General features: G+C 31.3%; 62 protein-coding genes and 4 pseudogenes (2 of these 66 only partly in view). 10 read left to right on the forward strand and 56 right to left on the reverse strand.

Translation table 11 applies throughout. The features are described 5' to 3' along the window. The 3 genes from tkt to sosA form a co-directional block, all read right to left on the reverse strand. On the reverse strand, nucleotides 1-866 hold the 5' portion of the coding sequence (tkt, locus tag ACXQH5_RS01305; protein ID WP_000481447.1) for a transketolase. It extends 1,123 nt beyond the left edge of the window; only the first 866 of its 1,989 coding nucleotides appear in the window; its start codon is at nucleotides 864-866; its stop codon lies off the left edge, out of view. 120 nt (nucleotides 867-986) lie between these two features. Beyond that, a complete protein-coding gene (locus tag ACXQH5_RS01310) occupies nucleotides 987-1,226 on the reverse strand; it encodes a DUF896 domain-containing protein (protein ID WP_000071351.1) in 240 nt (79 codons plus the stop codon). A gap of 135 nt (nucleotides 1,227-1,361) precedes the next feature. Next, on the reverse strand, nucleotides 1,362-1,595 hold the full coding sequence (gene sosA / locus ACXQH5_RS01315; protein ID WP_000499659.1) for a DNA damage-induced cell division inhibitor SosA: 234 nt from the start codon (nucleotides 1,593-1,595) through the stop codon (nucleotides 1,362-1,364). A 142-nt stretch (nucleotides 1,596-1,737) separates the two neighbouring features. Between sosA and lexA the strand changes: the two genes are divergently transcribed. Then, a complete protein-coding gene (lexA, locus tag ACXQH5_RS01320; protein WP_001208755.1) occupies nucleotides 1,738-2,361 on the forward strand; it encodes a transcriptional repressor LexA in 624 nt (207 codons plus the stop codon). 379 nt (nucleotides 2,362-2,740) lie between these two features. On the opposite strand, the gene ACXQH5_RS01325 is transcribed toward lexA, so the two are convergent. From ACXQH5_RS01325 to ACXQH5_RS01345, 5 genes are all read right to left on the reverse strand, one after another. Further along, on the reverse strand, nucleotides 2,741-3,757 hold the full coding sequence (locus ACXQH5_RS01325; RefSeq protein WP_170171895.1) for a CAP domain-containing protein: 1,017 nt from the start codon (nucleotides 3,755-3,757) through the stop codon (nucleotides 2,741-2,743). 21 nt (nucleotides 3,758-3,778) lie between these two features. Next, a complete protein-coding gene (gene guaC / locus ACXQH5_RS01330) occupies nucleotides 3,779-4,756 on the reverse strand; it encodes a GMP reductase (RefSeq protein ID WP_000688126.1) in 978 nt (325 codons plus the stop codon). Nucleotides 4,757-4,912: 156 nt separating this feature from the next. Then, a complete protein-coding gene (rpsN, locus tag ACXQH5_RS01335; protein ID WP_001085655.1) occupies nucleotides 4,913-5,182 on the reverse strand; it encodes a 30S ribosomal protein S14 in 270 nt (89 codons plus the stop codon). Nucleotides 5,183-5,635: 453 nt separating this feature from the next. Continuing rightward, entirely contained in the window at nucleotides 5,636-5,785 is a 150-nt protein-coding gene (gene rpmG, locus ACXQH5_RS01340; protein ID WP_001265708.1) for a 50S ribosomal protein L33, read from the reverse strand. 90 nt (nucleotides 5,786-5,875) lie between these two features. Beyond that, nucleotides 5,876-7,393, reverse strand: coding sequence for a catalase (locus ACXQH5_RS01345; RefSeq protein ID WP_000078506.1), 1,518 nt, complete (start codon nucleotides 7,391-7,393; stop codon nucleotides 5,876-5,878). A gap of 203 nt (nucleotides 7,394-7,596) precedes the next feature. Here ACXQH5_RS01345 and ACXQH5_RS01350 point away from each other — a divergent pair, with 203 nt between their 5' ends. The 3 genes from ACXQH5_RS01350 to ACXQH5_RS01360 all read left to right on the forward strand — a co-directional run bounded on the left by ACXQH5_RS01350 (nucleotide 7,597) and on the right by ACXQH5_RS01360 (nucleotide 9,583). Beyond that, the gene (locus ACXQH5_RS01350) at nucleotides 7,597-9,051 is read left to right on the forward strand and encodes an amino acid permease (RefSeq protein WP_000389954.1); all 1,455 of its coding nucleotides are present in this window, start codon (nucleotides 7,597-7,599) and stop codon (nucleotides 9,049-9,051) included. A 138-nt stretch (nucleotides 9,052-9,189) separates the two neighbouring features. Beyond that, complete coding sequence (locus tag ACXQH5_RS01355) at nucleotides 9,190-9,294, forward strand: hypothetical protein (RefSeq protein WP_031845099.1); 105 nt, start codon at nucleotides 9,190-9,192, stop codon at nucleotides 9,292-9,294. Then, complete coding sequence (locus tag ACXQH5_RS01360) at nucleotides 9,269-9,583, forward strand: hypothetical protein (protein ID WP_000580201.1); 315 nt, start codon at nucleotides 9,269-9,271, stop codon at nucleotides 9,581-9,583. The genes ACXQH5_RS01355 and ACXQH5_RS01360 overlap by 26 nt, the downstream gene beginning before the upstream one ends. Nucleotides 9,584-9,910: 327 nt before the next feature. Here ACXQH5_RS01360 and ACXQH5_RS01365 read toward each other — a convergent pair whose 3' ends face one another. Genes ACXQH5_RS01365 through ACXQH5_RS01380 form a run of 4 tightly spaced genes read right to left on the reverse strand, consistent with a single transcriptional unit; the run spans nucleotide 9,911 to nucleotide 14,035 of the window. Next, nucleotides 9,911-10,714: a Cof-type HAD-IIB family hydrolase gene (locus tag ACXQH5_RS01365; RefSeq protein WP_000186307.1), complete on the reverse strand. Its 804-nt coding sequence runs from the start codon at nucleotides 10,712-10,714 to the stop codon at nucleotides 9,911-9,913. A gap of 57 nt (nucleotides 10,715-10,771) precedes the next feature. Continuing rightward, a complete protein-coding gene (thrB, locus tag ACXQH5_RS01370) occupies nucleotides 10,772-11,686 on the reverse strand; it encodes a homoserine kinase (protein ID WP_000073175.1) in 915 nt (304 codons plus the stop codon). Nucleotide 11,687: 1 nt separating this feature from the next. Continuing rightward, nucleotides 11,688-12,749 (reverse strand): threonine synthase, encoded by a 1,062-nt coding sequence (gene thrC / locus ACXQH5_RS01375; protein WP_001255464.1) that lies wholly within the window; start codon nucleotides 12,747-12,749, stop codon nucleotides 11,688-11,690. A 5-nt stretch (nucleotides 12,750-12,754) separates the two neighbouring features. Then, nucleotides 12,755-14,035 carry a homoserine dehydrogenase gene (locus tag ACXQH5_RS01380; protein WP_000735867.1) on the reverse strand — a complete coding sequence of 427 codons (1,281 nt, stop codon included), beginning with the start codon at nucleotides 14,033-14,035 and terminating at the stop codon, nucleotides 12,755-12,757. A gap of 190 nt (nucleotides 14,036-14,225) precedes the next feature. Here ACXQH5_RS01380 and ACXQH5_RS01385 point away from each other — a divergent pair, with 190 nt between their 5' ends. Further along, nucleotides 14,226-15,608 carry an aspartate kinase gene (locus tag ACXQH5_RS01385; protein ID WP_000868637.1) on the forward strand — a complete coding sequence of 461 codons (1,383 nt, stop codon included), beginning with the start codon at nucleotides 14,226-14,228 and terminating at the stop codon, nucleotides 15,606-15,608. A gap of 53 nt (nucleotides 15,609-15,661) precedes the next feature. On the opposite strand, the gene ACXQH5_RS01390 is transcribed toward ACXQH5_RS01385, so the two are convergent. Continuing rightward, entirely contained in the window at nucleotides 15,662-16,237 is a 576-nt protein-coding gene (locus ACXQH5_RS01390) for a hypothetical protein (RefSeq protein ID WP_031845098.1), read from the reverse strand. 330 nt (nucleotides 16,238-16,567) lie between these two features. On the opposite strand from ACXQH5_RS01390, the gene ACXQH5_RS01395 reads away from it, so the two are divergent. Continuing rightward, nucleotides 16,568-17,422, forward strand: a complete 855-nt coding sequence (locus ACXQH5_RS01395) for a hypothetical protein (RefSeq protein WP_000011826.1) — start codon at nucleotides 16,568-16,570, stop codon at nucleotides 17,420-17,422. A 142-nt stretch (nucleotides 17,423-17,564) separates the two neighbouring features. Here the strand turns inward: ACXQH5_RS01395 and nucI are convergent, their stop codons facing one another. Then, entirely contained in the window at nucleotides 17,565-18,098 is a 534-nt protein-coding gene (nucI, locus tag ACXQH5_RS01400; RefSeq protein WP_000841351.1) for a thermonuclease NucI, read from the reverse strand. A 138-nt stretch (nucleotides 18,099-18,236) separates the two neighbouring features. On the opposite strand from nucI, the gene ACXQH5_RS01405 reads away from it, so the two are divergent. Then, nucleotides 18,237-18,425, forward strand: coding sequence for a hypothetical protein (locus ACXQH5_RS01405; RefSeq protein WP_001027144.1), 189 nt, complete (start codon nucleotides 18,237-18,239; stop codon nucleotides 18,423-18,425). A gap of 121 nt (nucleotides 18,426-18,546) precedes the next feature. Here ACXQH5_RS01405 and ACXQH5_RS01410 read toward each other — a convergent pair. From ACXQH5_RS01410 to ACXQH5_RS01420, 3 genes and pseudogenes are all read right to left on the reverse strand, one after another. Next, nucleotides 18,547-18,627, reverse strand: a pseudogene (locus tag ACXQH5_RS01410) (hypothetical protein); the annotation flags it as partial. Between the two features lie 180 nt (nucleotides 18,628-18,807). Further along, nucleotides 18,808-20,289 carry a cardiolipin synthase gene (gene cls, locus ACXQH5_RS01415; RefSeq protein ID WP_001160603.1) on the reverse strand — a complete coding sequence of 494 codons (1,482 nt, stop codon included), beginning with the start codon at nucleotides 20,287-20,289 and terminating at the stop codon, nucleotides 18,808-18,810. Between the two features lie 56 nt (nucleotides 20,290-20,345). Continuing rightward, on the reverse strand, nucleotides 20,346-20,543 hold the full coding sequence (locus tag ACXQH5_RS01420) for a hypothetical protein (protein WP_000435069.1): 198 nt from the start codon (nucleotides 20,541-20,543) through the stop codon (nucleotides 20,346-20,348). Between the two features lie 269 nt (nucleotides 20,544-20,812). Here ACXQH5_RS01420 and ACXQH5_RS01425 point away from each other — a divergent pair, with 269 nt between their 5' ends. Then, on the forward strand, nucleotides 20,813-21,838 hold the full coding sequence (locus tag ACXQH5_RS01425; protein ID WP_000622697.1) for a threonine aldolase family protein: 1,026 nt from the start codon (nucleotides 20,813-20,815) through the stop codon (nucleotides 21,836-21,838). 1,027 nt (nucleotides 21,839-22,865) lie between these two features. Here the strand turns inward: ACXQH5_RS01425 and ACXQH5_RS01430 are convergent. The 22 genes and pseudogenes from ACXQH5_RS01430 to hflX all read right to left on the reverse strand — a co-directional run bounded on the left by ACXQH5_RS01430 (nucleotide 22,866) and on the right by hflX (nucleotide 35,983). After that, nucleotides 22,866-23,108 (reverse strand): hypothetical protein, encoded by a 243-nt coding sequence (locus tag ACXQH5_RS01430; protein ID WP_000414199.1) that lies wholly within the window; start codon nucleotides 23,106-23,108, stop codon nucleotides 22,866-22,868. Next, nucleotides 23,075-23,203 carry a hypothetical protein gene (locus tag ACXQH5_RS01435; protein ID WP_031874686.1) on the reverse strand — a complete coding sequence of 43 codons (129 nt, stop codon included), beginning with the start codon at nucleotides 23,201-23,203 and terminating at the stop codon, nucleotides 23,075-23,077. Before ACXQH5_RS01435 ends, ACXQH5_RS01430 begins: the two co-directional genes overlap by 34 nt. A gap of 56 nt (nucleotides 23,204-23,259) precedes the next feature. Next, nucleotides 23,260-23,508, reverse strand: a complete 249-nt coding sequence (locus ACXQH5_RS01440) for a hypothetical protein (protein WP_000906222.1) — start codon at nucleotides 23,506-23,508, stop codon at nucleotides 23,260-23,262. Nucleotides 23,509-23,520: 12 nt separating this feature from the next. Further along, a pseudogene (locus tag ACXQH5_RS01445) lies at nucleotides 23,521-24,186 on the reverse strand (minor capsid protein); the annotation flags it as partial. Between the two features lie 81 nt (nucleotides 24,187-24,267). Beyond that, nucleotides 24,268-24,462, reverse strand: a complete 195-nt coding sequence (locus ACXQH5_RS01450) for a hypothetical protein (protein ID WP_001217295.1) — start codon at nucleotides 24,460-24,462, stop codon at nucleotides 24,268-24,270. A gap of 10 nt (nucleotides 24,463-24,472) precedes the next feature. Continuing rightward, nucleotides 24,473-25,120: pseudogene (locus ACXQH5_RS01455) on the reverse strand (polymorphic toxin type 50 domain-containing protein); the annotation flags it as partial. Between the two features lie 70 nt (nucleotides 25,121-25,190). Next, complete coding sequence (locus ACXQH5_RS01460; protein ID WP_000027069.1) at nucleotides 25,191-25,313, reverse strand: hypothetical protein; 123 nt, start codon at nucleotides 25,311-25,313, stop codon at nucleotides 25,191-25,193. Nucleotides 25,314-25,676: 363 nt separating this feature from the next. Next, nucleotides 25,677-25,919, reverse strand: coding sequence for a hypothetical protein (locus ACXQH5_RS01465; RefSeq protein ID WP_031874680.1), 243 nt, complete (start codon nucleotides 25,917-25,919; stop codon nucleotides 25,677-25,679). Further along, a complete protein-coding gene (locus ACXQH5_RS01470) occupies nucleotides 25,886-26,014 on the reverse strand; it encodes a hypothetical protein (protein ID WP_071665623.1) in 129 nt (42 codons plus the stop codon). Before ACXQH5_RS01470 ends, ACXQH5_RS01465 begins: the two co-directional genes overlap by 34 nt. A 60-nt stretch (nucleotides 26,015-26,074) precedes the next feature. Continuing rightward, nucleotides 26,075-26,269: a hypothetical protein gene (locus ACXQH5_RS01475; RefSeq protein ID WP_000780597.1), complete on the reverse strand. Its 195-nt coding sequence runs from the start codon at nucleotides 26,267-26,269 to the stop codon at nucleotides 26,075-26,077. Then, nucleotides 26,269-26,924: pseudogene (locus ACXQH5_RS01480) on the reverse strand (polymorphic toxin type 50 domain-containing protein); the annotation flags it as partial. The pseudogene ACXQH5_RS01480 and the gene ACXQH5_RS01475, both read right to left, overlap by 1 nt. Before the next feature lie 72 nt (nucleotides 26,925-26,996). Further along, nucleotides 26,997-27,248, reverse strand: a complete 252-nt coding sequence (locus ACXQH5_RS01485) for a hypothetical protein (protein ID WP_000956747.1) — start codon at nucleotides 27,246-27,248, stop codon at nucleotides 26,997-26,999. Between the two features lie 126 nt (nucleotides 27,249-27,374). Next, entirely contained in the window at nucleotides 27,375-27,479 is a 105-nt protein-coding gene (locus tag ACXQH5_RS01490) for a hypothetical protein (protein WP_000477491.1), read from the reverse strand. Between the two features lie 511 nt (nucleotides 27,480-27,990). Next, nucleotides 27,991-28,176 carry a hypothetical protein gene (locus tag ACXQH5_RS01495; RefSeq protein ID WP_000006110.1) on the reverse strand — a complete coding sequence of 62 codons (186 nt, stop codon included), beginning with the start codon at nucleotides 28,174-28,176 and terminating at the stop codon, nucleotides 27,991-27,993. A gap of 428 nt (nucleotides 28,177-28,604) precedes the next feature. Beyond that, a complete protein-coding gene (locus ACXQH5_RS01500) occupies nucleotides 28,605-28,715 on the reverse strand; it encodes a hypothetical protein (protein ID WP_001788716.1) in 111 nt (36 codons plus the stop codon). 695 nt (nucleotides 28,716-29,410) lie between these two features. After that, the gene (locus tag ACXQH5_RS01505) at nucleotides 29,411-29,617 is read right to left on the reverse strand and encodes a hypothetical protein (protein ID WP_001002343.1); all 207 of its coding nucleotides are present in this window, start codon (nucleotides 29,615-29,617) and stop codon (nucleotides 29,411-29,413) included. Between the two features lie 295 nt (nucleotides 29,618-29,912). Next, the gene (locus tag ACXQH5_RS01510; protein WP_078065144.1) at nucleotides 29,913-30,137 is read right to left on the reverse strand and encodes a hypothetical protein; all 225 of its coding nucleotides are present in this window, start codon (nucleotides 30,135-30,137) and stop codon (nucleotides 29,913-29,915) included. Nucleotides 30,138-30,826: 689 nt separating this feature from the next. Continuing rightward, on the reverse strand, nucleotides 30,827-31,024 hold the full coding sequence (locus ACXQH5_RS01515; RefSeq protein ID WP_001659797.1) for a hypothetical protein: 198 nt from the start codon (nucleotides 31,022-31,024) through the stop codon (nucleotides 30,827-30,829). Between the two features lie 492 nt (nucleotides 31,025-31,516). Continuing rightward, complete coding sequence (glnA, locus tag ACXQH5_RS01520) at nucleotides 31,517-32,857, reverse strand: type I glutamate--ammonia ligase (protein WP_001126603.1); 1,341 nt, start codon at nucleotides 32,855-32,857, stop codon at nucleotides 31,517-31,519. Between the two features lie 18 nt (nucleotides 32,858-32,875). Next, complete coding sequence (locus ACXQH5_RS01525; protein WP_000624945.1) at nucleotides 32,876-33,244, reverse strand: MerR family transcriptional regulator; 369 nt, start codon at nucleotides 33,242-33,244, stop codon at nucleotides 32,876-32,878. 240 nt (nucleotides 33,245-33,484) lie between these two features. Beyond that, nucleotides 33,485-34,726: a methionine gamma-lyase family protein gene (locus tag ACXQH5_RS01530; RefSeq protein WP_000652045.1), complete on the reverse strand. Its 1,242-nt coding sequence runs from the start codon at nucleotides 34,724-34,726 to the stop codon at nucleotides 33,485-33,487. A gap of 18 nt (nucleotides 34,727-34,744) precedes the next feature. Then, on the reverse strand, nucleotides 34,745-35,983 hold the full coding sequence (gene hflX / locus ACXQH5_RS01535) for a GTPase HflX (RefSeq protein ID WP_000068613.1): 1,239 nt from the start codon (nucleotides 35,981-35,983) through the stop codon (nucleotides 34,745-34,747). A 111-nt stretch (nucleotides 35,984-36,094) separates the two neighbouring features. Between hflX and ACXQH5_RS01540 the strand changes: the two genes are divergently transcribed. Continuing rightward, nucleotides 36,095-36,571 carry a glutathione peroxidase gene (locus tag ACXQH5_RS01540; RefSeq protein ID WP_000448078.1) on the forward strand — a complete coding sequence of 159 codons (477 nt, stop codon included), beginning with the start codon at nucleotides 36,095-36,097 and terminating at the stop codon, nucleotides 36,569-36,571. Between the two features lie 221 nt (nucleotides 36,572-36,792). Here ACXQH5_RS01540 and hfq read toward each other — a convergent pair whose 3' ends face one another. From hfq to ACXQH5_RS01620, 16 genes are all read right to left on the reverse strand, one after another. Beyond that, on the reverse strand, nucleotides 36,793-37,026 hold the full coding sequence (gene hfq, locus ACXQH5_RS01545) for an RNA chaperone Hfq (protein WP_000561359.1): 234 nt from the start codon (nucleotides 37,024-37,026) through the stop codon (nucleotides 36,793-36,795). A 14-nt stretch (nucleotides 37,027-37,040) separates the two neighbouring features. Next, entirely contained in the window at nucleotides 37,041-37,976 is a 936-nt protein-coding gene (miaA, locus tag ACXQH5_RS01550; RefSeq protein WP_001813266.1) for a tRNA (adenosine(37)-N6)-dimethylallyltransferase MiaA, read from the reverse strand. A 17-nt stretch (nucleotides 37,977-37,993) separates the two neighbouring features. Continuing rightward, a complete protein-coding gene (locus tag ACXQH5_RS01555) occupies nucleotides 37,994-38,908 on the reverse strand; it encodes an alpha/beta fold hydrolase (RefSeq protein WP_000136943.1) in 915 nt (304 codons plus the stop codon). A 148-nt stretch (nucleotides 38,909-39,056) separates the two neighbouring features. Next, complete coding sequence (locus tag ACXQH5_RS01560; RefSeq protein WP_001218607.1) at nucleotides 39,057-40,730, reverse strand: glycerol-3-phosphate dehydrogenase/oxidase; 1,674 nt, start codon at nucleotides 40,728-40,730, stop codon at nucleotides 39,057-39,059. Between the two features lie 158 nt (nucleotides 40,731-40,888). Continuing rightward, a complete protein-coding gene (glpK, locus tag ACXQH5_RS01565) occupies nucleotides 40,889-42,385 on the reverse strand; it encodes a glycerol kinase GlpK (protein ID WP_000417378.1) in 1,497 nt (498 codons plus the stop codon). Between the two features lie 128 nt (nucleotides 42,386-42,513). Next, nucleotides 42,514-43,332 carry an MIP/aquaporin family protein gene (locus ACXQH5_RS01570; RefSeq protein WP_001103747.1) on the reverse strand — a complete coding sequence of 273 codons (819 nt, stop codon included), beginning with the start codon at nucleotides 43,330-43,332 and terminating at the stop codon, nucleotides 42,514-42,516. 473 nt (nucleotides 43,333-43,805) lie between these two features. Continuing rightward, nucleotides 43,806-44,348, reverse strand: a complete 543-nt coding sequence (locus tag ACXQH5_RS01575; protein ID WP_001077635.1) for a glycerol-3-phosphate responsive antiterminator — start codon at nucleotides 44,346-44,348, stop codon at nucleotides 43,806-43,808. A 5-nt stretch (nucleotides 44,349-44,353) separates the two neighbouring features. Continuing rightward, nucleotides 44,354-46,363, reverse strand: a complete 2,010-nt coding sequence (mutL, locus tag ACXQH5_RS01580; RefSeq protein WP_000516254.1) for a DNA mismatch repair endonuclease MutL — start codon at nucleotides 46,361-46,363, stop codon at nucleotides 44,354-44,356. A gap of 12 nt (nucleotides 46,364-46,375) precedes the next feature. Beyond that, nucleotides 46,376-48,994 carry a DNA mismatch repair protein MutS gene (mutS, locus tag ACXQH5_RS01585; protein ID WP_458066451.1) on the reverse strand — a complete coding sequence of 873 codons (2,619 nt, stop codon included), beginning with the start codon at nucleotides 48,992-48,994 and terminating at the stop codon, nucleotides 46,376-46,378. A gap of 302 nt (nucleotides 48,995-49,296) precedes the next feature. Beyond that, complete coding sequence (gene thiW, locus ACXQH5_RS01590) at nucleotides 49,297-49,788, reverse strand: energy coupling factor transporter S component ThiW (RefSeq protein ID WP_000842276.1); 492 nt, start codon at nucleotides 49,786-49,788, stop codon at nucleotides 49,297-49,299. 26 nt (nucleotides 49,789-49,814) lie between these two features. After that, on the reverse strand, nucleotides 49,815-50,180 hold the full coding sequence (locus ACXQH5_RS01595; protein ID WP_000282386.1) for a RicAFT regulatory complex protein RicA family protein: 366 nt from the start codon (nucleotides 50,178-50,180) through the stop codon (nucleotides 49,815-49,817). Further along, the gene (gene miaB / locus ACXQH5_RS01600) at nucleotides 50,181-51,725 is read right to left on the reverse strand and encodes a tRNA (N6-isopentenyl adenosine(37)-C2)-methylthiotransferase MiaB (RefSeq protein ID WP_001001522.1); all 1,545 of its coding nucleotides are present in this window, start codon (nucleotides 51,723-51,725) and stop codon (nucleotides 50,181-50,183) included. A gap of 133 nt (nucleotides 51,726-51,858) precedes the next feature. Beyond that, nucleotides 51,859-52,152 carry a thiamine-binding protein gene (locus ACXQH5_RS01605; RefSeq protein WP_000655666.1) on the reverse strand — a complete coding sequence of 98 codons (294 nt, stop codon included), beginning with the start codon at nucleotides 52,150-52,152 and terminating at the stop codon, nucleotides 51,859-51,861. Nucleotides 52,153-52,246: 94 nt separating this feature from the next. Next, nucleotides 52,247-53,113 (reverse strand): 2-oxoacid:ferredoxin oxidoreductase subunit beta, encoded by an 867-nt coding sequence (locus ACXQH5_RS01610; RefSeq protein ID WP_000190137.1) that lies wholly within the window; start codon nucleotides 53,111-53,113, stop codon nucleotides 52,247-52,249. Next, nucleotides 53,114-54,874: a 2-oxoacid:acceptor oxidoreductase subunit alpha gene (locus tag ACXQH5_RS01615; RefSeq protein ID WP_000804338.1), complete on the reverse strand. Its 1,761-nt coding sequence runs from the start codon at nucleotides 54,872-54,874 to the stop codon at nucleotides 53,114-53,116. Nucleotides 54,875-55,013: 139 nt separating this feature from the next. Beyond that, entirely contained in the window at nucleotides 55,014-55,811 is a 798-nt protein-coding gene (locus ACXQH5_RS01620; RefSeq protein WP_001222105.1) for a TIGR00282 family metallophosphoesterase, read from the reverse strand. A gap of 173 nt (nucleotides 55,812-55,984) precedes the next feature. On the opposite strand from ACXQH5_RS01620, the gene ACXQH5_RS01625 reads away from it, so the two are divergent. Continuing rightward, nucleotides 55,985-56,200 (forward strand): hypothetical protein, encoded by a 216-nt coding sequence (locus ACXQH5_RS01625; protein ID WP_000026308.1) that lies wholly within the window; start codon nucleotides 55,985-55,987, stop codon nucleotides 56,198-56,200. A 296-nt stretch (nucleotides 56,201-56,496) separates the two neighbouring features. Here the strand turns inward: ACXQH5_RS01625 and rny are convergent, their stop codons facing one another. Continuing rightward, nucleotides 56,497-57,671 carry the 3' portion of a ribonuclease Y gene (gene rny / locus ACXQH5_RS01630; protein WP_001050913.1) on the reverse strand. Its footprint extends 385 nt past the window's final position, so the window shows 1,175 of its 1,560 coding nt (coding positions 386-1,560); its start codon lies off the right edge, out of view — the gene reads right to left on this strand; the stop codon is at nucleotides 56,497-56,499.

The following is a 57,671-nucleotide window of genomic DNA, read 5'->3' on the forward strand; positions in this document are numbered from 1 at the left end:
TCTGAAACATTAAAACGTTTTTCAGGATCTAAACCATAATTTTCGAATGTTAATTTTCTTTCATCTTCACCTAAAGGTGCCCCATGAACACCATTAGTTCCTGCTTTATTCGGTGAACCAAATCCGATTGTTGTTTTAACTTCAATAATCGTTGGTCCTTCTTGAGATTTAGCAGTAGTAATCGCATTATCAATTTCTTCTAAATCATTACCATCTTTAACTAGTAAGTAATTCCAACCATATGCTTCAAAACGAGCTTTTGTGTTTTCAGAAAAAGCTTTGTTTAATTCGCCATCTAATGAAATATCATTTGAATCGTATAAAACAACTAATTTACTTAATTTATTATGTCCAGCAAATGAAGCTGCTTCATGCGAAATACCTTCCATTAAATCACCGTCAGAAGCTAATACATATGTGTAATGATCTACAACATTATATCCTTCTTTATTAAATTTCCCTGCTAGGTGATCTTCTGCTAAAGCTAATCCTACTGACATAGCAAAACCTTGTCCAAGTGGTCCAGTAGTAACTTCTACACCATCAGTATGTCTGTATTCAGGATGACCTGGTGTTTTAGAACCCCATTGTCTAAATTGCTTTAATTCTTCTAATTCTAAACTACCAGAAACATGTAACAAGCTATACAATAATGCTGAACCATGCCCTGCCGATAATACGAAACGGTCTCTATTGAAGTAATCTTTAGATTGTGGATTAAAATTCAGATGACGTGTCCACAAAGTGTAAGCCATTGGGGCAGCTCCCATAGGTAATCCTGGATGACCAGAATTCGCTTTTTCGATTGTGTCGATACTTAGTGCACGTAGCGTATCAACAGCTAATTGATCTTTTTCATTAAACATCTTGTGTATCTTCCCTTCTTCAATTTTATCAAATACATTATAACTTATTTTAAAATAAAAAGATAAGTAAAATACTTATTTCAAGTTATAATGTCAGAAAATTCTTTACAGATTTGTGATTTAATTTTTATTATCTCTTTTTTGTTGTATCTCTTTAATTTTTTCAGGTGTTACATCATTACCTTCTGGATCAATTACTTTAGTATTTTCAATTTGTTGTTTAAACCCTTTTCTAAAACTCTCAAGATAAGCTTTTCTTAAGGCTGTTTGCTCCTTTGCTTCTTCTTGAGTTAATCCTACTTCTTTTTTCTTTTTAGCTAACTCGTTAATTCTTTCGATATTCAAATCAGAATTACTCAATTAAAAAACCTACCTTCAATTTGTTTATTCAATCATTATAATACTTTAACAAAATATAACAAATTTAAGATCAGCAAAAAAGTAATAAAAAACGCTATTTCGCAAAAATAGGCAAAATAACGTTGTGACAATGTATCAATTTATTAAAGCGAACACTTTCCCATCTCTTTGTTCGCTATTGTTTGTAGGGTCTTTATGTTCGTATGTTTTATTTATCGTATTGTTCTTAATTTGATGGTCAGTCATTTCGTACACTTGTTCCGAGTGAGCACTAACGTTCGCACTTAACAAGAATATTGCAAAGGCTACACTTGAAACTAAAAATATGATGATATATGTTGATACGTTTTTATATTTATTGTAAAACATCATTTTCACTCCTAGAACATTTGTTTGTACAAGTAATTTATCAGAACTTATGTTCTGTGTCAATATTTTAACGAACAAATGTTTGTTTTGATTGTGAATTAATGATATACTGTATTTAAATTAATTTAGGGAGTGCCTATATATGAGAGAATTAACAAAACGACAAAGCGAAATATATAACTATATTAAACAAGTTGTTCAAATGAAAGGTTATCCGCCTAGTGTTCGCGAAATTGGTGAAGCAGTTGGCTTAGCATCCAGTTCAACTGTTCATGGTCACCTTTCACGTCTTGAAGAAAAAGGCTATATAAGAAGAGATCCAACGAAACCACGTGCTATAGAAATTGTAAGTGATCAAACAAATGATAATATTAATATGGAAGAAACGATTCATGTGCCAGTTATTGGTAAAGTCACAGCAGGTGTTCCTATTACCGCAGTAGAAAATATTGAAGAGTATTTTCCATTACCTGAACACTTAACATCGACACATAATAGCGACATATTCATATTAAACGTCGTAGGCGACAGTATGATTGAGGCTGGTATATTAGACGGAGACAAAGTAATTGTTCGCAGTCAAACCATAGCAGAAAATGGAGACATTATTGTTGCTATGACTGAGGAAGATGAAGCAACTGTCAAACGCTTCTATAAAGAAAAAAATCGTTATCGATTACAACCTGAAAATAGTACAATGGAGCCAATTTACCTCGACAATGTTGCTGTAATTGGGAAAGTAATTGGTTTGTACCGCGAAATGTAATATTTTAAACCGTTATATATTATCGTAATTGTTAAACCCTCATTTTTATAAATTTTGGACCTCTTGAAAAAGTTTCGTTTTCAAGAGGTTTTATTTATTCTAATCTAAATTCAGTTCAAACAGAAATTGCGAATTGTTAGATAATCTCATTCTTTAATATAAATTTTGAATTACAGATTCCTGCAAAATGTTACACAAATTAAAACTCGCCCCCGTAATAATTTACAGGAGCGAGCCATTATTATTTTTTTCTTTCTTTTTTATTAAGTATATCTTTGACGCGTTCAAGTATATCCGCATCTTTTGGTTTATCTGTTGTCATCATGTTTATCTACTTCCTTACAGACAAACATTACCCTTTAAACTCATACCAAAAACATTAACCAGTATAATTTTCTGTCCAAAAAGGTTGTTTTTCATCATTAAAATCAACACCAACACCTAATATTTTAAACGTATCATTTAAAATATTTTTTCTGTGACCAATAGAATTCATTAATCCTTGATGTGCATAGATACTACTAACTTGACCATATGCTAAATTCTCTCCGGCTGAGTTAAATGTAATACCATCTTTTTTCAATCGATCAAATGGTGATTGACCTTTTAAATTTGTATGATCAAAATAATGATTTTCGGCCATATCTTTACTATGCTTACGAGCAGTTTCAGAATTCTGTTTAGAATACTTCAATGTAGATAATTGATGTTGTTTTCTTTCAGCATTAACTAAATCAAAATTTTGTAGTTCAAAACTATCTGCAAGCGATTTCGAAGGTGCTCCATATTGTTCTTTTAATCTATTTTCCATAGCATCACTTACTTGTAAAACAGCTGTTACATTATTACGTCGATGCTTATCATAAAATACCGTCGTATAAATGTGATTTTTATGGAAAACATCATATTCTTTATTATTTTGTTCGTAACGCACTCTACCTTTAACAATCTCTGTTTCTGGTTCGCCTAATCTTTGCCTTACAACCGATTTCGGTGTATTGTATTTAATTTTTGATTTTGAAGTGATGATATTTTGATTTGTATATAACACATTAACTTTATCTTTAATGTAACTTATCATTATAAAATTATTGTAATCGTCATCATAATACGTATACCACTTCGTACCATATTCATTAAATGTCACTCTTTTTGGTTTATTTAATGTTTTCTCAACATCTGATTTCGACATGTTCATTTGTATATTGTTAAAGGCAAATTGTTGTTTCTTCGGCGTATCCAATTTATTTTCCGCAGAAATTGTTTCTTTATTGATGTGAATGTCAATATATTGTCTTACTTCATTTTGTAAATGAATGAATGGTTTAAATTCTGTTATTGGCGCAATGATAATAATTGATAAAAACGCAACAACAGTTACTATGAATTTTTTAATTTACATCACCTACTATAAATATTAATCTCTATCACCGTTGAAAATAGAGTTTCTAACAATAACATAATCTACAGTACGTAATGATTTCAAGTCTTTTCCACCGGCATATGAAATTGAGCTTTGTAAATCTTGTTGCATTTCTTTTAAGGTATCCATTAATGACCCCTTATGTTCTACAAACATTTTTTTACCTTCTACATTTTTATGTTCGCCTTTTTGAAATTCAGATGCACTACCAAAATATTCTTTATACTGTTTACCATCAAGTTCTACAGTTTCACCAGGTGATTCTTCGTGTGCCGCAAATAATGAACCAATCATGACCATTGATGCACCAAATCTAATTGACTTAGCGATGTCGCCATGCGTTCTTATACCACCATCGGCAATCAAAGGTTTACGAGCTGCTTTACTACATATGTTTAATGCCGCTAACTGCCAACCACCAGTACCAAAACCTGTTTTAATCTTTGTAATACAAACTCTACCAGGACCTATACCGACTTTGGTAGCATCAGCACCAGCATTTTCTAATTCTCTAACACCTTCTGGCGTACCAACATTACCAGCAATAACAAAACTATCAGGTATATGGGTTTTTATATGTTTAATCATGTTTATCACTGAATCTGAGTGACCATGCGCAATATCTATTGTAATATATTCGGGGATTAATTTTTCTTGAGCTAACTTTTCAATAAAATCAAATTCCGCTTTCTTTACACCAACTGAAATAGATGCAAATAAGCCTGAATTTTGCATATGTTTTATAAAAGGTATTCTTGCTTCTTCATCAAAACGATGCATGATATAAAAGTAATCATTTTCAGCAAACCATTTCGCTAATTTCTCATTCATAACTGTTTGCATATTTGCAGGAACTACAGGTAGCTTGAATTTTTTCGGACCAAATTGGATAGTTGTATCACATTCAGACCTACTTTCAACTATGCATTTATTAGGTATTAATTGAATATCTTCGTAATCAAATATTTTCACTTTAAATAGCCCCTTTAAAAACTAATTATTTTTAAATGCAAATTAAAAACCGAATGTTTCCTTATTAATATGAGAAAACATTCAGTTTATAGCATTCGTATATACTGTACATTGTTTTATTGATATTGTAAATGGGCTAAAGTACGAAATTTGATTTTACCAACTTGATTTTTTAACACCTGGAATTTGTCCTTTGTGCGCATGTTCTCTAAACGCAATACGAGACATTTCAAATTTACGTAATACACCTCTAGGTCTTCCAGTTACTTTACATCTTCTAGTTAAACGTGTAGGTGATGAATCTCTTGGTAATTTTCTTAACGCTTCGTAATCACCTTTTGCTTTTAACTCTTTACGTAATTCGTAATATTTATTTACTAACTCTTCTCTTTTTCTCTCTTTTGCTATTTTAGATTTCTTAGCCATATATAGTTACCTCACTTTTTATCAAATCGTAATTATTACGATTTATATAATAACACAATCCTCACATAATTCAACAGTAAAGTTTCATTTCTTTGTTAAATTATTTTCTAAACCATCATATTTAACATTAAAATGTATTGTCGAACATTTATAAAACATATCCACAATTACTTCGTACTTATTAAATTCCGCTTTGAAATTTTAAATTCTACTATATTAAATACTCTTTCAAGCATTCGCTAACAAAATGACTTTATAAAATCAGTAATCTATTTCCTTCTATAAATATTCTCAAATTTTAATAAAGTAACAACTAATACAATCATAAATTGTTCTATCGATGAAACTCAATTCATTAATCACTCTTCACAAAAATTTCATAAAAAAGCGAGCTCCCCAATATAATAGGTAAGCCCGCTTTATTTTCAAATCGTCGTATTTGAATGATAAGAATTACTTAGTTTCACGATGTAACGTATATTTGTTTAATCTTGGGCAATATTTTTTCATTTCAATACGCTCAGGATTATTACGTTTATTTTTAGTAGTGATATAGTTACGATCGCCACATTCTGTGCATGCTAATGTTACGTTTACGCGCACGTTAAACACCCTCTCTTGTTAGGAATCTTTACGATTTATTATGATATCATAAACTGCTCAACTACGCAATATAGAAACTACATATCAAATTTATTTTTCAAAGTTTTCGTATGTTTCATCATTTTCAGTTTCAAGATCAATAGAATTTATATCAATACCTAATGCTTTTGCAACACCTTTACCATATTCTGGGTCAGCTTTGTAACAATGACGAATATGACGTCGTTTAACATCATCCGTTACGCCTTCCATTGCATTTGCTGTATTTGTAAAAATTCTTTCTTTAGCGTCCTCTGATTGTAATCTAAACAATTTACCTGGTTGTTCAAAATAATTATCATCATCTTGACGTTGATTATATTCATAGCCGTATCCATCAGTTGGGAATGGCGGCTTTTTATATTCAGGTTGAGAATCAAATTTACCATGGTTATTTGGATAATAATGTGTTCCTCCACCTTGGTTATTGTCAACTACGCGCATTTGACCATCTCTACTAAAAGGACAAATATTTTCAATACCAACACCTTTAGGTTGGTTTACAGGAATCTGCCAATGATTAACTCCTAATCGATATCTTTGCGCATCGCCATATGAGAATAAACGCCCTTGCAGCATTTTGTCTGGAGAAAAATCTAATCCTGGAATAATATTAGTTGGTGCAAACGCAGCTTGTTCAACATCCATAAAGTAATTATCTGGATTTCTATTTAATTCAAACTCTCCAACTTCAATTAGAGGATACTCATCGTGATACCATACTTTTGTTAAATCAAATGGATTATCTTTATGATTTTTAGCTTGTTCCTCAGTCATTACTTGAATATACATTGTCCATTTTGGATAATCACCTTTTTCAATGGCTTCGAATAAATCGCGTTGAGATGAATCGCGATCTGTAGCTATAATTTCAGCAGCTTCTTCATCAGTTAAGTTCTCAATACCTTGTTGAGTTCTAAAATGGAATTTAACCCAAACACGTTCACCAGAATCATTATACATAGAGTATGTGTGTGAACCGAACCCATGCATATGACGTAAATCTTTAGGAATCCCTCTATCTGACATTAAGATCGTTACTTGGTGCAATGCTTCTGGAAGTCCCGTCCAGAAATCCCAGTTATTTTGTGCATCTCTCATATTTGTTCTAGGATCTCGTTTCACCGCACGATTTAAACTAACAAATAACTTTGGATCTCTAAAGAAGAATACTGGTGTGTTATTCCCTACTAAATCCCAGTTTCCTTCTTCAGTGTAGAACTTTAACGCAAATCCTCGAATGTCACGCTCCGCATCAGCAGCACCACGTTCTCCTGCTACAGTAGAAAAACGGGCAAACATTTCGGTTTGCTTACCTATTTCAGAGAATATTTTAGCATTCGTATATTTTGTTATATCTTTAGTTACAGTAAATGTCCCAAATGCACCAGAACCTTTGGCATGCATTCGACGTTCTGGTATTACTTCTCTATCAAATTGAGACATTTGCTCTAAAAAGTAAATATCTTGCATTAAAAGAGGTCCCCTAGGCCCTGCTGTCATACTATTTTCTCGATCTGATACTGGATGCCCAAAAACACCAGTTAACTTTTTGTCTTTTTGTGACATAGTCATCCCTCCACAATTTATAATAATTATAATTTAATACATATTATAATTTAACCCCATCAGAATTACAATTAAACATGCTCAAGATGATTAAAAAATCAGAAAATTTTAATTTTTTCGCTTTACAGTGCTAAATAGTTATTGAATAGTACACTTAAAAAGCTTACAATAATGGGTATATTTAAATAGATGGGAGACTAAATATGGAAGATAATAAAATGAACCGTAGTCTTAACTCAAGACACATTTCCATGATTGCTATAGGTGGTGCAATTGGGACTGGTCTATTTGTAGCTACTGGTAATATCATTTCTCAAGCTGGTCCTGGAGGCGCTATACTCGCTTATCTTGTTATTGGTGTCATGCTATATTTCTTAATGTCATCAATTGGAGAGTTGGCAACATTTTATCCAGTATCAGGTTCATTCAGCTCTTATTCAACACGCTTTATTGACTCATCTCTAGGCTTTACCATGGGATGGTTGTATTGGGCATTGTGGTCATTAGTTACAAGTGTTGATGTCATAGTAGCGTCAAATGTGCTTTATTTCTGGGACACATTTAAATTTTTCCACCCCATTACTTGGAGCTTAATCTTTATTACAATTTTACTATTATTAAACATTTTTTCTGTAAAATCATTTGGAGAAACTGAGTTTTGGTTATCATTGATTAAAGTGTTAACAATTATCGTATTCGTTATTTTTGGCTTTTTAATGATTTTCGGTATCTTAGGTGGTCATGCATATGGATTTGAAAACTATACAAAAGGCCAAGCACCGTTTGTTGGTGGTATCTCTGGTTTCTTAGGCGTATTATTAGTCGCCGGATTTTCGGTTGGTGGTACAGAAGTAGTAGCAGTAACTGCTGGTGAATCAGATGACCCTAAAAAGTCTATGCCTAAGGCAATTAAACAAGTATTTTGGCGTATTCTTTTATTCTATGTCTTATCAATTGCAGTAATTGGTGCAATTATTCCGTACACAGATCCATCATTATTAAGAGCAAGTAGTTCAATAAGTCAAAGCCCATTTACAATTGTATTCGATAGAGTAGGCATAGCCTTTGCAGCATCAGTAATCAACGCGGTTATTTTAACTTCATTATTATCCGCTGCAAATTCAGGTGTTTATACAACAGGAAGAATGTTGTATTCCTTAAGTTCAGACAAAAAAGCACCCCAATTTTTAAGTAAATTAAACAAGACAACAAAGTTACCTTTAAGAGCACTATTAACTACTTATGCAGTCGTTGTTATTGTTATTATTTATGCAAACTTTAATTCAAATGCCGTATTTAATTTACTTGAAATTATTGGTTCAATGATTATAGTTGTTTGGGGATCAAGCATTTGGTCACAAATACGATTGCGACAAGCTATTAAAAAACAAGGTCAAGATCCTAATAAGGTCCTACCATATAAAGCACCTTTTTATCCATTAGGACCAATCATTGTCATCACTACGCTATTATTCTTGCTATTTGGTGGTTCAGTTGAATATATTTTAAAAGATCAATGGTTAAATGCTTTTAAAAACTTTTTACCTTTAATCATTCTAGCGTTGATTTACTTTATTCATAAAATCATTCACAAAACAAAATTTGTAAAGCTAGAAACAATTAATTTAAAACCACACGATTATGACAATCAAAAATAAATAAATTCTCACACGGCAGATGCTTTAGATTATCTATAGCATTTGCCGCTTTTTAATGGTGTAAAGTAGATATACTTTAATATCTTTTTCTAGTATAAAGTGTATTAACTAGTATTCTGTTTATATTTTATTATGACCATGTTACCATTCTTTATTTTAGATATTTTGCATATCGTGTATAATGTAGATAACAATAACTTTTCAGGGGTGAAATTCAATGATTGGACAAACAAATTTATTTGATGATGTACTAAAGCAAGATGAGAGATTTGTTATTGTAGTTCAAGCATTAGAAGAAAAGAACGGACAATTATTAAAGCGAACTTTAAGGGAATATCCCGGTTTAAACCATAAACAAATGAATGATTTATTTACGCACTTAAAGGAATTATTTTCCGAAGAATCATTTGCTGAAAACCAATCAGCGTTCAGTATTACAGTTTATACAAATTTAGATTATACTGCTGACCAAATATATGCTCATGTAAAACGCTTCAGAGGGAAGCATGACTGGACACAAACAGCTAAATAAAATCAAGATGCTTGCAGTGATTTTAACAATTAATGTTAGATTGTCACTGCATTTTTTAATACATTCGTAATTATTCAGAATGATTCAAATTTATTTATCTACCTCCGTGACTAATTAATACTTGATTTATTTTTAAAATATACATCTACTCTATTCGCTAGATATCATTACTAATCTATAATATGTATTTCAAATCCTCCATAGTATAACTGAAGTCATTTTCACATAAATAAAGCTCCCTTCAAAGCTTTCATTTTTTCAATGTCTACTTTGAAGGGAGCATTTCAATCTTATTCAAATATCCTGTGCTTAGGCTTATTTTAAAATTTATAACAATTTTTTGAGCGCATGTGGAATACCATTTTCATTATGATCCAACGTAACATCATCTGCATATTGCTTAAGTTCATCTGATGCATTCCCCATAGCAATAGCTAGACCTGCGACTTCAAACATTGATTTATCATTCATACTATCACCAAAAGCAATGACTTGATCCACCGAATATCCCAATTTGTGACATAACGCTTTAATTGCATTACCTTTTGAAACATCTTTGGCCATAAATTCTAAGAAGAATGGCTTACTTGTCGTAGCATCTACATTATCATTGAACACACCATTCAAATCAATTCTAGCTTCAGTAATATTCGCTACATAATCAACTCCCATGACCTTGGGTACATCGCCTTGAATATATGCTTTGATATCATCAACACGTTTCATCGGTAAACCAGTTAATTCCGCTTCAATATTCATATATTCATGTTCGCTGTCGTAAATAATTTGACCATCATGATATGTAAGAACGAAAAAGCCTCTATCTCGACAATAATCTACAATTTCATCGAAATCCTGCTTACCAATCGATTTACTTACTTCTACTTCTTCATTAGTCATGTTAATCGTTTTACTGCCGTTATAACTAATAATATAGCTATGATGTTCAGGTAATTTTAAATCTCTAGCAGTTGGAATCATACCTTCAGTAGGTCTACCAGATGCTAAAACAACATAATAACCTTCATCTTGAATTGCTGTTAAATAATTTGCAGTTTCTTCTGATATCACATTATCTGAATTTAGCAATGTGTCATCCATATCTAAAACGACAACTTTATAATTTGTCATATCGCATTAAATCTCCTCTCTATTTCACATTCAATACTATTTTACAATATAAAGCGTCTATTGGTATACAATTCGTTCTTTAACACCACTAACATTAATATCTACTAATTCAGAATGACATGTAACTACATTTCTATTTAAAGCGCGAACTAATTCGCCACTATTTTCTTTGCGACTAAATATTAAAATAGTTGGTCCAGCACCACTAATCACTGTTGCATATGCATTATGTTGACTAGCAATTGTTTTCACTTCATCAAATTCAGCAATTAAATGCTGACGATACGGTTCATGAAAGCCATCTTGTTGCATGAGTTTACCTGCTAATTCATAATTGTGCTGTGCTAATGCACAAATCATTGTATTACTAATTGCACTACTTTTAACCGCTTCACTATGTGTTAATTTTTGTGGTAAAGCACGTCTTGATGCTTCTGTTTTTAGTTCATAAGTTGGTATCGTTACAATCACATCCACGTCTGGTATGTCGATATGTGCAACTGACGTTTCTTTCGAGACATCATTATAATACCCAGCGATTAAACCACCATAAATGGTCGGCGCAACATTATCAGGATGTCCTTCGATTTCAGTCGCTAATTGTAATACCTCATGTTTAGATAGTTGGATATCACCAAAATAATTTGCGATATATATAGCTCCTACTAAAGCAGAAGCTGACGAACCTAACCCTCTTGCCAATGGAATATCACTTCTCATTTCGATACATAAATTAGGCAAGTCAACACTATATTTAGCAGCAACTTGTTGTGCCACATGATAAATAAAGTTTGTTTCGTCAGTAGGTAATTGCTTCGATGCATCATCATGGAATATATATTCCCATTTTGTCCCTGATGTTTCCTTTACAGACAGATGTAAAAATTTATCTAAAGCCATACCTATAGAATCAAAGCCAACTCCAAGGTTGGCTGTTGATGCAGGAATTGTTAACTCCAAAACATTCGACATGTTATAAAGCTCCTTTAATATAATCGATAATGCTATCTTTATCATTTGGCAATGGCTTTATCGGATTATCTAGTAGTGAAATAGCAGTATCAGGATCTTTTAATCCATTACCAGTTAAAATCGCAACTACTTTTTTACCTTGAGGTAATTTACCTTGTCTATGCAATTTAATTAAACCTGCAATAGAAGCATTACTTGCTGGTTCACTAAAGACACCTTCTTTAGTTGTCATTAACTGATATGCTTCTAGAATTTCATCATCAGTAACACTATCTATTAATCCATTTGATTCTTTAAGAGCATTAGTCGCTTTATCCCAACTAGCAGGATTACCAATTCGAATAGCAGTTGCAATCGTTTCAGGATTTTTAATGACTTTATTTTGGACAATTGGTGATGCGCCTTCAGCTTGGAAGCCAAACATTTTCGGCAATTGTGATCCTTTAGCTTCTTGATATTCTTTAAAGCCTTTCCAATATGCAGTAATATTACCTGCATTACCTACAGAAATCGCTAAAATATCAGGTGCTTCACCGTCTAATTGTTGCACAATTTCAAATGAGCCTGTCTTTTGCCCTTCGATTCTAAATGGATTGACAGAGTTTACAAGCTCGATTTCGCCACTTTTTGCAATTTCTTTTACAATTTCTAAAGCTTCATCAAAGTTTCCTTCAATAGAAACGATTTCTGCACCATACATTACTGCTTGCGACAATTTACCTAATGCAATTTTACCTTCTGGTATTACGACGATAGCTTTTAAACCTGCTCTCGCTGCATATGCTGCTGCAGACGCTGATGTATTTCCAGTCGAAGCGCATATTACAATTTTCTTACCTTGCTCTTTTGCTTTTGTCACAGCCATTACCATACCGCGATCTTTAAATGAACCTGTCGGATTGGCACCTTCATACTTCACATATAAATCTATACCTAGTATTTTAGACATATTTTCACAATGAATGAGTGGTGTATTTCCCTCGTTCAATGTTAATTTTGGTGTATTTTCATTTACTGGTAAATGTGCTTTAAACTCTTCTACTAATCCTTGCCATCTTCTCATTATAATTAAACTCCTTCTACTGGGTATACTTTGTCAACTTCGTATCCATGCTTAGTGATTAATTCTTCCGGTGATGATTCCAATCCAACTATAACAGCGGCATATGATTGATTATCGTAATTTGCAACTCTTAATGATCGGTGGAATGGTAATATTGCCTTTAACTCATTTTCAAAATTTTCAATTGAACCTTTGACATGATTCACTACCACAAAGAAATTGGATTTTTCTTTAATATTAATTTCTGCATCAGAATCCATCATTTCCCTTGTTTTATCTGTCTTTAATTCAAAATGTGGTGGCAATGTGTGTAAATCTGATTCAAAGAATAATGCTACATTCAATAAATCACTGACAACGGCACTACCTGTTGCTAAACTGCCTGCTCCTTTTCCATAAAACATCGTGTCACCAACGGCATCACCAATGACATAAATCGCGTTATATTCATCCTCTACAGCTGCTAATTGATGCTTTTTATCAATTAACGTTGGTTCTACTGATGCATTAACTTTGCCATTTTCATATATTCCCTTACCAATCAATTTAATTTTATACCCCAGTTGATTGGCTACATTAATATCAGTTAAAGTTACACCACTAATTCCTCTTCGTTTAACGTCGTTTAATTTAATGACTTGGTTAAATGATAAATATGATGTAATGACAACTTTACGCGCTGCATCCACCCCTTCTACATCATCAGTTGGATCCGCTTCAGCAAAACCAAGTCTTTTCGCTTCATCAAGTGCTTCCTCAAATGTCGTTTGCTCTTTAGTCATTTTAGATAAAATAAAATTAGAGGTACCATTTAAAATTCCCATAAATTTTGAAATATTATTCGCATTCAAACCATTATTTATGGCATTTACGATCGGAATACCACCTGCTACACTCGCTTCAAACTTTAAAGCTACACCATTTTCTTCTGCTAAATCTTCTAAAAGTTTAAGATGTACTGCTAATAAATCTTTATTTGCGGTAATAACATGTTTTTTATTTTTAAGTGCTGTTCTTAACCAATCTACAGTTGGTTCAATTCCTCCCATGACTTCAACGATAATATCTAATGAATCATCATTTAAAATTTCATTAACATCTTCAGTTAAATGATATTGGCTAATATTTAGCGGTCTCTTTTTAGATTTATCTCGAACAAGAATATGCTTTATGACAATATCTTTATTTAATGTATCTTGAATTTGCTGTCGGTTCTCTTCGATGATTTTAACAACACCAGATCCGACAGTACCTAATCCTAATAATGCTATATTTAATTTTTTCATTTTATGTACCTCCGTTTGTGCTTTTGAGAAAAACAAATGTATTATTGAAAAACACTAGATGATAGTATAGTATAGAATTATTCTTTATTTTTGTAAAGTTCGTAATATTCAAAATATAAATACATAATATCATTCTTACTTACAAAACTGAATACAATTTTCTGATTTTTTAGAAAGGTTGGCATGCACTATGAAAGTTTCCAAATTCGGTGGTAGCTCCGTCTCCAATGCTACTCAAATTAAAAAGGTTTTAAATATTATTAATTCTGATCCAGAGCGAAAGATTGTTATCGTTTCTGCTCCAGGTAAAAGACATGATAATGATATTAAAACAACTGATTTGTTAATCAGATTATATGAAAAGGTCATTAATCATCTTGATTATCATGATAAAAAAAGAGAAATTATTCAGCGTTATGATGATATTGTAAAAGAATTGCAAATGGATGAAAGTATTTTACGGACGATAGATGTGACTTTGGAACATTATATTAATCAATTAAAAAATGAACCGAAGAGACTATTAGATGCATTACTTTCTTGTGGTGAAGATTTTAATGCGCAATTGATAGCTTTATATAATAATAGTCAAGGTATACCAACAAAATATATATCACCGAAGGAAGCGGGTATTTTTGTTACTGACGTCCCACAAGAAGCACAAATATTAGATAGTGCTTACTCTGAAATTAAAAAATTAAGAGATTATGATGAGAAACTAATTATCCCAGGATTTTTTGGCGTATCTCATGATGGATATATAGTTACATTTCCACGTGGCGGATCAGATATAACTGGCGCCATCATATCAAGTGGTGTTAGAGCTACAATTTATGAAAATTTCACCGATGTGTCTGGTATTTATAAAGCTAATCCAAATATCATCAAAGATCCTGAATTAATCGAAGAAATCACTTATCGAGAAATGCGTGAATTATCTTATGCTGGTTTTAGTGTTTTCCATGATGAAGCCTTACAACCACTTTATAAAGATCGCATCCCTGTGGTGATTAAAAATACGAACCGCCCTCAAGATAAAGGTACATTTATAGTGCATGATAGAGAAATAAATGCGAAAAATGTGATTAGCGGTATAAGTTGTGATAAAGATTTTACCGTTATTAATATCAAAAAGTATTTAATGAATAGACAAGTCGGCTTTACTAGAAAGATATTAGGTGTCTTAGAGGATAATAATATTTCATTTGATCATATGCCTTCAGGTATTGATACTATCAGTATCGTTATGCGTTCAAAACAAATTCAAAATAAAGAAACAAAAGTATTAAATGAAATTCGTCAAAAATGTGATGTTGATGAGCTAAGTATTGAGCATGATTTAGCAATTTTAATGATTGTCGGCGAAGGTATGAATAAAGTCATTGGTACTGCAAATAAAATTACACATGCCTTAGCTGAATCAAAAATTAACTTAAAAATGATTAACCAAGGTGCTTCGGAAATCTCGATGATGTTTGGAATTCATGTAGATGATGCTGAAAAAGCTGTATTATCTACATATGAGTTTTGCTATCACGGGGTTGCATTAAAAAACTTGTGTGATAAAAACTAAAATAAAAGCAATTCGTAACACATGTATTCAACTGCGTTATGAATTGCTTTTTCTTAATTATTTATTGTCCTCTGGATTGCATCCTTAATACGTTTCTCACCTACTACAAATTTTAAAATAAAAAATTGATAGTAGCTTAATGCATCTATGACTCGTTTATAATTGGAATAATGATGATACTGATGGTGTTGCATTAGATCATACATTAGAACGATCTCCGGTTTAATATAATCCACATCCCAATTTAAACTATGGAAGTATATGTTACTCTTAGGTATACGTATATTCGGATCCAATCTAAAAATCCATTCATCGTTTACTACATCATAAACGAAAATACTCATTATTGTTGTATCATCATATTGCACATAAACTTTTGCAATTTTTGAAAGTGATAAATCTTCTTTAGCTATTGCTTGATCTTGCTTATCTATGTATAGTAACGCATATGATTGCGGAATAACTTTCACAATATCACTTAAACGCTTACGTTCCACGCATATTTCAACAATAGAAGGTAATTTTAATTCATCATTTAAGAAAAGCTGCATGGCAACTTCACCGTGAAATTTAAATAATTGCGATGATGTTTTCATTAAATTGTCCACTAATTGTTCTTTAGCATTCATTTCATTCACTCTCAAATACACCTCCTAAGCAAGCGCTTTCACAAATATCATTATACATTTTAAAATTAATGAATTCAATCTTCAAAATACTATGAGTGACCTAATTCTGTCATTTAAATGACCGTTATAACATAAATTCGACATAAACTTGAATTCACGAATCTTTCACGTCATATTCATTGAACATCAATATCTGTCAGTTTATAATTTGATTATAACAATGATGAACTAAAATCAACTAATAAAAATGTGGGAAATTGAATAACAATTAATCTTTATTAATTATTATTGTATACAAAGTTAAAGAAGTCAAAAAGGATTGGTGAAAAAATGTCTTTTTATGTTGTACTTATCATTATCATTGTAGCATTAATTGGTATATTAGTTTTAAATCAAAGGTATAGTAATAGTAAAATAGATACCGAAGTTTATGCAAGAAAGCAACTTATTAAAAAGAACAAAGCATTAAGTGCAGAAAATGCTGAATTAAGAAGTCAAATGCTGAGTTCTAATAATGATGTTGGCCACCATGCATACAAAAATGCTAAAAGAGAATTACGCAAGATTTTAGATAGCTACCTCGAAAATGGTAAATTAAAATATTACGATATTATCGTTACAAGCAATTTAGCTACTAAACATCCGTTTTTCGAGTATGCACGTTCATTTGATTTTATCATTGTTTCAGATATCGGTTTAATAAACGTTGATGTAAAAAGCTGGGGTGAAAAAACATTTTATCACTTTGATGTACCTGATGAGCATGATACAGAAATGAGCAATAGTAATATTGAAAAAGTTGTCGGTCATTACATTAGCCAGCAATATCATGATCAGTTTAATTCATCAAGAAAGTCTATCTATACTTTTACAGAAACAGTTCAACCAAATCGTGTTATTTATGATTTTTATGATTATGATCCGTATCAATTAGCAGCAAATAATGCTAAAGCATTAAAGGATCATATTGAACAAAACTTTAACTTTAAAGTCCAAAGTACCGGTGTTATTTACTTTAGTGATGGTACAGTTAATATCATTCAAGGTTCTGAAGAAAGAGATAAATATGTTGATACAGTTTCAACAAAATCTTCGTTACGACGTATTATTAGCGAAGCCATAGAGCTATCTAAACACCCTTTAAATAAAGAACAGGTTGATCAAATTACAGCTATATTCAAGTAAAATCAAAGGCATAATAATCCATTACGCTCGATACGCACTATGGTTATTATGCCTTTAAATTATTTCTATATATAAATTTATGGTAATAATAAATCGATGCTTCAAGTATATTTTACTTTAATATATATAATCACCTATTTAATTATTTACTCCAAATATTTAATTTCTGTTGTTTAGCTTTATTTTGTGCTTCTATAAATACATTTCTATATTTGCCATTTGGTGAAAAATACTTCTCTCTAGCAAGTCCCTTTTCCACTAATTCCTTATTGTACATACGATCTTTACTTATCCATACATACGCCAATGTTCTACCATAGCGGTCTTGCTTTTCTTTATCATATTCTAAATAAACATCTTGATTTGTTAATGTCTTCTTACTATAATTTGATGCTTCTTTGCCAAATGGTTGTACAGGCGTATTCGGTTTCACCGTTTCTGGCGTATCAACCCCTATAAGCCTAACTTTAATTTCTTTACCATTTTGATTTGCAATAAATGTATCACCATCCACAACTCTTTGAACATGTACTTTATCTTTACCATTTAAATCTTGTACAGTTTCATGATTTGTTCCCTTTTTAAAAGGCCCCGTATGATTCATAAATTGAAATGCTAATACACCTACAATAATGATGGCTACCACAATCATAGCAAGCGATTTATTTGACTTCATTTTGCCACCTACTTCTCTTTTTTCATTCCGATTAATCATATAAAAGTTAAGAAACATCGTCAATAGCCATATCTACATATTTCAATATTTTGGAAAGCTATAGCATGATATAATGTTATTGTTAAGGAGTGAAAATGAATGAACATTTCAAATGAAAATACAGTCACATTAATTGCAGTAATTATCGCAATTATCATTGGTATTTTCCTACAAATATTTTTCAAATTACCATTAATAGTGACGGCAGTACTATCTATTTTATTGGGTATCTTTGTAGGCTTTATCGTTTACCTGATTGTTTCGTTTTATAATAAACGAAACAATTAGTTAACAAATCTAACTTGAGAGTACCAAAATAAAAGTATTGAGTAAGATTTTGATTATGGACTCACTTTCAAAGTCTCTTAAATCAAAACACTCAATACTTTTTTGTTTGTATTTAGATCCAGCCTTTTTCAATGCCAACTGAAATGTTTTTTAAAACACGCTTTTTCTTAAATGATTTATTAATATTAGATATTTGAATCAAATGAACCACCTCTTAATATTTTATTAATTTAAGATTAATAAATTTATTCGATTTAAAATAGGATACTTTGTCATTGGTTCAAAATGACATTTGTCACTTCAATTGTTTACATAATATAATTATAGTAATTAATTACAGAAATAAAAAAAGCCTCATTAAAATGAGACTTGAAATTATTCTTTATAAAATTGGCGAAACTAATTTAGCTAACGATTCTTTAAACTTAACAGACAATGGTCTATTAGCATAAGATTCTTCAGTAAGTTGTTTTGATTTTGTAATATCATGTTCATAAGCCGCTCTTAAATCTTTAGCAAGATTTTCATCATATACAAAGGCATTTACTTCAAAATTTAATTCAAAACTTCTAAAGTCCATATTTGCTGTGCCCACTGATACGATTTCATCATCAATTAAGCACATTTTAGAATGTATAAATCCATTTTCATACATATAAATTTTAACACCACTGGATAATAAGTCAGATGCATTTGAAAATGTCGCCCAATAAACTAAAGGATGATCTGGCTTACATGGAATCATTAGATGAACATCTACCCCTGATTTAGCTGCAATTTTAATGGCATTTATATATGAGTTATCCGGAATGAAATAGGGCGATTGCAAATATACCGACTTCTTAGCGCTCATAATCATTTTTGTATAACCATATTCAATTTGATGCCAGTCACTGGCGGGACCACTTGCAGCAATCTGGATTGGCGCATTACCGAATGATTTATTCTTTTTAGGAAAATATTTTTCATCATATTCAAATTGAGGTCGATGTGCTTGCGAATTCCAGTCTAAAATAAATCGCAACTGCAGTGCATCAACCGCATCCCCTTGTATACGTAAATGCGTATCTCTCCAATATCCTAATTTTCCTAAACCTAAATATTCATCACCAATGTTAAATCCTCCGACATAACCTAGTTGACCATCGATTACGATGATTTTTCTATGATTTCTATTATTCATTCTGAAATTCAATAACGGTAATTTAGAAGCAAAAAATGCTTCAACTTCTCCACCTAACGATTTAAAATGATCAAAGTTAGCCATCTTAACTTTCTTTGAACCAACGTCATCATATAAAATTTTCACTTCTAGACCTTGTTTCAATTTCTCTTCTAACGCTTTTAAAATTCTTTGGCCTAAGCCATCTAGAGCGAATGTATAATACTCTAAATGGATGTATTCTTTAGCATTTTTAATATCTTTTAAAACTTGATCATATAAATCATTTCCATCAATAAAATGGTCAATTTTATTATTTTCAGTTAAAAAGCCATCTTGATCCATTAACAACATACGTACCAAATCATGGTGCTTTTGAACTTGTTTATTATCTGTACCATAATTACCTTTATCAAAGCTTTCAATTTGCTGCTTTAAAAGCGCATCAAAATCTGTTAACACGTTCCCATTATTTTTATTTAGTTTACGCGCAGAAACCGTTCTTCCAAAAAATAGATAAAGGATAAAACCAATTAATGGTAATACAAAAAGTACAAATAACCACGCCCATGTTGAACTGGCTGTATGTCTATTTCTTTCTAAAAAAATAATAATAAAAGCTAGAACCAAATTAATGATAAAGGCAATTGCTAAAATGATGGTAAAAAGTGTTCCTAAATCATTTGAAAATGAAAATTGCATAGTTTATTTCTCCTATAAAGAAAGGCACAAAAAACTTTTGCACCTTTCGTTCCAGATTATTTATTTACAGATAGAGTTAATATTGCATTAAACTCTTCTTCATTATTTGGAAATGTTCTTTCTTCAATTTCTTTTATTGTAATATTTACTAATTTCAAATTTGCAGCTTCTTCAGAAGCTAAAAATTCATTGATATTTGATTCTAATAATTCTAAAGTCTCAGCTGTAAAAGTTTTAAGTTTAATTTGTTCCATTTAAATCCCCTCTTTTCTCTATTTCCTAAATCATAGAACTTTTAACAGTAAAATTCAATCATTAATATATGTGTTTCGGCACGCAAAGTAATTGCGATAAAAAATTAAATAATTTTCATAATGTATTGTTTGATGTATAATATATTTATTCAACTTCGCGATAATGCGATACAAACTTTAACCATTCATAATACATTTTAAATATCGAACTAGTTTTGAAATTGGTTTATCTTATTAAAATGTTGATATTAGTTTTAGGGGGAAATGTAGTGATTTCATTCGAAAATGATTATTTAGAAGGTGCTCATGAAAAAGTATTAAAACGATTAGTAGATACAAATCTTGTACAAGCTTCGGGATATGGCTTTGATCAATTCACAGCTCAGGCAATTGAAAAGATTAAAGATACAATTGACTGTCCAAATGCTACTATTCGTTTTTTAGTAGGTGGAACACAAACCAATCAGGTTGTTATTAATTCAATGTTAGAAAGTTACGAAGGGGTCATTTCAGCAGACACTGGTCATGTTGCTGTACATGAAGGTGGTGCAATTGAATATAGTGGACATAAAGTAATTACTATACCATCTAAGGAAGGAAAAGTTAGTGCTTCAGATGTTGAAACTTACATGGAGACATTTAAAAGTGATTTTAAAAAGGACCATATGGTATTCCCAGGAATGGTATATATTTCTCATCCTACAGAATATGGCACATTATACTCTAAATCAGAATTGGAAGAGTTATGTAAAGTATGTAAGCAATATCAGCTTCCATTATTTATGGATGGTGCACGATTAGGGTATGGATTGATGAGTGACCAATCAGACATGACTATTAAAGATATCGCTAAATATTGTGATGTATTTTATATAGGTGGTACGAAGATTGGTGCACTTTGCGGAGAAGCTATTGTTTTCACAAAAAATAATGAACCGAAACAATTTACCACTCGAATCAAACATCACGGTGCCCTTTTAGCAAAAGGACGGTTAACAGGCATACAATTTTTAGAATTATTTACGGATAATTTATATTTTAATATAAGCAGACATGCTATCGAAATGGCAAATAAGATGAAAGACGGGTTTATAAATAAAGGCTATCGTCTTTACTTTGATTCTCCAACCAATCAACAATTTTTTATTTTAAGTAACGAGAAAATAGCAGAGTTAGAACAAAAAGTTAAATTTGCTGTTTGGGAAAAATACGATGATCAACATCGTGTTGTTAGATTCGCAACCAGCTGGGCGACAACCGAAGAAATTTTAAATAAACTATTAGAATTAATCTAATAATGCTGCAATATGTCATCTGGCAAATCATTTATTAATTAATCAATTAAGATCAGTTGAGTAGTTGTGTTTATTTATATATGAAACTGCTCATTTGAAGCCGTTGATGATGTAAAATTACATTATCCAAAACAAGATACTACAGATTATTGAGTATCTTGTTTTATTTTATATATTTAAAAATGTTAATTTGTGCTGTATTTACTTTAATTTGACGAGATTTGAGAAGTATTATGATGGTTATAGTTATTTTATGAAAGTGATGTATTAACAATCGAATTACTAAGTATATATTGGTAGGAATATCGATGTTTAGTTTAAATGAAATGCACTATTTAAGTTTTTAATATGGAGATGTTTGTGACTTTTCGATGATTAAGATTTTTATAGGTGTGCATCTTTTCAAATAAACTTTGTGTTTAAAATTGAGCTTAGGAAATCAATAGGTTTAGATGAGGATATTGTTGAAGGTATGTGTCTTGTATCCTTAGTTGTTATAAAAGCGCAAAAAATAGCACCGCTTTCTCTTTATCTGTGTAGAAAGGATGCTATTTATCTTTTGAATTTGAATTCTTATTTTCTAATTCTATTGCTTTCTTGTATTCTTTATCCAATAATTCTTGTGACTGTTTATTAGTTATTTCACCATCTAACTGTGCAAAATACATTTTAATCACCTAACTTTATATATTATGTTACCACTATTATATAATCTCTTTAGAATCATATCAATATCCTTATGATTGAATTTTTTTATATTCTTATTTTTATTATATTTTTTTATACAATCAATACAAGTTGATTTGCAATATTCTTTTGTCTTAGTTAAGTACTTTGTTTGACCTTTATTTGTAACAATTGTCAGTGTTTTAATAGAATTATTAAATATAAATAAATACAAGTCTGTAAGAGAAAATCCTGACTGTCCAGGATGGTTATGTAACATAATAATTGAATTATGTTTACTGTCAAATAACAATTCGTTTGCTTTTTCCCCTGGCACAAAAGATACACTATTTTGATCGCCTTATACTTTTGTAACTTTACCACCTTTTAATAAATAAGCTACTTCATTGCTATCATTGTTTTCTTTGGCATCTTTAATACGTTCATCTGATTTTTTGCGTTCTCTAGCTATACGCTCTTTAATCAATTGTGATACTTCCTCTTGAGATAATGTTTTCTCATTCTGTTGTGATTGTTCATCACTGTTGTCTAGTTGCTCTTTGTTCTGAGTTACACCGGTAATATTACTTTCATTTTTTTCCATGAGATATACCTCCGTTTATAGTCTGTCGACTGATATTCCATACTTGCTTTTAAAATGTCATCAGCACGTTTTGGACAATAAAAAATAACCTTCACGTTAGAAGGTTAAAATTTTTAAAATTAAATATGAAATTTTTTTAAGTAAACTTTCTTTATCCCCATGCTACGAGTTCAGATTCAGGAAATAGCCCTTTACTAGTATTTATGTATATTCTGTCTATGGCATGAATAAAATAATTATCTCTTATATTTTTTTCTAAACTAGATTTTTCAGCATTGATAACTTCAAGACTATCTATATCCATTTGAATAATACCAGGCTTAATATTTTCATCATTATTAGGAAAATATTTATATGTAACACTTTTATCATTAATTTCTTTTATTTTTAATATTAGCAATCATTTCCACCTCTAATTAATTAAAATACTATAATTATATTTTATTTCTGTAAGTTTATGTGCCTCTATATAGTTCAAATTATACTTATTCATTAGATAGTGTTCAAGAGCTTCATGTTTCAACATTATTATATCCATTTTTTTAATATTTTTCCCTTCTCTTAAACGTTGCCAACTTTGAGCCATATAAAAGTCAGGATCAAATTGTTTAAATCCACTTTCCAATAAATACTTATTTTCAAATATATGTTCATAAACTCTTTGAATTGTATTTTTATTTATATTAGTATTTTTAGCAATTTTAGAAATCTCTATCTGTTTATCTCGATTTCTAACTGAATTATAATAAATTTGGGCATGTCTGTTCCTTTTGATACCGTATTCATCACTTTTATTATTAAGTGCACCCGATTCAATAAAAGAACCTTCTACCTGATATTTACCTTCACGCTCTTTAAAGAACTTGTCTCGCCAATTGCCGACATGTGACACTGTGGTACTTCTACACCAAGGATGCATAGGGGGCGCATTCACACCTGGTATCATATCTTTAACTTTAAATATTTTTCCGTTGAGTGAATGACATAATTTAGATGTTTTACTATCTATTTTGGCAACATATTTATATTCGCCATCTTCACCAAGTTCTTTTAAATATGTTAACTTTTGTGATTCTGCTATTTCAGTAAATAGTTAAAAAAGTGTATAAAAATAGCACCACCTTCTCTTTATCTGTGTAGAAAGGATGCTATTTTGTAATTATTTTAATAATCTAATACTTTTTATCTCAGTTTCATCAAACGAATAAACAGCAAAATCAGTCTGTATATCTACAACTAGATTTCCTGTTTCGCTCTCGAATTCATTTTCATAGTCAGTTACAAACCCTTCGTATTCTTCATTATTCAAAAGCGTGATAATAACATCTTTACGATATGCATCTTCAATTCTCAATACTTTTCACCTACTTATCAATATAAGGTACTATATGAGCACCTGTCTTCGAATAATGCACTTTTCCTTTTCTGGTTTCAATATACACATTATCGATATGTACTTTTCCAATAATTTGATTAAAATTAATAATCTCTTTCATATCAAATAGCTCATCACTTAATATTAGATTGCCTGTTGACATTTTTTCTCTTAACAATTCATTCAATAAATCTATAGAAAGTATTGTATAGCTAGGCAATTTCTTATTATTTAAAATGGCTCTTTTTTTATTTTCATTATATAGGTGATGACCTAACATATGTCTATTTTGTTTTTCGCAATTTATTTCTATTTTTATTTTACCACTTTCAATCATTTCTTTCATCTGGTTTTTAGCTTTTTCCTGTAATTTTGCTTCTTTTACTTCTACCTGATATTTACCTTCACGCTCTTTAAAGAACTTGTCTCGCCATTTGCCGACATATGGCACTGCGGTACTTCTACACCAAGGATGCATAGGTGGCGCATTCACACCTGGTATCATATCTTTAACTTTAAATATTTTTCCGTTAAGTGAATGACATAATTTAGATGTTTTACTATCTATTTTTGCAACATATTTATATTCGCCATCTTCACCAAGTTCTTTTAAATATGTTAATTTTTGTGATTTTGATATTTCAGTAAATAGTTAAAAAAGTGTATAAAAATAGCACCGCTTTCTCTTTATCTGTGTAGAAAGGATGCTATTGATATTTAGACTTTGATTGATTAATTTCTTTTTCTAATTCTTCTTTCTTCGATAATTCTTCCATATGCTTAAAAAAATCTTCTATAGAAATGTAACCATCTAAATGTTGAATTGACATAATGTATTACTCCTATTTGTACTTTCGTTTTATATATCTTTTATTATAAAGTTGCTTTAGAATATTATCAACTATCGCTTCATTATTTCTTATAGTTATAGATTGTTTTATATCTTTCATTATTTTATAAACTTGAGACTGATTATATAATGGAGTTTTACTTATATATTTTACTACAATGTAGTTAGTAACAATAGTCAATGTTCGGATAGATTTATTTTCAATAAACATCTCTAAATTATTCAATGAAAATCCTGACTGTCCAGGATGGTTATGTAACATAACAATTGAATTCGGTTTACTGTCAAATAACAATTCGTTTGCTTTTTCCCCTGGCACAAAAGATACACTATTTTGATCGCCTTATACTTTTGTAACTTTACCACCTTTTAATAAATAAGCTACTTCATTGCTATCATTGTTTTCTTTGGCATCTTTAATACGTTCATCTGATTTTTTGCGCTCTCTAGCTATACGCTCTTTAATCAATTGTGATACTTCTTCTTGAGAAAATGTTTTCTCATTCTGTTGTGATTGTTCATCACTGTTGTCTAGTTGCTCTTCGTTCTGAGTTACATCAGTAATATTACTTTCATTTCTTTCCATGAGATATACCTCCGTTTATAGTCTGTCGACTGATATTCCATACTTGCTTTTAAAATGTCATCAGCACATTTTGGACAATAAAAAATAACCTTCACATTGAAAGGTTAAAAAAATGTATAAAAATAGTAACACATTCGTTTCTTACAAAAGTATACTTATTTTAAAACTTCAATATATTTGATTTGGCTTTCATCAAAATCATATAAATCTATTCCGTCATCTAAATGTATAGAATCTTCTCCACTTTCGTTATCTATTTCATCGTCATAATTTGTAACTTCTCCAATAAATTTTTGCCCATTAGTTAACTCGATCATTACTTTTTTACCAATGTAAGTCCATAACTTCATTACTTACCTTCCTTTCCATTTGGAATAATATGACTACCAGTTTTGGAATAATGAACAGTACCCCATTTAGTTTCTATAAATTTTCCATCTATGTAATATTTTCCTATAATTTGACCAAAATTAATTATTTCTTTATTTTTCCATTTTCTTTCATTTTCAATAATCAACCGTCCAGTGCCAAATTTTTGATTTAGCATTTTATTTAATTCATCATTTTTTAGTAGTGTATAACTCGGTGTTTGTTTTCCTTTCAACAAATTCTTTTTTTATATTCTTCGTATAGTCTATGACCTAAAGAATGTCTATTCTGTTTTTCAGGATTTATTTCTATTTTTATTTTACCACTTTCAATCATTTCTTTCATCTGGTTTTTAGCTTTTTCCTGTAATTTTGCTTCTTTTACTTCTACCTGATATTTACCTTCACGCTCTTTAAAGAACTTGTCTCGCCATTTGCCGACATATGGCACTGCGGTACTTCTACACCAAGGATGCATAGGTGGCGCATTCACACCTGGTATCATATCTTTAACTTTAAATATTTTTCCGTTGAGTGAATGACATAATTTAGATGTTTCACTATCTATTTTGGCAACATATTTATATTCACCATCTTCACCAAGTTCTTTTAAATATGTTAACTTTTGTGATTCTGCTATTTCAGTAAATAGTTAAAAAAGTGTATAAAAATAGCACCACTTTCTCTTTATCTGTGTAGAAAGGATGCTTTAATACCAAGCTATTTTATAATTTTCGGGAAATTCTTGCTTCTCGATAAAGTCTCTTACTACAGAAAAAGACTTATTACGATATAACATAAAATATTCTTCATTTTCTATTTCAGATAATGAAAAATCTATAACCTCTGCATCTTTTTTATTAAAAGTTACTGAACCTTTACCGTTACTTATATCATCTTCAGGTATATATTCATATATTATAACCTGTTCATCTTCTTTCAATTTTATTAATGTAAGCATTTAATCCACCTTATTTTTATAAAAATTGAATAATCGTATTTTTTGATACAATTTTATGTGCATAATCATAGTTGTAATTATACTTATTCATCAAATAATGTTCAAGCGCCTCATGACGCAGCAGTATTAAATCTTGTTTTTTATTATTTTTCCTTCTCTTAAACGTTGCCAACTTACTGCGATATTATATTCTGGATAATAACTTAAAATCGAATAATTCACTTTGAACATAACAAATCACTCCTTGTACAGTGGTGAAGCAAGTATTATTATTAAATTGTAGGAGTGAAATTCCCTCCTGACTGATTAACGCTCGAATGTCCATTCAATCTTTATAAAGTAGAGATTTATTAAGATTAACAATTTGGTACATTTGAGCTTTTTTATTTCCTTCACTCGCATCTTCTTAAACTTATATGTTCATTATACAAATATAAAAAGCTATAACAATTTAATGGAAATGCCCCCTTCGAAGTAGACATTGAAAAAATGAAAACTTTGAAGGGAGCATTTCAAGACGATCCATTCCAATCTTTTTTATCATTTAAAACTTAACACTTATTTTCCCTTATTCGATGCTAATTTCGTGCAATAAATTCTAAATGAAACAACATACTCCTTTTTCACAAATTGGAATCTACTATTTTTGTATTTTAATTATTATAATATCCATTCACCATATGATTTTTATTAATAGTTAAATCAAATAAACATAGCTTGATTAATTTATACAGTAGTTATATTACAAAACTTTATTGGCATATTCATATAATTTTTCTGTTGTATTCAGGGTTAGATTATCTACTTCGCGTTTGCCCTGTCTTAATTGTGAAAGTACGTATTGAGAAACTCCAGTTTTTTTAGAAATTTCATATCCTGTTAAATTACTTTCAATTAATTCAATTATCTTTTTCTTGTATTCTGACATTTTTTTCATCTCCATATCTGTACAATGTTTACTGCTTTTTTTCGAAATTCTGTGAACTTAACGTATTTTTTATTTATAAATGATTTTATTATTTTTCTATTCATTAATGGCTATCATCACTTCATAATAGTTAAATTTCATATTTTCAATTTTTGTTTCTACATATTAACGACTTTACATCATCAATTACTTTGTCAAAGACAAACGATTTGTCTTGTATACCTTACGCCTTTTACTAAACTTCAATGTTTAGTATTCATTGAAGTTTACAACCACTTCTAAAGTTTAACCTTTTATGTATTTTTATTAGATTAGAGTCTTTCAATATTCAAACTACTAATTCCAGTAGTCTATTAAATTTGAGATATTGAAATATCTTTAGACTTTAATTTTTCCGGAGTCATATAGACTTCTCAAATACTATACATTTATTTCATAATTTTGAAGCCTAATATTACTAGAATAATTATAAACGTCCCTATTAAAAATTCTATTTTCTCTTTTTTATTTGTTTTTCGCACTTTAATAGTCATCTTCATTTTACTAATGGTAAGAAAGTAATATTTTATTCAAAGAATATGACTTCGAATTAAATCAAACCTCACATTCTTATTAGTTTGCAAATTCAATAGTCCTATCAGAATTGAAATCAAAACATTCAAACTATTTTATCGTTTTTACTTCCTCGACCATTTTCACCTCCTTATAATCTATATAAATTATGTTTACCACACGATTCTTTACACTCGATGAATTAATTTTGTTAAGAAACATTTAGCCATGTAACTTTGTAATAAAAACATTTTCAAATAAATGTACCAAAAACTTTCATGAAATAAAGTATACTTTTCAAATCTATTAATTTTAGAATCATAAAACCAAATGCTATATTACAATATAATTATCACAAATCATCATATATGCCAATTACACAATTTAATATAAAAAATTGTCAATAAAAAATTATGTGCATAAACATTATTATAAAATATGTATAGTATGCTGCATTAAAGTTAACTTATTTACTATGTTCAGCCTTTTATATCATCACTTAAAGATCATTTAAATTTTTATGGAAATGATAATATAATAATGCATACTTTTGATTGTTTAAACATGTACAATTTTAAAAACCTAGAGATAATTTTATTGAGGTGGACAAAGCGTGGACAGACAACCATGAAATCATTAGAAATTTAATTTCTTGTCCACCTAATCAAACAAGGTATATTTATTAGCACTCTGAATTATTTTCTGACGACTTTTGATACTCGTATAACTTGATTATTGTTTTAAATTTGGCATCCTTTATTTTAGTATTACCTACCTTTAAATCAGTAACTGTTTGACGTGGTACACCTGAGTTTTTTGAAATACTATATGGTGTATTGTTAGTTAATAACTTTTCTATTTCACTTATAATAGTTTCAATCTCATTCATTTTTAATCACGCTCTCTTTCTATTTATAATTATAATAATCCTAATGCAGTAACTACGTTTAGCAATACATTGTTTCTTTGTAGTTGCCAAACTAGTTAATTCAAAAACTAATACCTAATAGTATTGGCTTTTTTTATTATATATTGATAAAATTTCTTGTCTTCATATATTCTATATTATATTATTCGATAATTTTTTATTTATATTCACATTAAGCTATCCATCTTTAATATACTTTAAAATTATATGATTTAAAAGGCTCACTCCATGATATTTCAAAAGATATGGCCTTATTTTAATCTTCAATCATTATTTCTAATTGTTTTTGGTAATTATAGAGTTTTTCCGCTGTTTCTAAAGTTAAATTATTCACTTTTCTTTTCCCGCTTCTTGATTCACTTATACCACCATAAGAAACACCAGTGTCTTGATTAATTCTATAATTAGATATTGATTTATCATTTAGTAATTTTTCTATTGTATTATAAATTTCTTTAAACTGGTTCATTATTTTTGTCAAAATGAAAGAATAGTTTATTTTTTTCTAGTTAAATTAATAATAAATAATATTAAAGTTGCAATGTTAAGGTAGAGAGTTAATTTTTTCCTTAATTCTCTTGTCATAAATACCACCTCCCTATTTAATGTGGTAAAGGTCTTTTGCCCTTTGCCTTTTTAAAAGAACGATTTGATAAAATTAAGTACTTGAATTATTAAGCTCGTCACAGCTATTCGAAATTTAATTTTGCTATTCGTTCTTTTTCTTTAACCATTCTTATCATTTTTTCTCCTTTCCTCTTTATAGTTATTTAACATTCCACAAATTGGAGTAAGTGATATGTTTGAATTCCCATATCCAATGGCAAGATTAATAATTTGTAATTCTAAATTATAATAGCCTATATTTTTCAAAATCTCTTTGTTTTATGATTAACATCCATCTAAGAGCACCTAAAGGTTTTTATGTAATGTAATAAACATTTCCATTTATACATATACATCTTGTAAAAAAGAAAGAACTCCATATATACTCAAAAGGTATACTGAAGTTCTATATATTATATAAAATTATTATACTATTTCTAAAAACATAAGTAAATCAGTAAACATGATTTCTTTCGCTTTTAGAAAACTTTTAATACTATAAAAACTCCCACTCAGTCACTAGTTTGGGCAGTTATTGTATGCCTATTGAACTCAATGCTTATATTATAATACCTTTTTCGCATATTCATATAAGATCTTTGCATTCTTTAAGCTTAAATTTTCTATTCTTCTTTCTCCACGGCGCATAGCATTAATATTACCGTAACTTATTCCTGTATCTTTATTAATTTGATAACTCGTTATCTCTTTGTTTTCTATCAATTTTTTGATTGTATTGTATATTTCATCATAGCAATTCATAAATTAGATGAGGCGAAATTTTTAATTTTTTAGAAAATCAATAGTAGTATAACTAAAATGAAAATACCGATCGATAAACAAAAAGATATTTTTTGTTTTGTTTCTCTTTTCATATAGTATTACCCCCTTAATAATGAGTAGTAAGGCCCCTCTTTTCGGGGTCTTACCTTAGAACGTTCTGCAAATGAATTCCATGAGAAGTAATATGAATGTGGCTATTTTCAAGTAATACTCAACGTTTTCGCGACGTTCTTTTATCGCCTCATCTCATCACCTCCAAATATATTAAAATTCATGTGAACTAAAATATAAAATGGTCTTCCCCAGCTTTAAAAAAATAAATACACAAAACATTTACTTGACCAAAAGTTGCCCAATCGTAACAAAAGACACATTTTACACCTTAAAAAGTTGCCCAGTTAAATCAAAAAAGAGCTAAAGCAAAACGCTCTAGCCCTTGATATTACTGATTTCCCATCATTGTTTAGCGTATTAATATTGCTTCATGTACTGATCTCTTTCCCATTCAGATACTTGAGTTCTGTAGTAATCCCATTCAATTGATTTTGAATTAATAAATTGATTATAGATATGATTTCCTAAAGCTTTTTTAATAACTTCATTTTCACGCATTGCTTTTAATGCAGTATAAAGTGTTGAAGGTAAGTCTTGAATGCCTACTGCTTCACGTTCTTCACGGTTCATTTCGTAAATATTTTGGTTAACTGGTTCTGGAACTTTTAATTTATTTTTAATACCATCTAGTCCAGCTTCTAAGATTGCAGCTAACGCCATGTATGGGTTTGCAGCTGGATCTACTGAACGTACTTCGATACGAGTTGATAATCCTCTTGAAGATGGTACACGGATTAACGGTGAACGGTTTTTACCACTCCATGCAATATAACATGGTGCTTCATAACCAGGTACTAAACGTTTATATGAGTTTACTAACGGGTTACATACAGCAGTAAATCCGCGTGCATTTTTAAGTACACCTGCTGTAAATTGATATGCAGTTTCCGTTAAGCCCATTTCAGTATTTGGATCAAAGAATGCATTTTCTTTACCTTTGAATAATGAAACGTTAAAGTGCATACCGCTACCATTCACACCAAATAATGGTTTAGGCATAAATGTTGCGTGTAAATTATGTTTACGTGCGATTGTTTTAACAACCAATTTAAATGTTTGGATGTTATCACATGCTGTAACAGCATCTGCATATTTAAAGTCAATTTCATGTTGACCAGGTGCAACTTCATGGTGACTAGCTTCAATATCGAAGCCCATATCCTCTAATTCTAAAACAATATCACGACGACAGTTTTCACCTAAATCTGTAGGTGCCAAATCGAAATATCCACCATCATCATTAAGTTCTAAAGTTGGTTCCCCTTTTTCATCCAACTTAAACAAGAAGAATTCTGGTTCAGGCCCTAGGTTAAAGTCTGTGAAGCCTAAATCTTCCATTTCTTTTAATACACGTTTTAAGTTTGCACGAGGGTCCCCTTCAAATGGTGTACCATCTGTTTTATATACATCACAAATTAAACGTGCTACTTTACCTTGACCAGCAGTCCATGGGAAGATTACCCAAGTATCTAAATCTGGATGTAAGTACATGTCAGATTCTTCGATACGTACGAAACCTTCGATAGAAGAACCGTCAAACATCATTTCGTTATCAAGTACTTTTTCTAATTGGCTTACAGGTACTTCAACGTTTTTAATTGTTCCTAAAATATCAGTGAATTGTAATCTTAAATATCTTACATTTTCCTCTTCTGCAAATTTACGAATGTCGTCTTTAGTGAAAGTACGTTTTGGCATTTTAAAATCCTCCAAATTTTATTTAATAAATCGGGATAAATCACCACGATTTATTGGCAAAGTTTCTCCAATAGGCTTTTGCGTGGCATCTACAATCATCTTTTTTCTTATCTCTTGTTCATCAGTTGTTAAATGCTCTTGTGAGTCATAAATGATTTGCTTAATCCCTTTGATATTAAATCCTTTTTCTAATAATGATTTAATTTCTAGTAATCTTTCCAAATCATTGAGTGAGAACAGACGTTTTTGACCTTCTGTTCTTTCAGGTTTGATGAGTTCATGTGTTTCATAGTAACGTATTTGCCTTGGCGTTAAATCCGTTAACTTACTTACTACACTCATAGAGAAGACAGCCATATTTCGTCTGATTGCATCATTCGATATCATTGTTCCTCTCCTCTACTTTTGAACTTGTTAATAACTTATCATAATTTTTTTAGGATTTCAAAAATATGTTAGGTTTTCTAACATAAAGCTCAAAACATTGATATAACTGCAATTTCGACCTCTAAAACGCTATAAAACGACCTACAGCTAAAATATTTTTTCAATTTTTAAAAATAATCTGATAAATCTTCGCAAAAAAATTTCACCCAAAACACTTTATCATTTAGGGTGAAATTTAATCTATTCTATAAGTCCTTGTTCTTTCAACTGCTTAACAGCTCTTGTCACAGCAATTTTAACGTGTTCATATGTTAATCCTCCTTGAACATATGCTTCATAAGGAGGACGAATAGGTCCATCTGCAGATAATTCAATCGATGAACCTTGAATAAACGTACCAGCTGCCATAATAACATCATCTTCGTAACCAGGCATATAACTCGGTTCTGGACTAAAATGTGCATTAATTGGGGATGCGTGTTGAATACTTTGACAAAATGAAATCATTTGTTCTTTCGTTTTAAATTTAACTGTTTGAATTAAATCAGTTCGTTTTTCATAGTACTTCGGCGTTGTGTTCATATTCATTTTTTCTAAAAATAAACTAGTAAACAATGCCCCTTTAAGACTCTGACTGACAACGTGTGGTGCTAAAAAGAAACCTTGATACATTTCAAGCAATGCATTTAATGAAGCACCCGCTTCTTTACCAATACCAGGTGCTGTCAATCTATAACCACATCGTTCAATTAAATCTTTTCTACCAGCAATGTATCCACCAATCTTAGCTAAACCACCGCCAGGGTTTTTAATTAATGATCCTGCTATTAAATCGGCACCACATTCTATAGGTTCACGTCTTTCAACAAATTCCCCATAACAGTTATCCACAAATATTAAAATATTAGGATGAACTTCTTTCAACCTAGTAATCACCTCTTCAATTTCATCTAGAGGAATTGAAGGTCTTTGATCATAGCCTTTCGAACGTTGAATCGCTATTACTTTGGTGCGCTCGGAAACCCCATCTAACACACTTTCAATATCGATCTTACCTTCTTTAAGTGCAATATCTTTATACGATACGCCGTGCTCCATTAAACTTTCAATACCATTTCCGTTTACACCAATGACTTCAAGTAAAGTGTCATATGGACTTCCCGTTATATAAATTAATTCATCACCATGTTTTAATAAACTTTGTAATGCAATAGTAATCGCATGCGTACCTGAAATAATTTGCGGACGAACAATTGCATCTTCTGCTTTAAATGCCTGCGCATATATTTCTTCTAAATGATCACGTCCAAAATCATCATACCCGTATCCTGTTGATCCTTGTAGATCACTTTCGGTTGCTTTGACATGATGAAACGCATTTAATACTTTTTCTTGATTAATATATGCAGTTTCTTCAATTTCTTTAAAATATGGTGCTAATGTTGATTCGACGTCAGCTACTATCTTACTTATATCTTTCATTTGAATTTCGTCCTTTTATTATTTTTTAAATCCTTTTATACGATAAACATTTTCAATTTCATCATATTTAAGTTCAGTCACTAAAGTATGTTGTTTTAGAAAATATAATCGATCTGCATTATTCGTCGCAATTGCCTCATCATAATAAGTTAATTGCCTTTTGATTTCATCAATAAATAACGTCTTAACAAGTAATTTATCACCATCATTTTTAGAAGAAACAAAAACATTAGGCAAATCACTTGCTGGACGATTTGATGCATGATCACATAAATCCTTTTTATTAAAAATAACTATTTGAGAAATATGGTTCATATCTAATTGTTTGATTAAATCATTAACTGTGTCATACTGCGTACGGTATTCAGGATGGCTACTATCTACGACATGTACTAATAAATCTGCACCTTTAGCCTCTTCTAAAGTTGATTTAAAAGCTGCAATTAACGTCGTAGGTAGTTTCTGTATAAAACCAACAGTATCTGAAATAATTAAATTAAATCCATCATTTATTTGAATTTGTCGTGTTTTAGGATCTAACGTTGCAAATAATTGATCTTTTTCATATGTCTCTTCATTTGCTAAAACATTAAACCATGATGATTTACCAGCATTTGTATAACCAACTAAAGCTACTTGAAACACCTGATTTTGATTTCTTTTATTTCGATATCTTTCGCGATGTTCTTCTACCGTTCGCAATTGATGTTTAATTTCATTCATACGAGTTCGAATATGTCTGCGATCCATCTCTAACTTCGTTTCACCAGGGCCTCTAGTTCCAATACCGCCACCTAAACGAGAAAGACTTTTACCATGGCCTTGCAATCTAGGTAATAAATAATCAAGTTGTGCTAGCTCTACTTGCAATTTACCTTCTTTACTTCTTGCTCTTAATGCAAATATTTCAAGAATCAACTGAGTTCTATCAATAATTTTTACACCTAAAGCTTCATTTAGTGATTTGGATTGTGCAGTCGTTAATTCATCATTTGTGATGACTACATCAATATCTTTGAACTCAATAAATGCTTGAATTTCTTCAATTTTACCTTTACCAACATAATATTTGCGATCTACACGATCTCTGTTTTGAGTAATTTGACCCAACACTTCAAGTTGGCAAGTCTCTGATAAAGATGATAATTCCTCCATTGTAGACTCAAAATTAAATTGCTTATCATCTTGAGCATGTACACCGACTAAGACAGCTTTTTCTAGTTTATTTTTAGTATCATGAATTTGTTGCTGAGCCATGTTATACATCTCCTTAATAAAATCCTACTCAAAGTATTCTATCATAGAGTTTTAGTAAAGACTATTACACGATTTTATGGTACATTTTAAGTAAATCGAAAGGATGATTCAATGGAGACAATTTATGATTTTGTAGTAGAAACAAATAAAGGTGTTACTTACAAATTAGATGCATATAAGGGTGACGTTATGCTAATTGTCAATACAGCTAGCGAATGTGGCTTTACTTCACAATTTGAAGGTTTGCAATCATTATACGAGAAATACAAAGATCAAGGGTTTGTAATTCTAGGTTTCCCTTGTAATCAATTTGGTGGCCAAGAACCTGGATCAGGCGAAGAAGCAGCTCAAAACTGTAAATTAAACTATGGTGTTACCTTCCCTATGCATCAAAAAATAGACGTAAAAGGGGAACATCAATTACCATTATTTAGATATTTGACTGCGGCACAACACGGATTCTTTAATGAGAAAATCAAATGGAATTTCACTAAGTTTTTAGTGGATCGTGAAGGCAACGTTGTTAAACGATTTGCACCTCAAAAAAAGCCTGTTCAAATCGAAAGAGAAATAGAAAAGTTATTATAAAATATACTAGCTCATAGCAAATAAAACGCTTCATATAAAGTCGTATCATATATTGACTCGGCCTTTATATGAAGCGTTTTTATTACAAACATTCCTCTATTGTATCTTGTCATTTGAACATCATTTAATTGATGTCACATATGACTTTATTTCTATATCTATTTATCATACTTCAAACGTTATGTACACGAGTCATTAAATCGTGCCCATATGATTACAACTTATTCTTCACTTTCAGTAGATTCTTGACCTTCAGTTTCTACTGTATAAGTGCTGATCGCATGTTTGTAAATCAAGTGTTGTTTGCCTTGAGAATTTAAGCTTACGACATACTTGTCGTATTCTTCAATAACACCTTTCATTTGGAAACCGTTTAGAAAGAATACAGTTACTTCAGTTTGGTTTGCTTTAAAATTCTCTAGTGCTTTGTCTTGGATGTTTTCGTTTGCAATCATCTGTCGGACTCCTTTTACTTAATCTGGGTTGTAATCTCATCTAACATCATTTGAAGTGACATATTTTCTTTATCTAACCAATGAACACTCATTTTATTCTTGAACCATGTCATTTGTCGTTTTGCATATTGGCGTGAATGTTGCTTTAAATCATTGACAGCATCTTCATAAATCATTTGTCCGTTAATCACAGGTATTAATTCTTTATATCCAATAGCTTGCATACTTTGGCAAGATTCATAGCCTTGTTCAACAAGTTGTTGCACTTCTCTAAATAATCCGTGATCCAACATAATATCAACACGTTTATTTATTCTTGAATATAATGTTTTACGCGACATTTCAATCCCTATTAATAATGTATCATAATTTTCAGTAAATTGTTGCACTTTCTTACGATTACTCAAAAGTTTTTTTGTTTTTAAATAATATTCAATAGCGCGCAATACTCTTTGACGGTTATTAGGGTGAATATTTTTTGCAGAAACCTCGTCAAATTGAGCTAAATATTCGTGTAGTTGCTGATTATCTAAATGTTCTAATGCAGATAACTTTTGTTTAACTACGGATAATTGTGCAGGTGTAACTGTTTCATCTTCTAATTCATAATTATATATTAATGATTGAATGTATAAGCCTGTTCCACCTGCTATGATTGGAACTTTACCTCTATTCGTTATATCAGTAATTAAATCTTCTGCTAATCGCTTGAATTCATATGCTGAAAATGTATCATCAGGATTCAAGATATCAATTAAATGATGTGGAATACCATCCATTTCTTCAGGTGTTACTTTTGCAGTTCCAATATTCATATGCTTGTAGACTTGCATAGAGTCACCGCTTATGATTTCACCATTGATACGCTTCGCGAGTTCGATGCTAAGCTCTGTTTTACCTGAAGCAGTTGGCCCCACAATTACTACAATAAAAGGCTTATTTTTATTCATATTTAATTCCACTTTCTTTATTTTTTATAAAATTGATTCAACCATTTAAACAAGTCTTCCCAAATTTTGTCATGATCTTTTTCAAATAACACTTCATGACGTTTATGATGATAAAGATTAACTTTAACATTTTTAATGCCGGCTTTTCTATATATATTCGCCAATTTTAAAATCCCTTTACCATAATCACCTAAAGGATCGTCATATCCTGAAACTAATAATATAGGCATGGCATGATTTAACACTTTTATATTTTTTAATTGTGATGTATGTAGCATATAATAGGCTGTTTGATATAATAATTGATTTGACACATTAAATCCACTATATGGATCTTTAATAAAGTTGTCTACTTCAGTTGGATTACTAGAAATCCAATCACTTTGTGTACGTAAAGGACGTATTTTTTTATTAAAACTATTTGATACTAACTGGTTAACCCATTCAACCCGTTTCTCAGCACCATAAATTTTTGCAATCAGTTGTAACACCTTAACGGTTGGTAACCCTTTCCATAACGGATACATACCAGTACCACTTAAAATTAGACCATCAACATATTGCGGATATGTTTCTACAAACAATCTAGCTATAACAGACCCCATTGAATGTCCGATTATAATGTAAGGTTTATCAACATTGCCTCTCACTGTTTGCGCTACTTCAAAGGCATCACCGATAACTCGTTTCATATCATCGTAATGCCCTCTTGTTGATTCATCAATATTAATACCATGTCCTCGATGATTATGACGTATCACATCGAAGCCATGCTTTGAAAGTGCATGTGCTAATTTATCGTAACGTTCCATATGTTCAGCCATACCATGAAATATATGAATAATTCCTTTTGAATCTACGTCTGTAAAATTCACTTTAACTTCAATATTCGTATTATCTTGTACAGTTAATTTAAATTGTTTTTCAGTCATCATCTCACACCTTTAATAACAACGTTTTTATATTCGCTTTTATTATTATCATACATTTAGTGATGCCTAGTTTCAATTGACTAATGTATCTCATATAAAAAACTGATGCCCTTAAAACAGGACACCAGTTTATGATTGTACAAATTAATTATTCTTTAACTGCTGGTTGATTATTTCCATGTTGCGCTTCTTTAATTGCTTGCTCAACTTCTTCAGTATAAGCCTCAATTTGAGCTGGAGAGTAGTCTAACATATCAGCCATAATATCTATGATACTATCTTTATAATCTAATACATCTTTAATATTGAAGTACATTTTACCAGAACGACGAACTAAGAAATCGTTAGGTTTGTATACCATTTCTTGTTGAATACTATAAACAAGTTCTACATAAATTTCTAATGGTAACTTGCTATCATGGTATTGAGATGTTTGCGCAATGTTGAACAATTCATCAACATTTGAACCATATTTAGATGCTAAACGTCTTGCAACATCTTCATCAATGCCGAATCCTTTAGCTACATCTACTTTTTGCTCTACAAACGCATCAAAGTTCTTACTACCACCTACATCGCCACCTGAAATTGCCAGACCTTTTGTATTACATGGACTAAATGTTAAACCGTAGTCTTTTTTCAAGCGTTTAGATACTAAATCAACAATGTCTTGAGCCATGTGACGATAGCCTGTTAATTTACCACCTGCAATAGTTAATAAACCTGATTTACCTTCCCAAATTTCATCCTTACGAGAGATTTCAGAAGGGTCTTTGCCTTCTTCGTAAATTAATGGTCTAATTCCTGCCCATGTTGATTCAATATCTTCATCTGTAACATTAACACTAGGGAACATGTAATTAATAGCATCGATTAAATAGTCTCTGTCTTCTTGTGTAGTTAATGGTGAAGATTTGATATTGTCATAGAATGTATCTGTAGTACCTACATACGCTTTTCCTTCACGCGGGATTGCAAAAATCATTCTTCCATCTTTTTCAGTATCAAAGTATACTGCTTGACCTAATGGGAATTTTGATTGATCAATAACAACATGTACACCTTTAGTTAAACGTAATTTTTTATTATTGCGTGCATAATCACCACTTCTAACATCATCAACCCATGGACCTGCTGCATTAACCACTTTTTTAGCCTTAATTGTATAATTTTCATTAGTTAATTTATCTATAACTGTAACACCATTTACTTGTTGATTTTTATCATAAGTGAAGTGTTCTGACTTAGTATAGTTGATAATTTCTGCGCCTTTTTCAGCAGCACGCTTCATAACTTCAATAGTTAAACGCGCATCGTCAGTACGATATTCAACATAGTAACCGCCGCCTTTTAGACCTTCTTTTTTAACTAATGGTTCTTTAGCTAAAGTTTCTTTTTTAGATAACATTTTTTTACGTTCAGACTTTTTAACACCTGCTAAACGATCATACATTCCTAAACCAATTGATGTTGAGAATTTACCAAATGTTCCACCTTTATGCATTGGTAAAAGCATCCACTCTGGAGTCGTAACATGAGGCCCATTTTCATAAACAATCGCACGTTCTTTACCAGTTTCGGCAACTACTCCAATTTGGAATTGTTTTAAGTAACGTAAACCACCATGGACTAATTTTGTAGATCTTGAGCTTGTTCCTTGTGCAAAGTCTTGCATTTCAACTAATGCAACTTTCATTCCTCTTTCACTCGCGTCTAGTGCAATACCTGCACCTGTAATACCGCCACCAATAATTACTAAATCATATTCATCATTTCTTAAATTCTTTTTAATATATTCTCTCTTAAAAGTAGACAATGCCATTCCAAAACGCCTCCTAAAAAAATGTAAAAACGAGAGACTTGTCCCACATAAACAATCCTTCAATTGTACATGTTCGAACAAATCTCTCGTTTCTCGATTCAAATATTAACTTAAATTGATTGTATCACAATGTTTATACAAAAGTCTAATCTACATGTTTATTCTGTTTTAAAAACTTGTGTTGCTTCAACAGCTTTTTTCCAACCTCTATATAATTTTTCTCTTTCGCATTCATCCATTTTCGGATCGAATTTTTCTTCTAATTTCCAGTTTTTAGCGATATCATCTTTACTCTCCCAGAATCCAACTGCTAAACCTGCTAAATATGCAGCACCTAAAGCTGTAGTTTCTTGAATTTCAGGTCTTTCAACAGAAGTATTAACAATGTCTGCTTGGAACTGCATAATAAAGTTATTTTTAACTGCACCACCATCGACACGTAAACTTTGGACATCAATACCAGAGTCTTTTGACATTGCTTCCATAACGTCACGAGTTTGGTAACATAATGATTCTAAAGTTGCACGGATAAAGTGCTCTTTTTCAGTTCCACGTGTTAAACCGAAAATCGCACCACGTGCTTCAGAATCCCAATATGGTGTTCCTAAACCTACAAAAGCTGGAACAACATAAACACCCTCAGTAGAGTCAACTCGTGTCGCATAACTTTCTGATTGTGGTGCTGAATTAATCATTCTTAATCCATCACGTAACCATTGGATTGCTGAACCCGAAACAAAGATTGAGCCTTCAAGCGCATAATTTACTTTTCCATCAATACCATAAGCAATTGTTGTTAATAAACCACTTTCAGATTTAACCGCTTTGTCACCTGTATTCATTAACATGAAGCCACCAGTTCCATATGTGTTTTTCACGTCACCACGTTCGAAGCAAGCTTGTCCAAATAATGCTGCTTGTTGATCACCAGCTACACCAGCGATTGGTACTTCTTGACCATAGAAGTGGTAATCAATTGTCTTACCATATACTTCACTTGAAGGTTTAACTTCTGGCAACATATTTTTAGGTACTGTAAGTAGTTCTAATAACTCATCGTCCCATTCTAAATCATGGATATTAAACATTAAAGTACGACTCGCATTTGAATAATCAGTAATATGCGCAGCTTTTCCTGATAATTTCCATACTAACCAAGTATCAATCGTTCCAAATAATAGATCGCCATTTTCTGCTTTTTCTCGTGCACCTTCAACATTGTCTAGAATCCATTTAACTTTTGTACCTGCAAAATACGGATCTAAAAGCAATCCTGTCTTATCTCTAAATGTTTGTTCATATCCTTGTTGTTTTAATTCTGAACAAATTGATTGTGTTTGACGTGATTGCCAAACAATTGCGTGATAAATTGGGCGGCCAGTATGTTTGTCCCAAACAACCGTTGTTTCGCGTTGGTTTGTAATACCGATACCTGCAATTTGATCAGCTCTAACATCATTTTCATTAATTACTTCCGTCATTACAGCTAACACAGATGTCCAAATTTCATTTGCATCATGTTCAACCCAACCTGATTGTGGAAAATATTGCTTAAACTCACGTTGTGCTACCCCTGCAATTTCCCCTTTTTGATTGAATAAAATCGCTCTTGAGCTTGTTGTTCCTTGGTCTATAGATAAAATATATTTTTCCATTTGTAGTATCTCCTTTATTAAAAAATAATCGCTAACCCATTGTACAAAATCTGTTAAATTTTGGCGAAAAAATAGCATAATCCATGAATCAAACATGTTAAATTATGCTATTTACGTTTCTTTTTATTTTAGTAAATTGATTCGATATCACCTTTTTTTGATGATTTATTTAAAATGTAACCTAAAATCAAAGTAATAATAACTACAACAATTGCAATTGCACAACCAATATTAAATGTATGTTTATAAAATACAGCGTATACTACCGCACCTAATAAACCACCGGCAATTGGTCCTAAGATAGGAACGATTGCATATGACCAATTTGAACCACCTTTACCAGCTATTGGTAAAATCGCATGTGCAATTCTCGGACCTAAATCACGTGCTGGGTTGATTGCATAACCAGTAGCACCGCCTAAACTTAATCCGATTGCAACAATTAATGCTCCGACAATTAAAGGATTTAAACCATCGGCAATTTTGTTTACACCGATAAATAAAATACCTAAAGTTAATGCCATTGTTCCGATAATCTCACTTAAAAAGTTGGCAAAGTAATTCTTAATAGCCGGTGCTGTAGAAAAAACACCTAATTTCGCGCCAGCTTCTTCTGTCGCTTTCCAATGTGGCAAGTACATTAACCATACAATCGTTGCTCCGACAATTGCACCTAACATTTGAGCAACAATATAACCAGGAACTAATGACCAATCAAAACTTCCGTCTAATGCAAGAGCTAAAGACACCGCTGGGTTTAAATGTGCACCTGAGAATTGACCGACAGCATACACACCCATTGTAACCGCTAATCCCCATCCAGCTGTGATGACAATCCAATCAGCACCATTCGCAGCACTTCTCTTTAAATTGACATTGGCACAAACGCCACCACCAAAAAGGATTAAGATTGCAGTTCCTAGGAATTCTGCTAAATATACATTCATATTAAATGTCCTCCCAAAAAGACAAAGAGATTCCTACACTAGCAGTTTGGCTCGTAGAAATCTCCCGTCTCTATTCTATGTATTAACTTTTATTATATTTGTTATGATACTATCGAGATGAAAGCGTTGTCAATGGTTTTTGTAAAAATTTTGTCAAATTTAATTTTTCAAGTCTTTATAAAAGTAGTTTAATTTGAAAACTAGAAATATCAATACGCACTAAATAGTCTATGACGTTCAGTTGCTTAAATGACATTCTTCAGCCATATTTTTTATGACTATTTGCATTTTTACAAATAAACACCTCTATAACTTTAATGATTTTAATCGTTTTAGAGGTGCTAATTATTTTATTTAATTATTCTTTGTATGATACCTTAAATTCCTTATTACATATCCCATATGAACACGGCTTTTTTAATATGTTATATGACTAAATCTAGTGAAAAATCTAATTTTTGCAGACTTATGATTCACCAGAGTTTATCATAACTAGTTGTTACATATTTCGCTCCATTTTTAACAGCTTCATTGACTTCATCTATTGTATTAATTAGGCCACCTGCAATGACTTGTGTGTTTGTTTCTTTCTGAATATGATGAATCGCTTTACTCGCAACACCTGGAAGTACTTCTACAAAATCAGGTTCAACTTTTTTTATCAAATCTATACTGCGTTTCAATGCTTGACTATCAATAATAAACACTCTAAAAATCGTTAAAGTATTTAATGATTTCGCTTTTTTTATTACTTTAGATTTAGTCGATACAATACCTTTTGGCTTGTATTGCTGAATAATAAATTCACTTGCAAATTCATCGTGACTTAAACCTTTTATCAAATCTATATGAATAAAACACTCTATATGATTTTGCTTCAGCAATTCCATAATACTTTTAATATGTCCTATATGCATATCTAGAAGCACACACATTTTATAATCTGTTTTAATCAGTTTCTCTAAATCTTTAATGTTTCTTATGGCAGGCAATATGTTGTTATTCACTTGATTCATCCTCTCTACATCACACGCTTAAATAATTTTTCTAATTCGTATTTTGAAAAATTAATGATAATTGGACGACCATGTGGACATGTAAATGGATCTTCCGCTTCTCTTAATTGATCAATTAAATCAGACATTTCATGTTTTTGTAAATAATGATTCGCTTTAATAGATTTTTTACATGACATCATGATTGCTACATCTTCACGTAATTTTTTGATATCTACTTTTTTCTCTTCCAAAATTAGCTCAATCATATCTTTAATAATTTCTTCTACTTCATCTTTAGGGAACCAAACTGGATAGCTACTTACAATATAATCATGACCACCAAAATGTTCTAACATGATACCTACTTGTTGAAGCTCATTTTTATATTGATCAATGACTAATTGTTCATCTTTTGAAAAATGAAATGTTAACGGGATTAATAAATCTTGTACTTCATTGGTAACTTCACCTATTTTATCTCGAAAATATTCATATTTTATTCTTTCTTGAGCTGCATGCTGGTCAATCATGTACATGCCAAATTCATTTTGAGCAATAATATACGTTCCATGTACTTGGCCAACAATTTCCATATATGGAATTCTTCGTTTTGGGTCTTTACTTTTTGTTCCTTTAATATCGTTCACATCATAATAATCATCAGACGCTTTATTCTCATAATTTTGCACAGATGCATCGTCATTTGAATCAAATGTTTGATCCATTTCTTGTAAAATTTCTTGTTGTTTTTTGAAGTAGTCTTCATCTTTTTCACGTGTATTATTATAACCAGAAGATTCATCATCAGCTATTAAACTTTCAGATGTTTTCGTTACGAACGGATTATATGAATCTTCTTTTATAACTATCTCATCGTTTTGATTTTCTGCCATAAATGGCTTACTGTTACTTTCTTCAGATGAAAACGTCTTCTCTTGGTTATTCTCTGTGTTTTGTCTTTGTTCAAATTCGATTTTTTGTTGTTCGAATGAATGTAACACTTTATTTTTTTTCGGCACATAATCCAAGTTATTTTTAGGAATTAATATACGGTCTTTAAATGCTTCTTGTATTTTGCTCACTATCAATTGATATAGTTGCTCTTCTTTTGATAAACGCACTTCTAGTTTTGTTGGATGAACATTTACGTCTACTAAGATTGGATCCATTTCAATATTAATATAACAAATCGGGAACCTACCTATTGTTAAGAGTGTATGATAGCCTTCTAAAATCGCTTTATTTAGCATAAAGTTTTTAATGTATCGTCCATTAATAAAAATAGAAATATAGTGCTTATTACTTCTAGAATGTTCAGGCTTTGCAACAAAACCTTCAATGTGATAATCACTTGTATCTCCAGATATATGTACTAAATCTCGTGCAACTTTCATCCCATAAATCTCTGCCATCACTTCATTAGTTCGTCCTGAACCATTTGTACTTAACATTGTTTTGCCATCTGAAATGAGTGCTATTCGAATGTCCGGATGACTCATTGCCATTCTGTTGACAATATCTGTTATTTTACCTAGTTCAGTGTATAAACTTTTAATATATTTTAAACGTGCTGGTGTATTATAAAACAATGATTCTACAAGTATATCTGTTCCTTTTTTCGCTTTTGCAGGCTTATGATTTAATATTTCACCATTTTCTACATATATTTCATTTCCATTAGCATTATCCGTGCAAGTCTTCAATGTTACTTTAGCAACTGATGAAATACTGGCTAGTGCTTCACCACGGAATCCTAATGTCCTAATATGAAATAAATCTTCGTCTTGATCTAATTTACTAGTCGCATGTCTATGAAATACTAATCCTAAGTCTTCCGCTTCAATTCCGCTTCCATTATCGACTACGCGAATAGATTGGACGCCAGATTCCTCTACTTCAATGCTTATTTCTGTAGCGCCTGCATCTATAGCATTTTCCAACAGTTCTTTCACAACAGAACTCGGTCTTTCAACTACTTCACCTGCTGCGATTTTATTTGCTAATGAGGTTTGGAGTTCTTTAATTTTCCCCATTTTGCAACACCTCTATTTTAATTGATTTTGTAATTCACTTAACTTCACCAATGCCTCAATTGGTGTCATATTAGATAAATTCAAATTTTTAATTTGTAGTTCAATCTCGCTTTCTTGATCATTTTCAAACAAATCAAATGATGCTTGTTCAAAGTCTTTTTGAGATAAAGTATCAGTTGTTTCTTCAACACTTAAGTTTGAATTTTCTTGATTAATTTCAGGTTCATTTTCGATCATTTTTAAATTTGATATCGATGATTTTTTATCAGCAGACGCTTCAAACTCGCTTAGGATCACTTGTGCTCTGCTAATAACTTTTTCAGGTAAATCAGCTAATTTCGCAACTTGAATACCATAACTATCGTCAACTGCACCATCTTTGACTTTATGCAAGAATATAAGTTCACCTTTATATTCATTAGCAGCGACGTGAACATTTTTTAGACTTGGTAATGCTCGATCTAATGTTGTCAATTCATGATAATGTGTTGAAAATAACGTTTTAGCATGTGATGTTTCAGCTACATACTCTATCATTGCCTGCGCTAAAGCTAAACCGTCATACGTTGAAGTACCACGTCCAATTTCATCGAAAATAATCAAACTATCCTCTGTTGCATAAGTTAATGCCTTTTGTGCTTCTAGCATTTCTACCATAAACGTACTCTTACCTGAAACCAAATCATCTGCCGCACCTATTCTAGTAAATATTTGATCAAATATAGGTAACACAGCCTCTTTACAAGGGACATAAGCTCCCATTTGGGCCATTATGCTAATTATGGCAACTTGTCTCATATACGTCGATTTACCAGACATATTCGGACCTGTAATTAAATATATAAATGTTTCATTATCTAATCGACAATTATTAGGCACATAGTCATTATAATCCATTACTCTTTCCACTACTGGGTGCCTAGATTCCACTAATTCTAATGTTTTATTTTCACTAAATGAAGGCCTAGTATAATTATATTTTTGAGCAATTTCTGCAAAGCTCTGTAAACAATCTAACTCTGAAATAATTTTAGCTTGTTGTTGTAAACGTTCAGTATATTTTTTAACTTCTTCACGTAGCTGAACAAATAATAGATATTCTAATTCAATGGCTTTGTCTTCCGCAGCTAAAATGATATCTTCTTTTTCTTTAAGTTCATCAGTTATAAATCGTTCCGCATTCGATAGCGTTTGCTTCCTCATATAACCAAATTCACTTGGTTCAAAATTTTGCAAGTTGGCACGTGTTATTTCTATAAAATAACCAAACACTTTATTAAAGCTTATTTTCAATGATTTTATTCCTGTACGTTGTCTTTCTTTTGCTTGTAGTTCTGCTAACCATGTTTTTCCGTTTTTTGAAGCTTCAAGATATTCATCTAATTGCATATTAAAACCAACTTTGAATAGTCCACCATCTTTAACTGAAATTGGTGGTTCTTCTACTAAACTCTGTTCTAATATATCAAGTAAATCATCAAGTGGCTCTAGTTGATTAACATGTACAAGAGTATCCTGATTCATAGAATTTAGTAATGCTTTAATGTTCGGTATTTCAGAAATGGAATGTTTAAGTTGAATTAAATCTCTCGCATTAACATTTCCGTAACTAACACGCCCAACAAGACGTTCAATATCATACACTTGATTAAGATATGTTCTTAAGGTGTCTCTTTCTATGAAATGAGCACTAAATTCATCAACGATATCTAATCGTGCTTCAATTTGTTCTTTACTTATTAGTGGTCTATCTATCCATTGTTTTAATCGGCGTGCTCCCATTGGTGTTTTCGTTTCGTCCATCAACCAAAGTAGCGTTCCTTTTTTGGATTTTAATCGAATGCTTTCCGTTAACTCAAGGTTTCTCTTAGCATAAAAATCCATTTTCATATAATCTATAGCTGCATATTGAACAACATCCTCGATATGCGATAAATCACGTTTTTGTGTATGATGAATATAATCTAGCAATAATTGTGTCGCTTGATACATTAATTTATGTTCAGTTTGATTCACACTATAAATTTCAGATGATAACGTTTCCCTGACTGTTATTGTTTCTGTCACCATATTAATTTGTCTTTTTAAATGATCGGAAATATTGTCATTGATAACAACTTCGTTAGGGTTTATCGTCGTAATTTCATTTAATAAAGTCGCTTCATCATTAAAATGTGTAACCTTTAATTCGCCAGTAGAAACATCACAGTAACTAAGCGCAATTTCAGGTTGATTCATAACAAAACTTAAAATATAGTTATTTTGTTTATCATCTACACCTCCTTGCTCCATCACAGTTCCTGGAGTCACAATTCTTACTACCTCACGTCTAACCATACCTTTCGTTTGTTTCGGATCTTCCATCTGTTCACAAATAGCTACTTTATATCCATTATTAACAAGTGTATCTATATAACTATCTGCAGAATGATACGGAACACCACACATCGGAATTGGATTTTCTTTTTTAGCATCTCTTTTAGTTAAAGTAATTTCAAGTACACGTGATGCCTCCTTGGCATCTTCATAAAACATTTCATAGAAATCACCTAGTCTAAAAAATAATAAGCAATCTTGGTATTCTGATTTTATTTTTAAATATTGCTGCATCATTGGTGTAACATTAGACATATTATTTCTTCACAACCCTTGTCTCTTTTTAAAATTTGTCTTTACAATATATTCGTTTGTAAGCTTTCTAATTATTAATTATTTAACTTATACATTTTAACATACTTACTTTTACAAACCTATTCATACCATATAATAACGAAGTATCTTAAATGTATTAGAAAACGCCTCAAACCTAATAAAATGTGTTAATAGCATGTTTAGAATTATATTAAAATTCTAACATTCAAGACATTTAATTAAGTAAGGGCGTTCAATATTAAAATGAACAATGACTTTGTTTGAAATCATATATCATAAAATTATTTTATAAACCTTTTAAGAATACCACGTTTTTTTAGAGTAATTAATAAGAAATAACTTATAATAGATCCGATAGCACTTGAGACTATGAACGTAATCATTAACGGTTTAATGAAGAAGTCTTGAAGCCCAAGGAAATATGCTAATGGTATACAAATTAAACTTCCGATGACACCAGTTCCAAGTACTTCACCGACCGCGGCCATGAATATATGTTTACGATATATGTAAAACATACTAGCCAATAAAACTCCAATCATACTACCCGGAAATGCAAAAGCTGTACCAGTTCCAAAAAGAACTCTTAAAATTGATGATATAAGCGCTTGAGCTAATCCATACCAAGGACCTACTATGACCGCACTTAATACATTTACAAAATGCTGTACTGGTGCTGCCTTAACTGGTCCTAGAGGAATGATGATAATACTGCTTAATACAACATTTATTGCAATTAAAAGTGCAGTTATAGCCAGTTTTCTTGATTTCATATGATTGTTCTCCTTTTTGTTTGTAATTAATCACTATGTTTGGCTTTATTATGGTCATTTAAACGTGTTTCCATTGTTGATACAAACATTTTCAATAATTGATTCGCTTCATATTGTGAAGTTTGAAACTGTTCAACTATGGGCAATGTATTTATTTCTGCTTCTATACTTTGAATGGTATGTTCCGACTGTTCTAGCGCATTTTGTTTCCCGTAATTTTGAAAGTTTACTGCTTGTTTTTGATGCTTTTTTAACATATCCATTTTAGTCTTTATCGTTTGGTTCTGATGAATCTGTGCTTCAATTTGTTGATATGTTTTGATAGTATCCAAATTTTTAATTTTATTTGCAATATTATCCGCTTGTTTCAACACGTCATCTTTATTATACATTTATTGAATCACCATTTCCGGCTCTACTTGCTTTACAAAACTGCCATTTAATGAATACTGTTTAGCTTCATCTATTCGTACTTCCACTAGTTTACCAATCATTTCTTTAGGCGCTTTAAAATTAACTAACTTATTTTTATCGGTGTAGCCAGCAAGAACCTGATCATCTTTTTTACTACTACCTTCACAAAGTACTGTTACAGTTTGTCCTTCGTACTTACTCATAGCTATTTGTGAATAATGACCAACTTTTTTATTCAAACGTTGCAATCGTTCCTTTTTGACATCTAAAGGTACATTATCTTTCATTTTAGCAGCAGGCGTACCATCACGTTGTGAATACAAATACGTATATGCATGTTCAAAACCAACTTCATCATATAAAGTTAAAGTTTCTTCAAATTGTTCCTCTGATTCATTTGGATAACCTACAATAATATCTGTAGTTAATGCTACATTTGGAATTCTATCTTTGATTCGTTTTACTAAATCCAAATAACTTTCTCGTGTATATTTTCTACCCATTATTTTTAATACTGCATTATTTCCAGATTGAACTGGCAAGTGGATATGAGGAACGATATTACCGCCCTCTGAAATAACATCAATCATGTGATCTGTGAAGTCCCAAGGATGACTTGTTGTGAAACGAACTCTTGGAATCGCTATTTTAGAAATTGCTTGTAAAAGATCTCCTAAGTCATATTCTATATCCTGTAAATCTTTACCGTATGAATTTACATTTTGACCTAAAAGCGTTATTTCTTTGTAACCTTCACGAGCAAGTTCACGTACTTCATCTATAATGTCTTCAGGTCTACGGCTTCGTTCTTTACCTCTTGTAAATGGAACAATACAATATGTACAAAACTTATCACAACCATACATAATATTGACCCATGCTTTAATGTTGCCTTCACGGACTTTTGGAAGATTTTCAATAACGTCTCCTTCTTTAGACCATACTTCAACAACCATTGCTTTAGATAAGTATGCTTCTTCTAAAATTTCTGGTAAATGATGAATATTATGTGTACCAAATATCATATCTACATTTTGATACGATTTTAAAATTTTATTCACTACTGACTCTTCTTGTGACATACAACCACAAACTCCGATTAAAATATCAGGTCGTTCTTTCTTCAAATGCTTCAAATTACCTATTTCACTAAACACTTTGTTCTCGGCATTTTCTCTAATCGCACATGTATTAATTAAAATAACATCTGCAGTGTTAATATCAGTCGTTGCTTGATAGCCTAATGCTTCAAGTATACCAGCAATGACCTCAGTGTCATGTGCATTCATTTGACATCCATATGTTTTAATTAAAAATGTACGCTCGTTCCCCATACCGCGATATTTTTCATCAATTTGGAAATCTCTATTATAACGAACTTCTTGTTTACCTCTTTTTTTCGCTTCTTTTAAATTAGGCGGTTGATAAACATGTTCAAAATATTTACTATAATCTTTTTCTGCTTTCTTATCTCTCTCAGCTAAAACATCTACAGAACTTGCTTTTCTTTGTTCTTCGTTCACTTTACAAAATCCTTTCTATTTGCCCGTATCATTTAATAATTATATTAAATTTAACTATAAAGTGCAAAAGCAGTTAAAGTTATACGTCATCTCTAACAAGCCAATTCAAATCCAGTTTACTTCACTTTTAATGTTATTCATCATATTTTTCAGTTAAAGTTTCAATAGTGATGCCATCTGGCACATGATAAAACTTAACTTGGCTAATAATACTTGGACATTCAAGTTCCACCATTCGTTCATTTAATGATTGTATTAAAATTAAACATTCATTCATATTTCCTTGTACTGTCGTTTCTAACGGACCTACTCTAAAATGCAAACCAGATTCGTCAATTATTTTAATCGCCTCGTCTACGTAAGGTATAACATTGTCATTGTTTGGTGTTTTAGGAATTATTTGTATACTCATTAATGTGTCTTTCATTTTTAAAAACTCCTTTATTTTTTGTAATAGTAAAAAAACTGAGTAGCATAAATGGATCTGTTATAAATACATTTATACGACTCAGTTTTAATTATTAAATAAATTGTTCAGTTAATGCATTGAACGTGTCTTCAGTAATTTTGATATCTCTTTTAGCAAGTGGTGTATCATCTAATTCTTTAATTTGAGATTCATATGATGGTGTTTCTTTATCTTGATAAACAATACCAGTTACTAAAGATTCATGTTCAATAATAGTTTTAGTCGCTAATTGTTTATCTGTAGAATCATAGTTTTCAATGTCATCAACACTTGTTAAATGTTCTTTAAACCAATCGTATGTGTTAATTTTATTATAAGTCACACATGGTGAAAAGACATTAACAAATGAAAACCCATCATGATTAATTGCATCTTCAATTAGTTTTGTTAATCCTTTAATATCACTTGAAAAACCTTGGGCTACAAATGTGGCACCAGATGATAATGCTAATTCTAAAGGCGCAACATTTTTTTCTATATTACCTTTTGGCGTTGTTTTAGTAACAAATCCTACTGCTGATGACGGCGATGTTTGTCCCTTTGTCAAACCATAAATTTGATTATCCATGACTATATACGTCATGTTCATATTTCTTCTTAAAGCATGGATTGTATGCCCCATACCTATAGCATAACCATCACCATCTCCTCCAGATGCAATAACAGTTAAATCTTTATTCGCCATTTTTACACCTTGAGCTAAAGGTAATGCACGTCCGTGAATAGAATGAACGCCATAAGAATTAATATATCCTGAAAGACGGCCAGAACATCCTATACCGGTGATGATAGCTACTTCTTCAGGTTCTAACCCTATATTTGCGGCTGCTTTTTGAATTGCAGCTTGTACTGAGAAATCGCCACATCCAGGGCACCAGTTAGGCTTAACATTATTTCTAAAATCTTTAAATGTCGCCATCTATACCATCTCCTTTATTTCAGTAGCAATTATTTTACCTTTTTCTTCGATTTCATGTGGTAGGAAAGGTGTCCCATCATACTTTGTATAATTTTCAATCTTATCATGAATATTGACATTCATTTTTATAATACTAGCCAATTGTCCTTGATAATTGTGTTCCACTACAACGACTTTCTTCGCTTTATTAACTGCATCTTGAATAACGCTTGTTGGGAATGGATGCAATTGTCTAATTTGTATAGTGTTAACTTTTATGCCTTGTTGATTCAAACGGTTACTACCTTCTTGAATTGCACCTTTTGTAGAAATAAAACCGATATAAAGAATATCTGCATCCTCATGTTGTAAGTTAGCTTCTACTGGCGATTCAATTAGTAACTGCTCAATTTTACGCATTCGTTTTTCCATTTGTTGTTGTCTATTTGACGCAGATTCACTAGGTTTACCTTCTTCATTGTGTTCCACACCAGTTATATGATGAATACCTCCTTTAACACCGGGGATAGGTCTAGGAGAAACACCATTGGATGTTAACGCATAACGCTTGAAATAACCTTTATCATCTTCTTCACGTTCAATATCAGATTGAATGATTTCACCACGTTTAATTTCAATGCGATTATAATCTAATTTTTCAACAGTTTGTTTACCTAAAGATAATTGCAAATCACTTAAAACTATAACAGGGCATTGATATTGTTCTGCTAAATTAAAGGATTCCATAGTTAAATAAAATGCATCTTCTGCATCAGTTGGTGCTACAACAATTTTTGGAATATCACCATGTGTACCATAAATCATTTGCATTAAATCTGACTGTTCTTGTTTCGTAGGTAATCCAGTAGAAGGTCCACCTCGTTGGGTATTAATAATGACTAATGGCGTTTCAGTCATACCAGATAATCCAATTGCTTCCATCATTAAAGATAAACCTGGGCCAGCACTAGCCGTAAACGCTCTGACTCCACCATAATTTGCACCAATAGCCATAGTTACAGCAGCAATTTCATCTTCTGTTTGAATAACCGCTCCGTTTACTTTAGATATATTGGCAATCATATATTCCATAACTTCAGACGCAGGTGTAATAGGATATGCCGCCATAAATTGTGAACCTGCAGCAATTGCACCTAATCCAATGGCATCGTTACCAATCATATATAGATGTGGTAGTGCATCTGTTGACTCTAATTCAAAGTCCCCGTCGATTTCAGGTAAGCGGGATTGCATTAATTGATAACCTTCGTTTAATGCTTGGATATTGACTTCAACTACCTTGTCACCTTTTTTAGAAAACATATTAGTAATAAGTTCTTCAAATGTATTTGTATTCAAATTCATCAATGCGCTAGTAGCACCTATTGCAACCATGTTTTTCATTAATGCTGTACCTAATTCTTTAGCGGTTGCTGTAAAAGATAATTCAATAAGCTGTGCATGACATCCTTCTGGTTTCACAGGTTTAGCCTTGGCATCAGCTAAAATGATACTGTCTTCTCTCATTTCATGATGGTTAACATCAATTGTTTCTTGGTCAAATGCAATCAAAATATCTAAATCATCACTAATTGCATGAACAGGCGTCGTAGAAACTCTAATTTTATTATTCGTATGTCCACCTTTGATACGACTTGAAAAATGTCTATATCCATATAAATAATATCCTTTTCTATTCATAGCCGTAGCGAAGATTTCCCCAGTTGATTCAATACCTTCGCCTTGTTGACCGCCAACTTTCCACGATAATTGTGGTTTCATAGTTATATGCCTCCTATGGATATATTTCATATTAAATGATAACAAAAAGAACCACCGATTTACTATGTAAACAGTGGTACTATATTAAATTCATACTAATGGACGATAGGGTCCGATTCGAATGTTTACTTACGTAATTTTAAAATGTTGAAAATGGATGGTCATCATTTATCAATATACGTTCGATGTGCTTTGTTTTACCTTCTTTGTCCAAATCAATAACAACACCAGATAATACACTTCTACCTTCATTTGGAACAACATGTCTTTGTGGCAAACTAGTGATAAAACGCTCAATTACCTCTGTTTTATTTATTCCTAAAATGCCGTCATAAAAGCCTGTCATACCAACATCCGTTATATACCCTGTCCCCTTTGGTAAAATACGTTCATCTGCAGTTTGAATGTGTGTATGCGTTCCAACAACAGCGCTAGCTCTACCATCTAAATGCCATCCCATTGCATACTTTTCAGAAGTTGTTTCTGCATGAAAATCAACAAATATAAACGGAGTTTGTTCTTGTGCTTCCTTGACTAATTGATCTGCCTTTTTAAAAGGATCATCAATATCTGGCATAAACGCTCTTCCTTGCAGATTAATAACTGCAAGTTTAATATCATTAATTTGTATAAATCTCATACCAATTCCCGGCGCTTCATCCGGAAAATTCGCTGGTCTTACTAGTCGTTTTGCTTCATCTATAAAATCATAAATTTCACGTTGACCATATGTGTGATTACCCATAGTCATGAAATCTACACCATTTCTTAGTAATTGTTTATATATTTTTTCAGTCAAACCTTTACCATGTGCTGCATTTTCAGCATTTACAATTGTAACTGTTGGTTTATACTTTTGCTTCAGTTGAGGTATGTACGTTTCAATTGCGTCTCGTCCAATTTTACCTACGATATCCCCTATAAACATTATTCTCATGTTTTGTTCATCCTCTCATAAATACTAGTTTAATTCATACGTTCTAATATTTAAAGTAAATATTAAATTCTTTGAATTATTTTTCTTCAATTATAAAGAGACATTACTTTGTCTGAAAACTTCAATATGTTAGTATTAAGACATCAAAATAAATAGGAGTTGTAAATAAATACATGTCTATTAATATTGATCCAGAAAAATTTGCAGAATTAGTGGTTATGTCTAACCCATCAAAATTCGAAGATGCAGAGGATATAGCTAAAGAAAGTTTAAAGCTTTACATTAATGCATATCGTTTAGCAGAGAGATATTCAACAATTGCAACAAATTGTTATGATACTGCAGAAGTTATAAAAGAATTAAAGAAAACAGATTTACAATTAAAATAACTCAACTTAGAAATAAATCCTAATTAATATTACAGAAGAGAAGATGTGTTACATCTTCTCTTCTTTTTTATTGGATAGAAAAGCAATCATCTTTATAGGTTTACATAATATAAATATAGTAATTATGAAGCCTAAAGCATTTTTATTAAAAGCAATAACTTCTTATTTAATATAAGGTCCGTCTTACTTTCAAATAACTACTGTTTTATATAGTTATTACCAATAAAGTGCTGTCTAACTAGATTGAGACTACAACTGAAAAAAGCTCCCTCACTAATTTGTGAGGGAGACAAAAATTATTTCGCATATTCTACTGCTCTAGTCTCTCGAACAACTGTCACCTTGATATGACCAGGATATTGTAATTCATCTTCAATCTGATTTTTAATATCTCTAGCCAATCGATAAGATTTTAAATCATCAATTTCTTCAGGAGATACAATCACTCGGATTTCTCTACCTGCCTGAATCGCAAATGCTTTTTCTACACCATCATAACTTTCTGATAACGTTTCTAAACGTTCTAATCGACGAATATAATTCTCTAATGTTTCTTTTCTTGCACCTGGACGAGCCGCAGACAATGCATCTGCCGCAGCAACAAGGATAGATATAATAGATGTAGGTTCAACATCACCATGGTGAGAATGGATTGCATTAATAACTGTTTCATTTTCACCATATTTTTTCGCTAATTCTACACCGATTTCAACATGACTACCTTCTACTTCATGATCAATTGCTTTACCAACATCATGTAAAAGTCCAGCTCGTTTCGCTAATGTCTCATCTTCGCCTAGCTCAGCAGCTAACATACTAGCAAGATGCGCAACTTCAATTGAATGTTTAAGTACATTTTGACCGTAACTTGTACGATAGTTTAAACGCCCTACAATTTTTACTAAGTCAGGATGCATATTATGTGCGTTCACTTCAAATGTAGCTTGTTCACCTGCTTCTCTAATAATATCGTCTACTTCTTTTCTAGCTTTTTCGACCATATCTTCAATTCTACCTGGATGAATACGTCCATCAGATACTAAGTTAACAAGTGCTGTTCTAGCAATTTCTCTTCTTATTGGATCAAAACCAGATAATATAACTGCTTCTGGTGTGTCATCAATAATTAAATCAATGCCAGTTAAAGTTTCAAGTGTGCGGATGTTTCGTCCTTCTCGTCCAATGATTCGACCTTTCATCTCATCATTAGGTAAGTTAACTACTGATACCGTTGATTCACTTGTGTGATCTGCTGCTAATCTTTGTACTGCTGTAGCTAATAATTCTTTTGCTGTTTTATCAACTTTTTCTTTAGCTTCTTTTTCTTTTTCTTTAACAAGTACTGCAATATCTTGTGACAGTTCTTCCTCTACTCTTTGAAGTTGCTCATTAATAGCTTCTTCTTGAGTGAGACCGGAGATGCGTTCTAATTCTTGTTCATGCTTCATTATTAACGTTTGAACACTACTCT

The organism is Staphylococcus sp. SA22 (genome assembly GCF_054165785.1).

Bases quoted from the DNA above. Each gene is read 5' to 3' on its own strand.
- sosA (WP_000499659.1), bottom strand. From the start codon at position 1,595: ATGTTTTACAATAAATATAAAAACGTATCAACATATATCATCATATTT.
- lexA (WP_001208755.1), top strand. From the start codon at position 1,738: ATGAGAGAATTAACAAAACGACAAAGCGAAATATATAACTATATTAAA.
- rpsN (WP_001085655.1), bottom strand. From the start codon at position 5,182: ATGGCTAAGAAATCTAAAATAGCAAAAGAGAGAAAAAGAGAAGAGTTA.
- ACXQH5_RS01345 (WP_000078506.1), bottom strand. From the start codon at position 7,393: ATGTCACAAAAAGACAAAAAGTTAACTGGTGTTTTTGGGCATCCAGTA.
- ACXQH5_RS01350 (WP_000389954.1), top strand. From the start codon at position 7,597: ATGGAAGATAATAAAATGAACCGTAGTCTTAACTCAAGACACATTTCC.
- ACXQH5_RS01355 (WP_031845099.1), top strand. From the start codon at position 9,190: ATGTTACCATTCTTTATTTTAGATATTTTGCATATCGTGTATAATGTA.
- ACXQH5_RS01360 (WP_000580201.1), top strand. From the start codon at position 9,269: ATGATTGGACAAACAAATTTATTTGATGATGTACTAAAGCAAGATGAG.
- ACXQH5_RS01365 (WP_000186307.1), bottom strand. From the start codon at position 10,714: ATGACAAATTATAAAGTTGTCGTTTTAGATATGGATGACACATTGCTA.
- thrB (WP_000073175.1), bottom strand. From the start codon at position 11,686: ATGTCGAATGTTTTGGAGTTAACAATTCCTGCATCAACAGCCAACCTT.
- thrC (WP_001255464.1), bottom strand. From the start codon at position 12,749: ATGAGAAGATGGCAAGGATTAGTAGAAGAGTTTAAAGCACATTTACCA.
- ACXQH5_RS01380 (WP_000735867.1), bottom strand. From the start codon at position 14,035: ATGAAAAAATTAAATATAGCATTATTAGGATTAGGTACTGTCGGATCT.
- ACXQH5_RS01385 (WP_000868637.1), top strand. From the start codon at position 14,226: ATGAAAGTTTCCAAATTCGGTGGTAGCTCCGTCTCCAATGCTACTCAA.
- ACXQH5_RS01390 (WP_031845098.1), bottom strand. From the start codon at position 16,237: ATGAATGCTAAAGAACAATTAGTGGACAATTTAATGAAAACATCATCG.
- ACXQH5_RS01395 (WP_000011826.1), top strand. From the start codon at position 16,568: ATGTCTTTTTATGTTGTACTTATCATTATCATTGTAGCATTAATTGGT.
- nucI (WP_000841351.1), bottom strand. From the start codon at position 18,098: ATGAAGTCAAATAAATCGCTTGCTATGATTGTGGTAGCCATCATTATT.
- ACXQH5_RS01405 (WP_001027144.1), top strand. From the start codon at position 18,237: ATGAACATTTCAAATGAAAATACAGTCACATTAATTGCAGTAATTATC.
- cls (WP_001160603.1), bottom strand. From the start codon at position 20,289: ATGCAATTTTCATTTTCAAATGATTTAGGAACACTTTTTACCATCATT.
- ACXQH5_RS01420 (WP_000435069.1), bottom strand. From the start codon at position 20,543: ATGGAACAAATTAAACTTAAAACTTTTACAGCTGAGACTTTAGAATTA.
- ACXQH5_RS01430 (WP_000414199.1), bottom strand. From the start codon at position 23,108: ATGGAAAAAAATGAAAGTAATATTACCGGTGTAACTCAGAACAAAGAG.
- ACXQH5_RS01460 (WP_000027069.1), bottom strand. From the start codon at position 25,313: ATGTCAATTCAACATTTAGATGGTTACATTTCTATAGAAGATTTTTTT.
- ACXQH5_RS01465 (WP_031874680.1), bottom strand. From the start codon at position 25,919: ATGGAAAGAAATGAAAGTAATATTACTGATGTAACTCAGAACGAAGAG.
- ACXQH5_RS01475 (WP_000780597.1), bottom strand. From the start codon at position 26,269: ATGAAGTTATGGACTTACATTGGTAAAAAAGTAATGATCGAGTTAACT.
- ACXQH5_RS01485 (WP_000956747.1), bottom strand. From the start codon at position 27,248: ATGCTTACATTAATAAAATTGAAAGAAGATGAACAGGTTATAATATAT.
- ACXQH5_RS01490 (WP_000477491.1), bottom strand. From the start codon at position 27,479: ATGTTCAAAGTGAATTATTCGATTTTAAGTTATTATCCAGAATATAAT.
- ACXQH5_RS01495 (WP_000006110.1), bottom strand. From the start codon at position 28,176: ATGTCAGAATACAAGAAAAAGATAATTGAATTAATTGAAAGTAATTTA.
- ACXQH5_RS01500 (WP_001788716.1), bottom strand. From the start codon at position 28,715: ATGAAGATGACTATTAAAGTGCGAAAAACAAATAAAAAAGAGAAAATA.
- ACXQH5_RS01505 (WP_001002343.1), bottom strand. From the start codon at position 29,617: ATGAATGAGATTGAAACTATTATAAGTGAAATAGAAAAGTTATTAACT.
- ACXQH5_RS01515 (WP_001659797.1), bottom strand. From the start codon at position 31,024: ATGAATTGCTATGATGAAATATACAATACAATCAAAAAATTGATAGAA.
- glnA (WP_001126603.1), bottom strand. From the start codon at position 32,857: ATGCCAAAACGTACTTTCACTAAAGACGACATTCGTAAATTTGCAGAA.
- ACXQH5_RS01525 (WP_000624945.1), bottom strand. From the start codon at position 33,244: ATGATATCGAATGATGCAATCAGACGAAATATGGCTGTCTTCTCTATG.
- ACXQH5_RS01530 (WP_000652045.1), bottom strand. From the start codon at position 34,726: ATGAAAGATATAAGTAAGATAGTAGCTGACGTCGAATCAACATTAGCA.
- hflX (WP_000068613.1), bottom strand. From the start codon at position 35,983: ATGGCTCAGCAACAAATTCATGATACTAAAAATAAACTAGAAAAAGCT.
- ACXQH5_RS01540 (WP_000448078.1), top strand. From the start codon at position 36,095: ATGGAGACAATTTATGATTTTGTAGTAGAAACAAATAAAGGTGTTACT.
- hfq (WP_000561359.1), bottom strand. From the start codon at position 37,026: ATGATTGCAAACGAAAACATCCAAGACAAAGCACTAGAGAATTTTAAA.
- miaA (WP_001813266.1), bottom strand. From the start codon at position 37,976: ATGAATAAAAATAAGCCTTTTATTGTAGTAATTGTGGGGCCAACTGCT.
- ACXQH5_RS01555 (WP_000136943.1), bottom strand. From the start codon at position 38,908: ATGACTGAAAAACAATTTAAATTAACTGTACAAGATAATACGAATATT.
- ACXQH5_RS01560 (WP_001218607.1), bottom strand. From the start codon at position 40,730: ATGGCATTGTCTACTTTTAAGAGAGAATATATTAAAAAGAATTTAAGA.
- glpK (WP_000417378.1), bottom strand. From the start codon at position 42,385: ATGGAAAAATATATTTTATCTATAGACCAAGGAACAACAAGCTCAAGA.
- ACXQH5_RS01570 (WP_001103747.1), bottom strand. From the start codon at position 43,332: ATGAATGTATATTTAGCAGAATTCCTAGGAACTGCAATCTTAATCCTT.
- ACXQH5_RS01575 (WP_001077635.1), bottom strand. From the start codon at position 44,348: ATGAATCAAGTGAATAACAACATATTGCCTGCCATAAGAAACATTAAA.
- mutL (WP_000516254.1), bottom strand. From the start codon at position 46,363: ATGGGGAAAATTAAAGAACTCCAAACCTCATTAGCAAATAAAATCGCA.
- mutS (WP_458066451.1), bottom strand. From the start codon at position 48,994: ATGTCTAATGTTACACCAATGATGCAGCAATATTTAAAAATAAAATCA.
- thiW (WP_000842276.1), bottom strand. From the start codon at position 49,788: ATGAAATCAAGAAAACTGGCTATAACTGCACTTTTAATTGCAATAAAT.
- ACXQH5_RS01595 (WP_000282386.1), bottom strand. From the start codon at position 50,180: ATGTATAATAAAGATGACGTGTTGAAACAAGCGGATAATATTGCAAAT.
- ACXQH5_RS01605 (WP_000655666.1), bottom strand. From the start codon at position 52,152: ATGAAAGACACATTAATGAGTATACAAATAATTCCTAAAACACCAAAC.
- ACXQH5_RS01610 (WP_000190137.1), bottom strand. From the start codon at position 53,113: ATGGCGACATTTAAAGATTTTAGAAATAATGTTAAGCCTAACTGGTGC.
- ACXQH5_RS01615 (WP_000804338.1), bottom strand. From the start codon at position 54,874: ATGAAACCACAATTATCGTGGAAAGTTGGCGGTCAACAAGGCGAAGGT.
- ACXQH5_RS01620 (WP_001222105.1), bottom strand. From the start codon at position 55,811: ATGAGAATAATGTTTATAGGGGATATCGTAGGTAAAATTGGACGAGAC.
- ACXQH5_RS01625 (WP_000026308.1), top strand. From the start codon at position 55,985: ATGTCTATTAATATTGATCCAGAAAAATTTGCAGAATTAGTGGTTATG.